The organism is Sphingomonas sp. TX0543, assembly GCF_048565505.1.
Classification (GTDB): domain Bacteria; phylum Pseudomonadota; class Alphaproteobacteria; order Sphingomonadales; family Sphingomonadaceae; genus Sphingomonas.
In genome coordinates, this window is the sequence record NZ_JBLZUS010000002.1 from 1,430,600 (window position 1) to 1,485,911 (window position 55,312).

At 66.5% G+C, this 55,312-nt stretch carries 55 protein-coding genes and 1 other RNA gene (2 of these 56 cut by a window edge); 23 read left to right on the forward strand and 33 right to left on the reverse strand.

Going from position 1 to position 55,312, the window contains the following annotated elements; translation table 11 throughout:
- Both ACM61V_RS07480 and ACM61V_RS07485 read right to left on the reverse strand, forming a co-directional pair.
- Positions 1–202, reverse strand: partial view of an agmatine deiminase family protein gene (locus ACM61V_RS07480; protein ID WP_137787389.1) — the 5' portion only. It extends 764 nt beyond the left edge of the window; 202 of the gene's 966 nt are visible here — the first part of the coding sequence; the start codon lies at positions 200–202; the stop codon falls past the left edge of the window.
- Positions 199–1,836 (reverse strand): M28 family metallopeptidase, encoded by a 1,638-nt coding sequence (locus ACM61V_RS07485; RefSeq protein WP_419713916.1) that lies wholly within the window; start codon positions 1,834–1,836, stop codon positions 199–201. The genes ACM61V_RS07480 and ACM61V_RS07485 overlap by 4 nt, the downstream gene beginning before the upstream one ends.
- 136 nt (positions 1,837–1,972) lie before the next feature.
- On the opposite strand from ACM61V_RS07485, the gene dapB reads away from it, so the two are divergent.
- Together dapB and nth are read left to right on the forward strand one after the other, a co-directional pair.
- Positions 1,973–2,701, forward strand: a complete 729-nt coding sequence (gene dapB, locus ACM61V_RS07490) for a 4-hydroxy-tetrahydrodipicolinate reductase (RefSeq protein WP_137787387.1) — start codon at positions 1,973–1,975, stop codon at positions 2,699–2,701.
- A complete protein-coding gene (gene nth, locus ACM61V_RS07495; protein WP_137787386.1) occupies positions 2,698–3,354 on the forward strand; it encodes an endonuclease III in 657 nt (218 codons plus the stop codon). The genes dapB and nth overlap by 4 nt, the downstream gene beginning before the upstream one ends.
- Before the next feature lies 1 nt (position 3,355).
- On the opposite strand, the gene ACM61V_RS07500 is transcribed toward nth, so the two are convergent.
- From ACM61V_RS07500 to ACM61V_RS07515, 4 genes are read right to left on the reverse strand one after another with little or no spacing between them, the layout of a single operon-like run.
- A complete protein-coding gene (locus ACM61V_RS07500; RefSeq protein WP_419713917.1) occupies positions 3,356–4,123 on the reverse strand; it encodes an SDR family oxidoreductase in 768 nt (255 codons plus the stop codon).
- The gene (locus ACM61V_RS07505; RefSeq protein ID WP_137787384.1) at positions 4,120–5,307 is read right to left on the reverse strand and encodes an acyl-CoA dehydrogenase family protein; all 1,188 of its coding nucleotides are present in this window, start codon (positions 5,305–5,307) and stop codon (positions 4,120–4,122) included. The genes ACM61V_RS07500 and ACM61V_RS07505 overlap by 4 nt, the downstream gene beginning before the upstream one ends.
- The gene (locus ACM61V_RS07510) at positions 5,304–6,371 is read right to left on the reverse strand and encodes an acyl-CoA dehydrogenase family protein (protein WP_137787383.1); all 1,068 of its coding nucleotides are present in this window, start codon (positions 6,369–6,371) and stop codon (positions 5,304–5,306) included. Before ACM61V_RS07510 ends, ACM61V_RS07505 begins: the two co-directional genes overlap by 4 nt.
- Positions 6,368–7,705, reverse strand: a complete 1,338-nt coding sequence (locus tag ACM61V_RS07515; protein ID WP_419713918.1) for a flavin-containing monooxygenase — start codon at positions 7,703–7,705, stop codon at positions 6,368–6,370. Before ACM61V_RS07515 ends, ACM61V_RS07510 begins: the two co-directional genes overlap by 4 nt.
- A 107-nt stretch (positions 7,706–7,812) precedes the next feature.
- On the opposite strand from ACM61V_RS07515, the gene ACM61V_RS07520 reads away from it, so the two are divergent.
- Entirely contained in the window at positions 7,813–8,580 is a 768-nt protein-coding gene (locus ACM61V_RS07520; RefSeq protein WP_419713919.1) for an SDR family NAD(P)-dependent oxidoreductase, read from the forward strand.
- 3 nt (positions 8,581–8,583) lie between these two features.
- Here ACM61V_RS07520 and ACM61V_RS07525 read toward each other — a convergent pair whose 3' ends face one another.
- From ACM61V_RS07525 to ACM61V_RS07540, 4 genes are read right to left on the reverse strand one after another with little or no spacing between them, the layout of a single operon-like run.
- A complete protein-coding gene (locus ACM61V_RS07525; RefSeq protein ID WP_137787429.1) occupies positions 8,584–9,342 on the reverse strand; it encodes a 3'-5' exonuclease in 759 nt (252 codons plus the stop codon).
- Between the two features lie 4 nt (positions 9,343–9,346).
- A complete protein-coding gene (gene pgmG / locus ACM61V_RS07530) occupies positions 9,347–10,732 on the reverse strand; it encodes a phosphoglucomutase/phosphomannomutase PgmG (protein ID WP_419713920.1) in 1,386 nt (461 codons plus the stop codon).
- A 7-nt stretch (positions 10,733–10,739) separates the two neighbouring features.
- Positions 10,740–11,027 (reverse strand): DnaJ domain-containing protein, encoded by a 288-nt coding sequence (locus ACM61V_RS07535; protein ID WP_249341602.1) that lies wholly within the window; start codon positions 11,025–11,027, stop codon positions 10,740–10,742.
- On the reverse strand, positions 11,027–11,857 hold the full coding sequence (locus ACM61V_RS07540; RefSeq protein ID WP_419713921.1) for a division plane positioning ATPase MipZ: 831 nt from the start codon (positions 11,855–11,857) through the stop codon (positions 11,027–11,029). The genes ACM61V_RS07535 and ACM61V_RS07540 overlap by 1 nt, the downstream gene beginning before the upstream one ends.
- 42 nt (positions 11,858–11,899) lie before the next feature.
- On the opposite strand from ACM61V_RS07540, the gene panC reads away from it, so the two are divergent.
- Together panC and ACM61V_RS07550 are read left to right on the forward strand one after the other, a co-directional pair.
- The gene (gene panC / locus ACM61V_RS07545) at positions 11,900–12,745 is read left to right on the forward strand and encodes a pantoate--beta-alanine ligase (protein WP_137787379.1); all 846 of its coding nucleotides are present in this window, start codon (positions 11,900–11,902) and stop codon (positions 12,743–12,745) included.
- A gap of 85 nt (positions 12,746–12,830) precedes the next feature.
- On the forward strand, positions 12,831–13,127 hold the full coding sequence (locus ACM61V_RS07550) for a hypothetical protein (RefSeq protein WP_137787378.1): 297 nt from the start codon (positions 12,831–12,833) through the stop codon (positions 13,125–13,127).
- A gap of 42 nt (positions 13,128–13,169) precedes the next feature.
- Here ACM61V_RS07550 and topA read toward each other — a convergent pair whose 3' ends face one another.
- From topA to plsY, 4 genes are all read right to left on the reverse strand, one after another.
- Positions 13,170–15,701: a type I DNA topoisomerase gene (gene topA, locus ACM61V_RS07555; RefSeq protein ID WP_137787377.1), complete on the reverse strand. Its 2,532-nt coding sequence runs from the start codon at positions 15,699–15,701 to the stop codon at positions 13,170–13,172.
- Positions 15,702–15,762: 61 nt separating this feature from the next.
- Complete coding sequence (locus tag ACM61V_RS07560; RefSeq protein ID WP_137787376.1) at positions 15,763–16,143, reverse strand: hypothetical protein; 381 nt, start codon at positions 16,141–16,143, stop codon at positions 15,763–15,765.
- Entirely contained in the window at positions 16,136–17,206 is a 1,071-nt protein-coding gene (dprA, locus tag ACM61V_RS07565) for a DNA-processing protein DprA (RefSeq protein ID WP_137787375.1), read from the reverse strand. Before dprA ends, ACM61V_RS07560 begins: the two co-directional genes overlap by 8 nt.
- Positions 17,199–17,783, reverse strand: coding sequence for a glycerol-3-phosphate 1-O-acyltransferase PlsY (plsY, locus tag ACM61V_RS07570; protein ID WP_137787374.1), 585 nt, complete (start codon positions 17,781–17,783; stop codon positions 17,199–17,201). Before plsY ends, dprA begins: the two co-directional genes overlap by 8 nt.
- A 121-nt stretch (positions 17,784–17,904) precedes the next feature.
- Between plsY and murI the strand changes: the two genes are divergently transcribed.
- The 3 genes from murI to hemA are packed head-to-tail and all read left to right on the forward strand — an operon-like array spanning position 17,905 to position 21,665.
- Positions 17,905–18,696 carry a glutamate racemase gene (gene murI, locus ACM61V_RS07575; protein ID WP_137787373.1) on the forward strand — a complete coding sequence of 264 codons (792 nt, stop codon included), beginning with the start codon at positions 17,905–17,907 and terminating at the stop codon, positions 18,694–18,696.
- The gene (locus tag ACM61V_RS07580; RefSeq protein ID WP_249341601.1) at positions 18,696–20,372 is read left to right on the forward strand and encodes a hypothetical protein; all 1,677 of its coding nucleotides are present in this window, start codon (positions 18,696–18,698) and stop codon (positions 20,370–20,372) included. The genes murI and ACM61V_RS07580 overlap by 1 nt, the downstream gene beginning before the upstream one ends.
- Positions 20,373–20,420: 48 nt before the next feature.
- Positions 20,421–21,665 (forward strand): 5-aminolevulinate synthase, encoded by a 1,245-nt coding sequence (gene hemA / locus ACM61V_RS07585; RefSeq protein WP_137787372.1) that lies wholly within the window; start codon positions 20,421–20,423, stop codon positions 21,663–21,665.
- Here hemA and queG read toward each other — a convergent pair.
- Positions 21,649–22,698, reverse strand: a complete 1,050-nt coding sequence (gene queG, locus ACM61V_RS07590; protein WP_137787371.1) for a tRNA epoxyqueuosine(34) reductase QueG — start codon at positions 22,696–22,698, stop codon at positions 21,649–21,651. The two genes, hemA and queG, sit on opposite strands and share 17 nt — an antisense overlap.
- Before the next feature lie 29 nt (positions 22,699–22,727).
- Between queG and ACM61V_RS07595 the strand changes: the two genes are divergently transcribed.
- Genes ACM61V_RS07595 through ACM61V_RS07605 form a run of 3 tightly spaced genes read left to right on the forward strand, consistent with a single transcriptional unit; the run spans position 22,728 to position 26,177 of the window.
- Positions 22,728–23,645, forward strand: a complete 918-nt coding sequence (locus ACM61V_RS07595) for an ABC transporter ATP-binding protein (protein WP_137787370.1) — start codon at positions 22,728–22,730, stop codon at positions 23,643–23,645.
- Positions 23,642–24,886: an ABC transporter permease gene (locus ACM61V_RS07600; RefSeq protein ID WP_137787369.1), complete on the forward strand. Its 1,245-nt coding sequence runs from the start codon at positions 23,642–23,644 to the stop codon at positions 24,884–24,886. The genes ACM61V_RS07595 and ACM61V_RS07600 overlap by 4 nt, the downstream gene beginning before the upstream one ends.
- Before the next feature lie 49 nt (positions 24,887–24,935).
- Positions 24,936–26,177, forward strand: a complete 1,242-nt coding sequence (locus ACM61V_RS07605; RefSeq protein WP_137787368.1) for a cytochrome P450 — start codon at positions 24,936–24,938, stop codon at positions 26,175–26,177.
- 139 nt (positions 26,178–26,316) lie between these two features.
- Here ACM61V_RS07605 and ftsH read toward each other — a convergent pair whose 3' ends face one another.
- From ftsH to ruvA, 7 genes are all read right to left on the reverse strand, one after another.
- Positions 26,317–28,287 (reverse strand): ATP-dependent zinc metalloprotease FtsH, encoded by a 1,971-nt coding sequence (gene ftsH, locus ACM61V_RS07610; protein ID WP_137787367.1) that lies wholly within the window; start codon positions 28,285–28,287, stop codon positions 26,317–26,319.
- 63 nt (positions 28,288–28,350) lie between these two features.
- Positions 28,351–29,322 (reverse strand): tRNA lysidine(34) synthetase TilS, encoded by a 972-nt coding sequence (tilS, locus tag ACM61V_RS07615; protein WP_419713922.1) that lies wholly within the window; start codon positions 29,320–29,322, stop codon positions 28,351–28,353.
- A gap of 26 nt (positions 29,323–29,348) precedes the next feature.
- Positions 29,349–30,293, reverse strand: coding sequence for a YbgF trimerization domain-containing protein (locus ACM61V_RS07620; protein ID WP_419713923.1), 945 nt, complete (start codon positions 30,291–30,293; stop codon positions 29,349–29,351).
- A gap of 52 nt (positions 30,294–30,345) precedes the next feature.
- Positions 30,346–31,266, reverse strand: coding sequence for a helix-turn-helix domain-containing protein (locus ACM61V_RS07625; protein ID WP_137787364.1), 921 nt, complete (start codon positions 31,264–31,266; stop codon positions 30,346–30,348).
- A 115-nt stretch (positions 31,267–31,381) separates the two neighbouring features.
- Positions 31,382–33,658, reverse strand: coding sequence for a phosphoenolpyruvate--protein phosphotransferase (ptsP, locus tag ACM61V_RS07630; protein WP_137787363.1), 2,277 nt, complete (start codon positions 33,656–33,658; stop codon positions 31,382–31,384).
- A 447-nt stretch (positions 33,659–34,105) separates the two neighbouring features.
- A complete protein-coding gene (gene ruvB / locus ACM61V_RS07635; protein WP_137787362.1) occupies positions 34,106–35,128 on the reverse strand; it encodes a Holliday junction branch migration DNA helicase RuvB in 1,023 nt (340 codons plus the stop codon).
- A gap of 183 nt (positions 35,129–35,311) precedes the next feature.
- A complete protein-coding gene (ruvA, locus tag ACM61V_RS07640) occupies positions 35,312–35,914 on the reverse strand; it encodes a Holliday junction branch migration protein RuvA (protein ID WP_137787361.1) in 603 nt (200 codons plus the stop codon).
- Positions 35,915–36,078: 164 nt separating this feature from the next.
- Between ruvA and ACM61V_RS07645 the strand changes: the two genes are divergently transcribed.
- A complete protein-coding gene (locus ACM61V_RS07645; RefSeq protein WP_212742202.1) occupies positions 36,079–37,011 on the forward strand; it encodes a hypothetical protein in 933 nt (310 codons plus the stop codon).
- Positions 37,012–37,017: 6 nt separating this feature from the next.
- Here the strand turns inward: ACM61V_RS07645 and ruvC are convergent, their stop codons facing one another.
- Both ruvC and ACM61V_RS07655 read right to left on the reverse strand, forming a co-directional pair.
- Positions 37,018–37,506: a crossover junction endodeoxyribonuclease RuvC gene (gene ruvC, locus ACM61V_RS07650; protein ID WP_137787360.1), complete on the reverse strand. Its 489-nt coding sequence runs from the start codon at positions 37,504–37,506 to the stop codon at positions 37,018–37,020.
- Between the two features lie 10 nt (positions 37,507–37,516).
- Positions 37,517–38,263, reverse strand: a complete 747-nt coding sequence (locus ACM61V_RS07655; protein ID WP_137787359.1) for a YebC/PmpR family DNA-binding transcriptional regulator — start codon at positions 38,261–38,263, stop codon at positions 37,517–37,519.
- A gap of 103 nt (positions 38,264–38,366) precedes the next feature.
- On the opposite strand from ACM61V_RS07655, the gene pdxH reads away from it, so the two are divergent.
- From pdxH to ACM61V_RS07670, 3 genes are read left to right on the forward strand one after another with little or no spacing between them, the layout of a single operon-like run.
- Entirely contained in the window at positions 38,367–38,948 is a 582-nt protein-coding gene (gene pdxH, locus ACM61V_RS07660) for a pyridoxamine 5'-phosphate oxidase (RefSeq protein ID WP_249341600.1), read from the forward strand.
- Positions 38,945–39,892 carry a cation diffusion facilitator family transporter gene (locus tag ACM61V_RS07665; RefSeq protein WP_249341599.1) on the forward strand — a complete coding sequence of 316 codons (948 nt, stop codon included), beginning with the start codon at positions 38,945–38,947 and terminating at the stop codon, positions 39,890–39,892. Before pdxH ends, ACM61V_RS07665 begins: the two co-directional genes overlap by 4 nt.
- A gap of 14 nt (positions 39,893–39,906) precedes the next feature.
- Complete coding sequence (locus tag ACM61V_RS07670) at positions 39,907–40,704, forward strand: PhzF family phenazine biosynthesis protein (protein WP_137787357.1); 798 nt, start codon at positions 39,907–39,909, stop codon at positions 40,702–40,704.
- 7 nt (positions 40,705–40,711) lie between these two features.
- On the opposite strand, the gene ACM61V_RS07675 is transcribed toward ACM61V_RS07670, so the two are convergent.
- Together ACM61V_RS07675 and ACM61V_RS07680 are read right to left on the reverse strand one after the other, a co-directional pair.
- Positions 40,712–41,083: a hypothetical protein gene (locus tag ACM61V_RS07675; protein WP_137787356.1), complete on the reverse strand. Its 372-nt coding sequence runs from the start codon at positions 41,081–41,083 to the stop codon at positions 40,712–40,714.
- Complete coding sequence (locus ACM61V_RS07680; RefSeq protein WP_349290325.1) at positions 41,080–41,772, reverse strand: EI24 domain-containing protein; 693 nt, start codon at positions 41,770–41,772, stop codon at positions 41,080–41,082. The genes ACM61V_RS07675 and ACM61V_RS07680 overlap by 4 nt, the downstream gene beginning before the upstream one ends.
- A 71-nt stretch (positions 41,773–41,843) precedes the next feature.
- Between ACM61V_RS07680 and ACM61V_RS07685 the strand changes: the two genes are divergently transcribed.
- The 3 genes from ACM61V_RS07685 to ACM61V_RS07695 are packed head-to-tail and all read left to right on the forward strand — an operon-like array spanning position 41,844 to position 45,594.
- Positions 41,844–42,842, forward strand: coding sequence for an adenosine kinase (locus tag ACM61V_RS07685; RefSeq protein WP_137787355.1), 999 nt, complete (start codon positions 41,844–41,846; stop codon positions 42,840–42,842).
- On the forward strand, positions 42,835–45,303 hold the full coding sequence (hrpB, locus tag ACM61V_RS07690) for an ATP-dependent helicase HrpB (protein WP_137787354.1): 2,469 nt from the start codon (positions 42,835–42,837) through the stop codon (positions 45,301–45,303). Before ACM61V_RS07685 ends, hrpB begins: the two co-directional genes overlap by 8 nt.
- Positions 45,304–45,312: 9 nt before the next feature.
- A complete protein-coding gene (locus ACM61V_RS07695) occupies positions 45,313–45,594 on the forward strand; it encodes an ETC complex I subunit (protein ID WP_137787353.1) in 282 nt (93 codons plus the stop codon).
- Positions 45,595–45,621: 27 nt separating this feature from the next.
- On the opposite strand, the gene ACM61V_RS07700 is transcribed toward ACM61V_RS07695, so the two are convergent.
- Genes ACM61V_RS07700 through ACM61V_RS07715 form a run of 4 tightly spaced genes read right to left on the reverse strand, consistent with a single transcriptional unit; the run spans position 45,622 to position 48,281 of the window.
- Positions 45,622–46,131, reverse strand: coding sequence for an NUDIX hydrolase (locus ACM61V_RS07700; RefSeq protein ID WP_137787352.1), 510 nt, complete (start codon positions 46,129–46,131; stop codon positions 45,622–45,624).
- On the reverse strand, positions 46,128–46,796 hold the full coding sequence (locus ACM61V_RS07705) for a TPM domain-containing protein (protein ID WP_137787351.1): 669 nt from the start codon (positions 46,794–46,796) through the stop codon (positions 46,128–46,130). The genes ACM61V_RS07700 and ACM61V_RS07705 overlap by 4 nt, the downstream gene beginning before the upstream one ends.
- A complete protein-coding gene (locus ACM61V_RS07710) occupies positions 46,796–47,683 on the reverse strand; it encodes a TPM domain-containing protein (RefSeq protein ID WP_137787424.1) in 888 nt (295 codons plus the stop codon). Before ACM61V_RS07710 ends, ACM61V_RS07705 begins: the two co-directional genes overlap by 1 nt.
- Positions 47,684–47,687: 4 nt before the next feature.
- The gene (locus tag ACM61V_RS07715) at positions 47,688–48,281 is read right to left on the reverse strand and encodes a LemA family protein (RefSeq protein WP_137787350.1); all 594 of its coding nucleotides are present in this window, start codon (positions 48,279–48,281) and stop codon (positions 47,688–47,690) included.
- Between the two features lie 108 nt (positions 48,282–48,389).
- On the opposite strand from ACM61V_RS07715, the gene mscL reads away from it, so the two are divergent.
- Positions 48,390–48,821 carry a large conductance mechanosensitive channel protein MscL gene (gene mscL / locus ACM61V_RS07720; RefSeq protein ID WP_137787349.1) on the forward strand — a complete coding sequence of 144 codons (432 nt, stop codon included), beginning with the start codon at positions 48,390–48,392 and terminating at the stop codon, positions 48,819–48,821.
- Between the two features lie 42 nt (positions 48,822–48,863).
- On the opposite strand, the gene ACM61V_RS07725 is transcribed toward mscL, so the two are convergent.
- Positions 48,864–49,295 carry an RrF2 family transcriptional regulator gene (locus ACM61V_RS07725; RefSeq protein WP_137787348.1) on the reverse strand — a complete coding sequence of 144 codons (432 nt, stop codon included), beginning with the start codon at positions 49,293–49,295 and terminating at the stop codon, positions 48,864–48,866.
- Between the two features lie 42 nt (positions 49,296–49,337).
- Between ACM61V_RS07725 and ssrA the strand changes: the two genes are divergently transcribed.
- The 3 genes from ssrA (at position 49,338) to ACM61V_RS07740 (ending at position 52,391) form a co-directional block, all read left to right on the forward strand.
- Positions 49,338–49,725, forward strand: a transfer-messenger RNA (tmRNA) gene (ssrA, locus tag ACM61V_RS07730).
- A gap of 91 nt (positions 49,726–49,816) precedes the next feature.
- On the forward strand, positions 49,817–50,920 hold the full coding sequence (locus ACM61V_RS07735) for an NAD(P)-dependent alcohol dehydrogenase (RefSeq protein WP_137787347.1): 1,104 nt from the start codon (positions 49,817–49,819) through the stop codon (positions 50,918–50,920).
- Between the two features lie 43 nt (positions 50,921–50,963).
- A complete protein-coding gene (locus ACM61V_RS07740) occupies positions 50,964–52,391 on the forward strand; it encodes an aldehyde dehydrogenase family protein (protein WP_137787346.1) in 1,428 nt (475 codons plus the stop codon).
- 73 nt (positions 52,392–52,464) lie between these two features.
- Here the strand turns inward: ACM61V_RS07740 and ACM61V_RS07745 are convergent, their stop codons facing one another.
- A complete protein-coding gene (locus tag ACM61V_RS07745; RefSeq protein ID WP_137787345.1) occupies positions 52,465–53,808 on the reverse strand; it encodes an oxygenase MpaB family protein in 1,344 nt (447 codons plus the stop codon).
- Between the two features lie 87 nt (positions 53,809–53,895).
- Between ACM61V_RS07745 and ACM61V_RS07750 the strand changes: the two genes are divergently transcribed.
- Positions 53,896–54,558 (forward strand): CerR family C-terminal domain-containing protein, encoded by a 663-nt coding sequence (locus ACM61V_RS07750; RefSeq protein WP_137787344.1) that lies wholly within the window; start codon positions 53,896–53,898, stop codon positions 54,556–54,558.
- Between the two features lie 3 nt (positions 54,559–54,561).
- Here ACM61V_RS07750 and ACM61V_RS07755 read toward each other — a convergent pair whose 3' ends face one another.
- Positions 54,562–55,312, reverse strand: partial view of a Na+/H+ antiporter gene (locus ACM61V_RS07755; RefSeq protein WP_171007612.1) — the 3' end only. 881 nt of this gene lie beyond the right edge of the window; the window shows 751 of its 1,632 coding nt (coding positions 882–1,632); its start codon lies beyond the right edge, outside the window; it ends in the stop codon at positions 54,562–54,564.

Here is a 55,312-nt window from a genome sequence, read left to right on the forward strand (position 1 = left end):
CGCCGGCGGCAACGCCGGCCTCTGCATCGGCGGCGACAAGCAGCACCTTCTCGCCGCGCCCGTCGGCATGCACCGCGCGGGCGAAGGCGGCGACTTCCTCGCGCGCCTGATCGAGATCATCCTGCCACAGCTCGGGGTGGGATGGAAAACCGATCCACACCGCCTTGTGGCGCGCCCATTCCGGTGGCGGGGCGCTCGTCACTTCGCGTCGCTCCGGGATTTGTCGCGGATCGCGCGGAATTCGGCGGTGGGATACCAGTTCGGCCACATGCTGCCGTCCGCCAGTTCGCGGCCAAGCTGATAATAGATCGTCAGATCCTGCACCGCGCCGGACCAGTCCCAGTTCGGGTTATATTCGTCCTGCGGCTTGTGATAGCGATGCTCGACATAATCCTGTGCCGCCGCGCGGCCTGCCGCCACGCCGCCGTTGACCAGATTCTCCCCGCTGCCCCCCGACAGCATCGGCACGCCGAGCTTGGCGAAGGAGAAATGGTCGGAGCGATAATAATGCCCCTTCTCGGGGGTCGATTCCGGCGCGATCGTGCGGCCCTGCGCGGCGAGCAGCGGCTTCACCATATCCTCCAGCTGCGATTTTCCCGCGCCGGTCAGCTCGAAATCCTTGGTGGCGCCAATCACGTTCAGCACGTCCATGTTCACGCCGCCCACCGTCTTGCCGAGCGGGAATACCGGGTGCTGCGCGTAATAGGCCGAGCCGAGCAGCCCGCTTTCCTCCGCCGTCACGGCGAGGAACGCGATCGAGCGCCGCGCCGGCCCGGCCTTGGCCTGCGCCTCTGCCATGGCGATCAACCCGGCGACCCCCGAAGCGTTGTCCACCGCGCCGTTGCAGATGCCGTCGCCGTCGACCGGATCGCAATGGCCCAGATGATCCCAGTGCGCCGAATAGAGCACGGTCTCGCCCGGGGCGGTCTTGCCCGGGAGCAGCCCGACCACATTCTTGGACATGCTGCGCCGGATCGTGTTGTCGAACCCGCCGGAGAATTTGAGGCCCAGCGGCACGGCGCTGAAGCCCTTGTGCTTCGCGGCTTCCGACAGTGCGGTGAAATCCTTTCCGGCGGCGGCGAAGATCTCCTTGGCGCGGTTCAGCTGGATCCAGCTTACGATCTGGCTCTGGTCCATATGGTTGCCGGCCTCGTCCAGCTCGTGCTGCGCCCCGGTCCAGGACGAGCGGACCACCGCCCACGGGTAGGCGGCGGGCTCTGTGTCGTGCACGATGATCGCGGCGGCGGCGCCCTGCCGCGCGGCCTCCTCGAATTTGTAAGTCCAGCGGCCGTAATAGGTCATCGCGCGGCCTTCGAACGGGCCGGCCTTGGGGCCGGCGTCCTTTGTCTGCCAGTCGGGGTCGTTGATGAGGATGACGACCGTCTTTCCCTTCACGTCGACGCCGGCGTAATCGTTCCAGCCCTTTTCGGGCGCATTGATGCCGTAGCCGACGAACACCATGTCGCTGTTCTTCAGCGAAATCTGCGGCACGACGCGATAGGTGCCGGCGACGATATCGTCACGATAGGCCAGCGCGATCGGCGTCTTCCCGCCGGATACGACGAACGGCTTGATGTTCTTTGCCTCGATCTCCACCATCGGCACGTCCTGGGTCCACTGGCCCTTGTTGCCCGGCTGTAGGCCAGCAGCCTTCATCCGCTCGATGATATAGGCGACCGTTTTCTTCTCGCCCTCCGTTGTCGGTGCGCGGCCCTCATACGCATCGGAGGACAGCTCCCTGGTCACCGTCTTCAGCGTGTCGATCGAGAAGGTCTGCGCAAAGGCTGGCGCGGCGAGCGCGGTGGCGAGAAGGAAGAGAGGCAGTCGAGAACGCATCACAGGCTCCGCATCAGGATCGGTTTCATGGTGTTTGGCAGCGCCGGAAGCGCCGTGCAAGGCGGGGCGAATGTGTCGCGCATCCGTGTGAACTGTGCCAAGAGCGCGACCGAAAAGGCCACACCCCGGGGAGCATATGACGAAGATCGGCATCTATGGCAGCGCGGGGCGCATGGGGCGCGTGATCGCAACGATCGCGGCGGAGGAGGGCGCCGTCGTCGCGGGCGGGGTGGACGCCGGTGACGATCCCGCGCCGCTGGCACGTGCCGCCGACGTTTTGGTCGATTTCTCCGCTCCCGCTGCGCTGGAGGCGAACCTTGCGGCGGCGGTCGCGGCCGGCACCCCGATCGTCATCGGCACCACCGGCCTGAACGCCGCGAACCATGCGTTGATCGACAAGGCGTCCCAATCGATCGCGGTGCTCCAGACGGGCAATACGTCGCTCGGCGTCACCCTGCTGGCGGTGCTGGTGCGGGAAGCCGCGCAGCGGCTCGGCGCGGAATGGGATATCGAGATCGTGGAGATGCATCACCGCCACAAGGTGGATGCCCCCTCCGGCACGGCAACGCTGCTGGGCGATGCGGCGGCGGCCGGGCGCGGCACGACGCTGGGCGAGGTGCGCGTGGATGGCCGGGCGGGGCTGACGGGCGCGCGAACGGAAGGGACGATCGGATTCTCATCGCTGCGCGGCGGATCGGTGGTGGGCGATCATCAGGTGGTTTTCGCGGGCGAGGGCGAACGGATCGAACTCGGCCATCGCGGCGAGGATCGCACGATCTTCGCGCGCGGCGCGCTGAAGGCGGCGCTGTGGCTCGCGGGCAAGCCGGCGGGGCGTTATGGCATGGCGGAGGTGCTGGGGATTTGAAGAAGGCCGACATCTTCGAATTCTATCGCCGGCTGGCAGAGGCCAATCCGCACCCGGAGACCGAGCTTGAATCGGGCAACGATTATCAGTTGCTGGTCGCGGTGGTGTTGTCCGCGCAGGCCACGGATGCCGGCGTCAACAAGGCGACACGCCGGCTGTTCGAGACGGTGAGGACCCCGGCGCAGATGGTCGCCCTCGGCGAGGCGGGGCTCAAGGAGCATATCAAGACGATCGGCCTGTTCAACACCAAGGCCAGGAACGTCATCGCGCTGAGCGGCGCGCTCGTGGCGGAGCATGGCGGCACGGTGCCGGAAGATCGCGACGCGCTGGAGAAGCTGCCCGGCGTGGGGCGCAAGACCGCCAATGTCGTGCTGAACGTCGCCTTCGGCGCGGAAACGTTCGCGGTGGACACGCATATCTTTCGGGTCGGTAACCGCACCGGCCTGGCCAGGGGCAAGACGCCGCTGGCAGTCGAGAAAAGGCTCGACAAGAATACGCCGCAGCCGTTCCGCGTCCATGCGCATCACTGGCTGATTCTGCATGGCCGCTACGTTTGCAAGGCGCGCAAGCCGGAATGCTGGCGCTGCATCGAGGCGGATTTGTGCGCCTACAAGCCAAAGACGCCGGCCCCGAAGCAGAAGCCGGCGCGTTGATTTATCGCGCGAACGCTGCCTTCATCCGCTTGCGCAGGCGGCCCGGCATGAAGCGGCGTGCGAAGTTCGCCTGCCGCCCCGCCTTGCCGACGATATATTCCCGCTCGCTGCCGTGCGCTGCCTGCCAGATCACCTCCGCGGCATCGTTCACCGTGTAAATCGGCGCCTTGCCGATCGCATCGCGGATCGATCGGTTGCTGCCTTTCGATCCCGCGTCGAGGATCGGGGTTTCGACAAAGAAAGGCATCACGCACGTCACGGCGACTCCGTGGCGCGTGAACTCCGCGTCGAGCGCTTCGGAAAGACCGCGCACCGCATGCTTGGTGGCTGAATAAACCGCCAGGCCGGGTGACCCGACAATGCCCGCCACCGACGCCACGTTGATGAGGCGGCTGCCGGGCGTAGCCTTCAGATGCGGCAATGCCGCATAGACGCCGTTAATGACGCCCTTAAGATTTATATCGACCTGAAGCTCGGATTCGTCCGGCGTGATATCCTCGAACATTCCATAACGGGCAATGCCGGCATTGTTGAGCAGCGCATCGAGGCGGCCCGTTTCCCCGACGAAATCGGCGAGCGCGGCGTGCCATTGCGCCGCATCGCGCACGTCGAGCGGCGTGGTAAACGCGTTCAGTTCCTGCGCCACCCGCGCCATGCCGGCCGTGTCGATATCGCCGATGCCGATCCGCCAGCCCTCGCGATGGAAGCGGCGCGCGGCGGCGAGCCCGATGCCGGATGCGCCGCCGCTGATGAAGATGGTCTTGCTCATCCTGCACGTACCTCTCGGAATGGAATGGTGCGATCGACCTCCGGCTCCCTGGGCAGGCCCAGCACGCGTTCGCCGATGATGTTGCGCTGAATCTGGTCGGTCCCGCCGCCGATCGATGTGAAATAGGCGTTGAGCGTCAGGAAATTGGCGTCCTCCCCGCGGGGATGATCCGGCCCCTGCAACAGGCTCTCCGGCCCGAGCAGCAACGTGCGGACGCGCGCCTCCTCATGCAGGATGCGGCTCATCGCCAGCTTGCCGAGCGACATGATCGGGGATGAGGTGCCCTGTTGCAGCTCGGCCTTGGCCCGCTGGGTATTGAGCTTGTTCAGCACGCGCCACGCGATCACCTGCGCCAGTTCCTGCCGGATCACCGGATCGTCCAGCCGCCCCGCCTCCCGCGCAAGCCCGAGCAGCGAATAATCGCCCTTTGGTCCACCCGCGCCGGAGCGCGGCCCGCGCGCGCGATCCCCCATCACCGAGCGTTCGTAGGCCAGCGCCGTCTGCAACACGCCCCAGCCGCCGTTGAGCGGGCCGAGCAGATTCTCGTCCGGCACGAAGGCGTCCGTGATGAACACCTCGTTGAAGTGGGATTCGTCGGTGATCTGGCGCAGCGGGCGCACTTCCACGCCGTCCTGCTTCATCGGCAGGAAGAAGAAGCTGATGCCGCGATGCTTCGGCACGTCCCAATCGGTGCGGGCGATCAGCATTCCATAGTCGGCGACAGCCGCACCCGATGTCCACACCTTCTGTCCGGTCACGCGCCATCCGCCATCCACCTTGTCGGCGCGGGTGCGAACGGCGGCGAGATCGCTGCCCGCCCCCGGCTCGGAATAGAGCAGGCACATGCCCACTTCGCCGGCGAGCAGTTGCGGGACGATCACGCGCTTGAACGCCGGGGTAGCGTGGGCGAGCGCGGTATTGGCCCACAGGTTGCTGCGATCCTGGCCCGCGCCGGGGGCGTCGGCGGCGGCGAAGGCACGCTCGACGATCTTCGCCTGATCGCCCGAAAGGTCGCGGCCGTACCATTCCGCAGGCCAGCGCGGCGCGGCCCAGCCGGCGTCACGAACCTTCGCGAGCCAGGCGCTGCGCGGATCGCGGCCGAAGCTTTCGTGATGCGCCGCTGCGCCCTGCCAGTTGGCGGCCAGCCATGCCTCGACCTCCGCCTTGAGCTGTTCGTCGGTCATGCCTGCACCTCCAGCGCGCGGATGTAGCGTTCCCGCCAATGATTGCCGTCGCCGTAGAGCTGTGCGGCGGAGCGGGCGCGGCGCAGGTAAAGGTGCGCCGGATGCGACCAGGTGAAAGCGATGCCGCCGTGCATCTGGATCGCATCCTTGCCGCAGCGGACGAACGCATCGCCGCAGGCGAACGCGGCGAGCGCGATCGCGGCGTCGCGCGAGGAGCGCCCCTCCGCCAGCTGCCGCGCTGCATCGCGCGCGGCGCTGGTGGCGCTTTCCACCTCAAGCAGCAGATCGGCGGCCATGTGCTTCACCGCCTGGAAGCTGCCGATCGCGCGGCCGAACTGGTGACGCTCGCGCGCGTAATCGACCGCCATATCCATGACGCGCCGCGCCCCGCCGGCCTGCTCGCCCGCCAGCGCAGTCATCGCGACAGCGCGGGCGGCGGCGATCCGGCTGCCATTGCCGATGCGGGTGGCGGGGCCGTGGAAGGTCACGTCGGCGAGGCGGCGCGTGGTATCGAACACGGGGAGGGGGGCGATCGTCGCATCCTGTCGCGCGACCGCGAATACGGCATCGTCGAGTGTGACGACGATCGTGTCGGCGATCCCGGCATCGGGCACGAAGCGCGCGGTGCCGCTCAGCCGCTCGCCGTCGGCGCGCACGTCGCATCGCCCGGTCCAGTCGTCTCGCCCGGCAAAGGCGACCGCCGCGATGCTGTCACCGCTCGCGAGCGCCGCGAGCCGTTCGCCATCGACCAGCGTCGCGGCGATCGCTGTGGAGAGCAGCGGGGCGGGCAACAGCGCGGCGCCGGCTGCTTCCATCACCAATTCCAGCTCGACCGGACCCAGCCCCGCGCCGCCATGCGCCTCCGGCACCGTCAGCCCGACCACGCCGAGATCGGCGAGCGCGCGCCACAAGGCCGGATCGTGGCCGGAATCGCTCGCCATGATCCGGCGCACGTCGCTTTCGGTGCAGCGATCGGCAAGCAGCCGCGCGACTGAATCGAGCAGCGCCGTGCGATCCTCGACGGTTATGTCCTGGGTAACCCGTTCCGCGGCGATCCGATTCATGCGGCGCGCTGCCGCGTGGATGCCTGCGCACGGCGCTCGCCCTTCGCGATCTCCTTCTTCAGATCGGCGACGTAGCGCGAGAAATCGACTTGGATCGTGTGGCGCGTCGACTGATAATAATCGCCCAGTTCGACGCGCTCGTCATCGGCGGTGATGCGTTTCATCTCCTCCGTATCGGGCAGGCGATAGCGGCCGGAAAGCGCGGCGGCGACCAGCTTGGACTGCTGCTCCGCGAAGTTCACCAGCGTGGGAAGCGCCTGCGCCAGGCCCATGAAGAACAGGCCATCGACACCGGGCACCACCATTCGCTTGAACAGCGGGAAGCGATTCTGCGGGTCGGGCTTCAGCGCGGGATCGTCGAAGAACGGAAAGCTGATGCGATAGCCGGTGGCATAGATGATCGCATCCACACGCTCCACGCTATCGTCTTCGAAACGGACATGATCGCCTTCAAGCGCCTTGATGTTCGGCTTGAACTTGATGTCCCCGCAGCTTGCCCGCGTCAGAAATTCGCCTGACACGGATGGGTGCGCGTCGAGCGGTTCGTGATCGGGTTTGGGCAGGCCGTAATCCTCCATCCGCCCGACCATCTTCTTGATCGCGCGGCGGGCGAGCGCCTTGCCCAGTTTGCGCGGAAGCCAGGTCGGCGGCGCGGATTTGTCGAGCGGTCTGCCGCCCGCCATCTTGGGCAAGACCCACACGCCGCGCCGCGCCGCGACCCACAGGTTCGCGGCAAGGTGCCGCTGCGACAGTTCGCTCGCGACATCCATCGCGGAATTGCCCATGCCCACCACAACCACGTTCTTGCCGCGCAGATCGACCGGATCATAGGGATCGCGATAATCGTGCGCGTGGAAATGCGCGCCGTGGAAGTCGCCCGGATAGTCCGGCACCTTCGGATCCCAGTGATGCCCGTTGCACACGACGAGCGTGTCGTATCGCCGGGTCTCGCCGGTCGACAGCGTGACCTCCCAGCCGCCGCCGGGGCGGCGCGCTGCCTTCGTCACCGCCGTGTTGAAGGTGATATGCTCGCGCAACCCGAAATGCGCGACGTAATCCTTGAAATACTGGAACAATTGCGCGTGGCTGGGGAAATCCGGCCAGTCGGCGGGAACCGGATAATCCTCGAATGCGAGGCGCCATTTCGAGGTGTCGATATGGAGCGACTGATAGCAGGCGGATTTGCCGTTCGGATTCTTGTAATACCAGTTGCCGCCGATCTCGTCGGACATCTCGAAGCAGTCGAAGGTGATGCGCTCGTCCTTCAGCCGCTTGGCGGTGGTGAAGCCGGAACAGCCCGCCCCGATGATGCAGACACTCTTGCCCTCCGCCATGTTGTCGCCTCTCCCGTCGCGCGCCGGCTTGTCCAGCGTCCATAACCAAAGTTATGATGGCCCGAGCCGGCGCATGAATCAACCGTGCATGGCGGACGGAGGGGAACATGCGCTTCAATGGCAGGGTGGCGTTCATCACCGGCGGCGGATCGGGCATCGGCGCCGCGACCGCGCGCCTGTTGGCCCGTGAGGGCGCGAAGGTGGTGGTCGTCGATCTGGCGGCGGACGCGGCACGCGCCGTGGCCGAAGAGACCGGCGGGATCGCGCTGACCGCAGACGTTGCGAAGCGCCCCGAGCTGGAGGCCGCGATCGCCGCCGCCGTGGAGCGACACGGGCGAATCGACATCCTTTTCAACAACGCCGGCATCGGCTGCTTCGGGCGCACGCCTGATCTGGACCCGGCGGAGTGGGAGCGGGTGATCGGCATCGACCTGAACGCCGTATTCTATGCCTGTCGCGCGGCGATCCCGCACATGCCAAAGCCGGGCGGCGTGATCGTCAACACCGCATCCATCTCCGGCCTGGCGGGGGATTACGGCTTCACCGCCTACAATGCGGCGAAGGCGGCGGTCATCAATTACACTCGCAGCCCCGCGATCGATCATGCGCGCGAAGGGATCAGGGCGAATGTGCTGTGCCCTGGCCTGGTCGCGACGCCGCTCACCGCCGGTGCCAAGGCATTGCCCGGGCTGGAGGCGGCGTGGCACGAAACGATCCCGCTCGGCCGCGCGGCGGCACCGGAGGAAATGGCCGAGGTTGTGGCCTTCCTCGCGTCGGACGCGGCATCCTATGTCACGGGGGCGGTGATCGTCGCAGACGGCGGCCAGACGGCATGGACCGGGCAGCCCAACCTCATGAAGTTCGTGCCGGGCTGAATTTCAGAAGAGCAGCTCCTGCGGGCTTGGGCGGCCGACATTGCCGCCGCCGCGCCGCCGCGCCATCTCGGTCTCGGCGGTGAAGCGCACGTCGGGATCGCGGTCGCTGAGGAAGCCGATCAGGCTCTCTTCCTCGATCTCGCGCCAATCCTTGCCGCGATCGGGGCCGTAGCGCACCCGCGGCAGCAGGCCGGGAACGCGCGACCATTCGAGCAGTTGCTCCACGCCCACCTCGTTGAGCATGTCGCGCAGGTGGAAGGCGGTGACATAGGCGTCCGGGAAGGCGCGATGCGCCGGCAGGCCGCGTTCGTGGATCAGCCCTTCCGGCTTGCGCCAGTAACGCAACACCTGGTTCGAGAAGCTGGGCGAATCCGGCCACAGCCGCAGCGCGCATTTCCAGGTGCAGATCCACTCCGCGCCGTGGGTAAGGGCGGGGGTGCAGAACACCTGTTCGAAATCGGCGCGATGCGCGGCGAGCGCCACGCGGCGCGGCCATGGATCGAGCACCGGGCGGGCCACGTCGTGCCACCACGGCGCATCGGCGACATCCTCGTCAAGGATGTGGTGGATCGCCTGGGTGATCGGCGGCATCAGCCGGCCGGGATTGACCATCCGGTTGCCGCCGTCGCCGGAAATTTCCCAGCGACCGTCCGGCCCCAGCGCCACGTCCTGCCAACCGATCTCGCACACGCCGTGCTGCGGCGGTGTGGGGCCGGTGGTTTCAAGATCGATGACGCGGATGATGCTTGGCGAGGGGCGCATCGCTTCAATGTGGGGCGTCTCGCGCGTCATGTCGAGCGACTCCGCTCAGTGCAAGCTGGGCGTCGATCGCGGCGACGGTGCGGGCGAGTGCGTCGGCGTCACCCGCCTCGGCGCGCGCGGTAAGCATGTCCTCCGTATTGGAGGCGCGCAGCAGCCACCAGCCGTCGGCGGTGGAAACGCGCGCGCCATCGGTGGTGTCGACGCGCGCGCCCGACGCACGCAGCCGCGCGACCACCTCCGCCACCACGCCATCCTTCCGCGCCGGATCGACCGCGAAGCGCAGCTCCGGCGTGCTGACCAGCGCGGGCATGGCATCACGCAGCGCCGCCAGCGATTTGCCCGATTCCGCCACCGCCTCGATCAGCTGCACCGCCGCATGGAGCGCATCGTCGAAGCCGAGCCAGTCCCCGCCGAAGAAGATATGCCCGCTCATCTCTCCCGCGATCGGGGCGTCCAGTTCGCGCATCATCGCCTTGATGTTGCTGTGGCCCGATTTCCACATCACGGGCCGGCCGCCCAGCGCGGCGATGCGATCGAACAGCGCGCTGCTGGATTTCACGTCGGCGACGATCGGCGCGCCGGGGAAGGCGCGCAGAACAGGCTCGACCAGAATGGACAGGATCTGATCGCCGCGCAGCACGCGGCCTTCGCCGTCGATCACGCCGATCCGGTCCCCGTCGCCGTCGAAGGCTACGCCGAAATGGAGCTGTTTTGCGGCGACCAGCGCGCGCAGGTCGGCAAGGTTGGCGTCCTCGGTCGGGTCGGGATGATGATTGGGAAAATTGCCGTCGACATCGGTGAACAACAGGTGATGCTCACCCGGCAGCAGCTTCACGAGCTGCTCGATCACCGGGCCGGCGGCGCCGTTGCCGGCGTCCCAGCCGATGCGGAAGGCGGCGGTGCACTTCCCCATGACGCGGCGGACATAGCCGGCGAGCACATCGACGGTGGAGACGCCGCCCGCTCCGGTTTCCCAGTCGCCAGCCGTCGCCATCGCCGCCAGTTCCCGGATCGCCGCGCCGAACACCGGGCGGCACTGGTGGAGCATCTTGAAGCCGTTGTGGTCGCCGGGATTATGGCTGCCGGTTACCTGTATGCCGCCATCCACTGGTAGCGTCGCGGCGGCGTGATAGAGCATCGGCGAAGGGCCGAGCCCGATGCGCACCACGTCCACCCCGCTCGCCGTCAGCCCCTCGACCAGCCCGGCTTCAAGCATCGGAGACGTCAGCCGGCCGTCATAGCCGACCGCCACCGCCCGTCCGCCTGCGCGCCGCACCAGCGTGCCCAAGCTGCGCCCGAGCGCCACCGCATCCGCCGGTCCGAGCGTCCGGCCGACGACGCCGCGAATGTCATAGTCGCGCAGGATCGCGGGATCGAAGCGGTGCGCCATGCGTGGCTCAGCCGGTGCGCCCGATCAGCAGATCGCGCGCGGCGTTGAGTTCTCGCGCACGGGCCTCCGATCCGCCGTGATCCGGGTGTGCCTCGCTCATCAGCCGGCGATGCGCGGCACGGATCTCCGCCTCGTCCGCCGCCGGGCCGACACCCAGCGTCGCGCGCGCCGCCGGGCGTCGGTCATCGTTCGTGACGGGCGGGCCCGGCCTGCGCTTCGGCTTGTAGCCCAGCGCATCCTTCCACAACCGCCAGCCGGCATAGGCGACGAGCAGCGCGAGGACGAATTTCGCCATCAGGCGAACAGCGGCATTGCCGGCTCGGGCAACGCCAGCCCCGCCATCATTTCGCGCAATTCCTGTCTGGCGGCGACATGGCTCAGGCCCATCGCGCCGAACTCCTTGGCATCCAGCATCGTGAGGCCGGCCGGAAACAGCTCGCGATAGATCACGCGCTCGCCAAGGCCCGGGATGATGCGGAAGCCGACGCGCTTGGAAAGCTGGTCCAGCGCCTCGGAAACGCGGCGCATGTTGCGCGCCTCGATATGCTGGAGCCGGTTGCGCAGCACCACCCAGTCGATCGTCGTGCCGTCAGCCTTCGCCCGCGCCTTGCGCGCATCCCAGATCAGTTCCGAATAGAAGCTCGGCCGCGTCACCTTGAAGGTTTCGGGATGGACCTGACCGATCAGGTCGAAATCGACGAAACTGTCGTTCATCGGGGTGACGAGCGTATCCGCGCGCGTCGCGGCGAGGCGGGCGACCGGATCGTCGCGGCCGGGCGTGTCGATCACCAGATAGTCGCTGCCCGCCGCGAGGTCCGCGAACAGCGCATCGAAATTGCCGCCGTCCTGGCCGTCGCCGGTGGCGTGGCGCGGCACCGCCAGCTCGGCCCCGGTGCGCCGCACGGTTTCGGCGCGATTGTCGAGATAGCGCCCCATCGTGCGCTGGCGATGATCGAGATCGAGGCACGCGACTCGCGCGCCCTGAGCCGCCAGCGCGATCGCCACGTGCACCGCCGTGGTCGATTTGCCCGTTCCCCCCTTCTCGTTCGCGAAGACGATGACGTGAGTCTGTCCATTACCGCTGGGCAATTCGTCGAATCCCTTGTTGATCCCCTGGATAGCCACCCATAGAAGCCCGGTCCGTCGAGGACGAGGGGGTATGATCGAGTGTTGACCGTTCGTGACCTTGCCGCATTGCGAGATGCGGTGAGCGAATTTCGTGCAGAGGGGTTGCGCGTCGCGCTCGTGCCGACGATGGGCGCGCTGCATGCCGGGCATATCGCGCTGGTCGAGGCGGCCAAGCGTCCCGGCACGAAGGTGGTCGCGTCGATCTTCGTCAATCCGATCCAGTTCGGGCCGAACGAGGATCTGTCCCGCTATCCGCGTCGTGAGAAGGCGGATCTGACGATGCTTGCCGATGCCGGCTGCGATCTCGCGTGGTTGCCGGCGGTCGAGACGATGTATCCCGAGGGTTTTGCGACGACCGTGCATGTCGCCGGCGTCACCGAAGGGCTGGATGGCGCCTCGCGGCCGGGCCATTTCGATGGCGTGGCCACGGTGGTGTCGAAACTGTTCAACCAGGTGGGAGCGGATGCGGCTTATTTCGGCGAGAAGGATTATCAGCAGCTTCAGGTAATTCGTCGCATGGTGGCGGATCTGGACGTCGATATCGAGATCGTCGCGGTGCCGACGCAGCGCGATGACGATGGGCTCGCGCTGTCGTCGCGCAATATCTACCTGGACGAAGCGGAGCGCCAGAAGGCGGTCGCGCTGCCGCGGGTGCTGGGTATCGCCGCGCGCGCGATCGGGCGGGGCGACGATATCGTTTCCGCGCTTGCCGAAGCGCGGGTGAGCCTGGTCGGGGCGGGCTTCGTGGTCGATTATGTCACGCTGGTCGATGCCGAAACGCTGAGCGTCACGCCGCACGCGGGGCGCCCGCGCCGGTTGCTGGCGGCGGCGCGCATGGGCGGCACGCGGCTGATCGACAATATCGCGATCGATGAAGGCGAATGAACAGCCTTAACGCCGTTAACCATTTCTGAAGACTATCTGCCGCAGATCCCGTGATCGGTTCATTGTGAACCGAGGGGGCGATGCGATGGGGAACAGTCTCAAGAGCGCGAATTTCCTGATGGAGAGTCGGCTGCGCGATGCGGCGCGCGGCGATTTCACGGCATGCTATGATCTCGGCGTGGCCTATTCCACCGGCACGGCCGGCGCGATGTTCGACCTGATCGAGGCGCACAAGTGGTTCAACCTGGCGGCGATGAGCGGTGACGAGGCCGCGCAGGCGGCGCGGGCCGAGATCGCGGAAGACATGACGGCACGCGAAGTGGCGGCAGCGCAGCGCGCCGCGCGGGACTGGCTCGGGATGAACCGCGCGCGCGCTGCCTGACGCCGGCTCGCCCATCCCCTCGGGAGGGGGACGGGCTGACCATCACTTCTTTGCGGCGGCCTTCTTCGCGGCGGGCTTCTTTGCGGCCGCCTTCTTCTTGGGTGCGGCTTTCTTCTTGCCCTTCGATGGCGCCGCGGCGCGCGCGTCGATCAATTGCGCGGCTTCTTCCAGCGTCAGCTGATCCGGCGCAATCGTCTTGGGCAGGGTGGCGTTGGTCTCGCCGTCGGTGACGTAAGGCCCGTAGCGGCCCTCCATCAGCTTGATCTCCGCCTCGGTGCGCGGATGCGCGCCCAGCACCCTGAGCGGCTCGCGGCTGCCGCGCTGCGGACGGCCACCGCCCGCCGCGGCCTCGGCCAGCTTCACCACCGCGGCGTTCATGCCGGTTTCGAACACCTCGGCGGTCGATTGCAGCCGGGCATACTTCCCATCATGCGCGAGATATGGCCCGTAACGCCCGATCGATGCGGTGATCGGATGCCCGCTGTCGGGGTGGGTGCCGATCGTGCGCGGCAGGCTGAGCAGCTTCAGCGCCCATTCCAGATCGAGTTCGCCGATATCCTTGGGGATCGAGGCGCGCTTCGCCTCCTTGCCCTCGCCGAGCTGGATATAGGGGCCGAAGCGACCGGATTTGCGCTCGACCTCCAGCCCCGTTTCGGGATCTCGGCCCAGCGCTTCCGGCCCGCTATCCTCGGCGCCCTCGCCGCCCGGCTGGGCGAAGCGACGCGTGTACTTGCATTCGGGATAATTGGAACAGGCGATGAACGCGCCGAACTTCCCGCCGCGCAGCGCGAGCTTGCCGTCGCCGCAATTGGGGCAGGTGCGCGGATCGCCGCCGTCGGCACGCTCCGGGAACAGATACGGCGCGAGGAACTGATCGAGCGCGGCGGTGATGTCCGACGGCTTCTGCTCCATCACCTCCACGGTGCGCGGCTTGAAATCGCGCCAGAACGCTTCCAGCACCGCCTGCCATTGCGCGCGGCCGCCGGAAACGTCGTCCAGCTCTTCCTCAAGCTCGGCCGTGTAATCGAAGCCGACATAGCGCTCGAAAAAGCGCTCCAGGAACGCCGTCACCAGTCGTCCGCTCTCTTCGGCGAAGAAACGGTTCTTCTCGATGCGGACGTAAGAACGGTCCTTAAGCGTCTGAATGATCGATGCGTAGGTGGAGGGGCGGCCAATCCCGAGTTCCTCCATCCGCTTGACGAGCGAGGCTTCGGAGAAGCGCGGCGGCGGCTGCGTGAAATGCTGCTCGGCATCCACCGCCTTCTTCGCCGGCGCATCGCCTTCGCGCATTCGGGGAAGGCGGCGCGCGTCATCACCCTCGGCATCGTCCACGCCCTCTTCATAGAGCGCGAGATAGCCCGGGAAGAGCACGACCTGCCCGGTCGCGCGCAGCACGTTGCGGCCGGTGCCGTCGGCCAGTTCGATCGTGGTGCGCTCCATCCGGGCGGAGGCCATCTGGCTCGCCAGCGCGCGTTTCCAGATCAGTTCATACAGCCGCCCGTGATCGCCGCTGCCGGCGCGATCGCGCGAGAAATCGGTCGGGCGGATCGCCTCGTGCGCTTCCTGTGCATTCTTCGCCTTGGTCTGATACTGGCGCGGCTTGTCCGGCACGTAGCTGGCATCGTACCGATCGGCGACCGCGCGGCGCGCGTCGGAGATGGCGGAGCCGTCCATCTGCACGCCGTCGGTCCGCATATAGGTGATCGCGCCGTCCTCGTAGAGGCCCTGAGCGATCCGCATCGTGTGACTGGCGGAGAAGCCGAGCTTGCGCGCCGCTTCCTGCTGCAGCGTGGAAGTGGTGAAGGGCGGCGGCGGGTTGCGCGTCGCCGGCTTGGTTTCGACCGTCTGGACGGCAAAGCGCCCGGCCTCGACATCGGCTTTGGCCCGGTTCGCCGTGCCTTCGTCACCGATCGACAGGCGATCGAGCTTCTTGCCTTCCCACTGCACCAGGCGCGCGGCGAAAGGTGTGCCGTCATGCTCCATCGCGGCGGTGACGGACCAATATTCCTGCGCCCGGAACGCCTCGATCTCACGCTCGCGTTCGACGATGAGCCGCAGCGCCACCGATTGCACACGCCCAGCCGATTTCGCCCCCGGCAGCTTGCGCCACAGCACGGGGGACAGCGTGAAGCCGACGAGATAATCGAGCGCACGCCGCGCCCGATAGGCATCGATCAGATCGGTATCCAGCTCGCGCGGGGCCGCCATCGCCTGTGTCACGGCGGCCTTGGTGATCGCGTTGAAGGTGACGCGCTCCACCTTGTCCGGCAGCGCCTTGCGGTTGCGCAGCACCTCCCGCACGTGCCACGAGATCGCCTCGCCCTCGCGATCCGGGTCGGTGGCGAGGATCAGGCGGTCGGCCTTCTTGGCCTCGTCGGCGATCGCCTTCAGCTGTTTCGTCTTGTCCGCGTAATTCTCCCATTCCATCGCGAAGCCGGCGTCGGGATCGACCGATCCGTCCTTTGGCGGCAGATCGCGGACATGGCCGTAGCTCGCGAGGACGCGATAATCCGAGCCGAGGTACTTCTCGATGGTTTTCGCCTTCGCTGGCGATTCGACGATGACAAGCTGCATTGCGGTTTCGTTCTGGTCCTTCACACGTATGCGCGAGGGTGGAGAGGTGGCGGCGCTGCCGTCAAGTCCGTTGCGTCGCCCGCCAGGCGATGAAGAAGCCGAGCCCGAGCAGCAGGTCGATCAGCGCGAATGGCAGGAGCGCGGCGGGAGCCCGCCCCTGGGTGTAGAGGATTGCGACGGGCACGCCGAAAACCAGTTTCTCCAGCACGCCGACCGGCATCAGCGCGCGATAGCGCGCCGGATTTCCCCCGATGATCCAGAACGCAAGCTGGAACACGCTCGCCGTGCCCAGGAAGCCATAGGCGATCGCCTCCGCCCCCGGCTGCGGCGCGCGCAGATATTGCGGGAGCAGCACGATCAGCCCATAGATCGCCGCGCCCCGGAACCACAGCGACACCCATTTCGGCGTCACCGCATCCGTCCGCTCCGTAATTTCAGCCAAGGCTCACCCGCCCGCCGGCGTGGCGTTCAAGCCGGCCCGCCAGCTCGAGTTCGAGCAGCACCGTCTGCACGATCGCGGGGGCGAGGCCGGATTGGCGGATCAGTTCGTCCACCGCGACCGGCACCGGGCCGAGCAGGCTGGCGATATCGCGCCGCGCGCCATCGTCCGCATCGGCCGGCGGAGCCGCGGCGAAGGGCGCGGCGGGTGAGCGCACCGCGCACGCATCGATCGGGCGGATCTGCTCGAGCACGTCGGCCGCGGTCTGCACCAGGATCGCGCCCTCGCGGATCAGCAGGTTGCAGCCCTGCGCGCGCGGATCGAGCGGGCTGCCCGGCACCGCCATCACCTCGCGCCCCGCCTCGTTCGCCAGCCGCGCGGTGATGAGCGAGCCGGATTTCGGCGCGGCCTCGACCACCACCGTGCCCGCGGCGATCCCGGCAATGATGCGGTTGCGATGCGGGAAGTGGCGCGCGCGCGGCTCGGTGCCGGGCGGCATTTCCGCGATCAGCAGCGCCTCCTGCGCGATCCGTTCCTGCAGCGTCGCGTTTTCGGGCGGGTAGGCGATATCGATCCCGCCGGCGACCACGGCGATCGTGGCGGGGCCGGCGCCCATGTGCGCGGCGGTGTCGATCCCGCGCGCCAGCCCGGAGGCGACCGATGCGCCTGCGGCCGCCAGATCATGTGCGAGCTGACGCGCGAAGCGGCAGGCGGCGGCGGAAGCGTTGCGCGCGCCCACGATGGCGACGGTCGGTCGGGCGGCCAGCGTTATATCCCCGCGCACGACGATCGCTGGCGCCGCATTCTCCAGTTCGGCCAGCAGTGGCGGATAATCGGCGTCCCCGATGAACAGGTGGCGCGCGCCAAGCGCCGCGACCTGCCTGATTTCCTCCTCGACGGCGCGGATATCGGGTGGGGTCGGCGCGCGACCGCCGCCCCGCCGCGCAAGCTCTGGCAGCGCCTCCAGCGCGCGCGTCGCGTCGCCGAACCGCGCGACAAGCTGGCGATAGGTGACGGGGCCGATTCCAGGGGTGCGGATCAGCCGCAGCCGATCCGCATCACTCACGCGTGCCGCCGACCCGTGGCTCCGTTCCCTCGATCAGCCTGGCGATATTGGCGCGATGCTTCCACAGCACGATCACCGTAAGCGCGATCAGCAGCGGCACGATATCGAACCAGCCGAATACCGCCGCCGCCACGGGCGCGGCGATCGCGGCCGCCATGCCTGCGAGCGAGGATATCCGCAGCATCGCGAGCAGCCCGAGCCATACGACCGCGTAGATCAGCCCCAGCTCCCAGTGGAGCGCGAGCACGATGCCCATCAGCGTGGCGACACCCTTGCCGCCGCGAAAGCCGAGCCAGATCGGATAGCAATGGCCGAAGAACGCGCCTGCCGCGGCAAGGACGGTGTTGCCCGGAAAAAGCTTCTCGACGATCAGCACCGCCGCGAAACCCTTGGCGAGATCGAGCAGCAGCGTCGCGGCGGCCAGCCCCTTGCGCCCGGTGCGCAACACGTTGGTCGCGCCGATATTGCCCGAGCCGATCTGGCGCAGATCGCCCGCGCCGAACGCGCGCGTCAGGATCACCCCGAACGGGATCGACCCGAGCAGATAGCCGATCAGCATTGCCGCCGCCGGCGCCATCCAGACGTTGCCTGTATCCAGAGTGTTTCCCCCAAATCCGTCGCGCAACGGTTTAGCGCAAGCGTAACGATCGCGCCATTGACCTGTATCAACTTCGCGTTCGTCGCTAGGGGATCACGGCATGAGCGATACGCGGCCAATATTGTTTTTCGATTCGGGCGTCGGCGGCCTGTCGATCGTGGTTCCGTCACGCATGGCGGTGCCCGACGCGCGCTTCATCTACGTGGCTGATTCTGCCGGCTTCCCCTATGGAACGAAGACCGAGGCGGAGATTGCGGCGCGGGTGCCGGCGTTGCTCGGGCGCCTTGCGGAACGCTATGATCCGCGCCTGATCGTGATTGCGTGCAACACCGCCTCCACCATCGCGTTGCCGGCGGTGCGGCAGGCGCTGGATGTGCCGATCGTCGGCACCGTGCCGGCGATCAAGCCGGCGGCGGCGGTCAGCGCAACGCGCGTGATCGGCGTGCTCGGCACCGAGGCGACGGTGCGGCAGGCCTATGTCGATGATCTCGCGGAGCGCTTCGCGGGCGATTGCCGGGTGATCCGTCACGGCTCCGCCGAACTCGTGCAGCTTGCCGAGGCGAAGCTGCGCGGCGGGGTGACGGATCCTGCGCGTTACCGGGCGGTGCTGGCGGGCCTGTTCGATCAGCCGGGCGGCGCGGCGATCGACGTGATCGTCAACGCCTGCACGCATTTTCCGCTGGTCGAGGAAGAGTTGACCGCCGCTGCCGCGCCGCACATCGTGCGATTTGTCGATGGGGGTGCCGGTATCGCGCGGCGGATCGCGCATCTGACGCAGGGTCAGGATTTCGCGCGCGTGGCGCCCGATGTGGCGCTGTTCACCGGAAGCGGCGGCGAGGCCCTGGCTCCCGCGCTGGCGCGCTACGGCTTCCCGATGATCGAGCGGCTGTGATGATCCGGCGGCCGCTGCTCGTCGTCCTCGCGTGGCTGCTCGCGCTCGGCATCGCGCTCGCCCAGCCGATCGCCAGCGGTTTCGCGCTCGGCTTCGGCGATCGGGTCGACGCGATGATCGAGATCAGCCTGCTCGAACACTGGCGCAACGTGCTGACCGGCGCCGCAATGTGGAACGCGCCGTTCTATTTCTATCCCCATCCGGGCGTGCTCGGGTACAACGACGGCTATTTCCTCTCCGGCCTGATCTACACCGCCTCCCGCGCGATCGCGGACCCTTTTCTCGCTGATACGCTGACCGCGGCGACGTGGAAAACGATAGGATTCTTCGCAAGTTACGTCCTGATCGCGCGGGTGTTGTATTGGGGGCGGGGGACAGCGCTGCTGGTTGCGGTGCTGTTCACGATCGCCAACGGCATGGCCGTGCAGGCGGTCCACGCACAGCTTCAGACAGTGGCGCTGGTGCCGCTGGTGTTCGCGCTCGCCATCGTGACGGCGCGCGCCTCGGCTCGCGGGTCGCGGGGTAGGGCGATCGCGCTGGCGGGGGCGCTGGCGCTGACCATCGCGCTGTGGCTGCTCACTGCTTACTACATGGCATGGTTCACGTTGTGGTTCGGCTGCCTGTTCACGGCATGCTGGCTGGTGCAGCGTCGGCGTGTGCTGCCCGGCCCCGCGATCGCGGCGTTGCGCCGTCATGTCGCGCCGATCATAACCGGCGCCGTCGTATTCATTGCAGCGGCACTGCCGTTTCTCCTCACCTATCTGCCGAAGGCGCGGGAGACGGGGGAGCACCACTACGCAGCGATGGCAGGTTATCTCGTGACGCCGCTGGTCGACATGGTGAATGTCGGGCCGCACAATCTGATGTGGGGGTGGATCTGGCGTGGGCTGGAGGCGCTGATCGGCCATTTTGCGCCGGGCGATCCGGGGCTGCCTGCTCGCGTCGTCGGTGGTGAGCACAGCACCGGCTTTCCGCTGTTACTGTTCGCGCTCACGATCATGGCCGCATGGCGCGTGTTGCGCGGCAGCGGCTCGTTTCCACCGCTGCTGCGCACCTATGCGTTGACGTTGGTCGTGGCCTGGGCGCTGACGCTTCAGTTCTGGCTGCTTTCGCCCTGGGGCCTGATATTCTATCTGGTCCCGGGCGCCTCCGGCCTTCGCGTTGTGCTGCGCTTCCAGCTTTTCCTGATCCTGCCGGTGCTGCTGCTGGTCGCGGCGGTATGGCGGCATCGGCTCGCCGCGCTTTCGGCGGCGCATCCGTGGCGGGCCGGTGTGGTCGTATTTCTCCTCGTGGCGGAGCAGATCAACCTGGATCCGGCCGCAGCCGCGCTCGATGCGCCCGCGCAGCGCGCCGCCTTGTGGGCAATTCCCGCTCCGCCGCCGGCATGCCGAAGCTTCTATGTCGTCGCGGCGCGCATCGGCGAGCCGATCTTCCGCTCGCCGGAAAAGCATGCGCAACTTGCGCACAACGTGGATGCGATGCTGCTGGCGGAGCACTGGCGGTTGCCGACGATCAACGGCTGGGCGACCTTCACTCCGATCGACTGGAAGTTCGACCGGCCGCTCGATCCCGATTACGAGCGCCGCGTGCAATTCTATGCTCGCGTCCATGGCATCTCCGGCCTGTGCCGCCTAGATGTACGCGCGCAACACCCGTGGCAGATCGTTACGCTCTGACCGTTTTCCGCTGGCGCCGCTGCGTACATCGCAGTAAGCGAGCCCGCCATGAGCATCGACCATAACGATGCGCGCCCGGTGGATTACGGACGCGTGTTCAACCAGGCGATCGACCGGCTCCATGCCGAAGGCCGATATCGCGTGTTCATCGATATTCTGCGCAACAAGGGGGCCTATCCCAATGCGCGGTGCTTCGCCGGCCATAACGGCCCGAAGCCGATCACCGTGTGGTGCTCGAATGATTATCTCGCGATGGGCCAACACCCGAAGGTTATCGCGGCGATGGAGGAGGCGCTCCATGACGTCGGCGCCGGCTCCGGCGGAACGCGCAACATCGGCGGCAACACACACTACCACGTGGACCTTGAGGGCGAGCTTGCCGATCTGCACGGCAAGGAAGGCGCGCTGCTGTTCACGTCCGGCTATGTCTCCAACGAGGCGACGCTGGCGACGGTGGCGAAGGTGTTGCCGGGATGCATCATCTTTTCCGACGAATTGAACCACGCCTCGATGATTGCTGGCATTCGCAATGCCGGATGCGAGAAGCACGTCTTCCGCCACAACGATCTGACGCATCTTGAGGAGTTGCTGGCGGCGGCCGACCCCTCGCTGCCGAAGCTGATCGCTTTCGAGAGCGTCTATTCGATGGAGGGCGATGTCGCGCCGATCGCGGCGATCTGCGACCTTGCCGACAAATATAATGCGCTGACCTATCTCGATGAGGTCCACGCGGTCGGCATGTACGGCGCGCGCGGCGGCGGCATTTCCGAGCGGGACGATGTCGCGCGGCGGCTGACGATCATCGAGGGAACGCTTGGCAAGGCGTTCGGCGTGATGGGCGGCTACATCGCGGCCGACAAGGTCATCATCGACGTGATCCGTTCCTATGCGCCTGGGTTCATCTTCACGACGTCGCTGTCCCCGGTGCTCGTCGCGGGCGTGCTGGCGAGCGTGCGCCATCTGAAGCAATCGACCGCCGAGCGTGACGCGCAGCAGGCGGCGGCGAAGACGTTGAAGGCCATGTTCGCGGATGCCGGGCTGCCGGTGATGATCGGGGAAACGCACATCGTGCCGCTGATGGTCGGCGATCCGGTGAAGGCGAAGAAGATCAGCGATATCCTGCTTGCTGAATATGGCATCTACGTCCAGCCGATCAACTATCCCACCGTGCCGCGCGGCACGGAGCGGTTGCGCTTCACGCCCGGCCCGGCGCATGACGAGGCGATGATGCGTGATCTCACGCAGGCGTTGACCGAGATCTGGGACCGGCTGGAGATCAGGAAGGCGGCGTAAGCCGGGCCATTGCCCAGCGTGCCGCGTCCTGCACCACATCGTTCGCATCGTCGAGCAACGGCGCGACTGCCGCAATCAACGTGGCATCCCCGCTGTTGCCAGCCGCGATCAGGCAGTTCCGCACCATCCGGTCACGACCGATCCGCTTGATGGGGGAGCCGGCGAAAACCTGCCGGAAGCCGGCGTCGTCCAGCCCCAGCAATTCGTCGAGATAGGGTGCCGTAAGTTCGGCGCGCGGGGCAAAGGCCATGTTGGCGCGTGCCGCCGCGGCAAACTTGTTCCACGGGCACGCCGCGAGGCAATCGTCGCAGCCGTATATGTGGTTGCCGATCGCGGCGCGGAACTCTTCCGGGATCGGCCCCGCATGCTCGATCGTGAGATAGGAGATGCAGCGCCGCGCATCCAGGCGATAGGGCGCCGGAAAGGCGTCCGTAGGGCAGGCGCGCTGGCAGGCATCGCACGAGCCGCAGGTGTCTTGCCCGGCCGCATCCGGCTCCAGCGCCAGCGTGGTGTAGATCGCGCCGAGGAACAGCCAGCTTCCCTCCGAGCGGCTGACAAGATTCGTATGCTTGCCCTGCCATCCAAGCCCTGCCGCCTCCGCCAGCGGCTTTTCCATGACGGGCGCGGTATCCACGAACACTTTCAGGTCTCCGCCACCCTCGGCCACCAGCCAGCGGGCAAGGGCTTTCAGCGCTTTCTTCACGACGTCATGGTAATCCTGCCCCTGCGCATAGACCGAGATGCGCCCGCGTGTGGGCTCATCCGCAAGCCGCATCGGATCGTCGCGCGGGGCGTAGCTCATGCCGAGCGCGATCACGCTTCGTGCGTCCGGCCACAGGCCAGCGGGGCTTTCGCGGTGATGGGCGCGTGCCTCCATCCACAGCATGTCGCCGTGCGCGCCCGCCGCCAGCCACGCGCGCAGCCGCTCGGCGGCGCGTGGCGCGGCATCCGCGCTGGCGATGCCGCATGCGGCGAACCCCAGTTCCGCTGCCTTCCTCTTGAGGCGGGATTCGAGAGACTTGTTTACTTCCACCGGCTATCGCTACCACAAACGGGGACGGCATGAGCGACAATCCAGCGATCACCGCAAGCGGTCTGGTCAAGCGTTTCGGCGGGCGCCGGGTGGTCGACGGTGTCGATCTGGTCGTACCGAAGGGCATGATCTACGGGGTGCTCGGGCCAAACGGCGCCGGCAAAACCACGACGTTGCGCACATTGCTCGGCATTATCGAGCCGGACGAGGGCAGCCGGGCCCTGCTTGGCTTCAGCCACCCGCGCGATGCGAGCGATCTGGTCGGCTACCTGCCGGAGGAGCGCGGCCTCTACCCCGCAATGAAGGCGCGTGATGCTATTGCCTTCATGGGCGCGCTGCGTGGCCTGCCGTGGGCGGAGGGGCGCCGGCGCGCGGGCGAACTGCTGGAGGCGAACGGCCTTGGCCAAGCGACGGACCAGAAAATCAGAAAACTTTCCAAGGGCATGGCGCAGCTTGTTCAGTTGTTGGGCTCGGTCGTGCATCGACCGAAGCTGCTGGTGCTGGATGAGCCCTTCTCCGGCCTCGATCCGGTCAATCAGGAGCGGCTGGAGGCGCTGATCCTGGGGGAGCGCGATCGCGGCGCGACGATCCTGTTTTCCACGCATGTGATGGCTCATGCGCAGCGTTTGTGCGACCGGCTGGCGATTATCGCCGGCGGCCGGCGGCGGTTCGAGGGAACGGTGGAGGAGGCGCGCGGTCTGTTGCCGCAGCAGGTGCTCTACACCCCGCACTTCCCCGATGGCACGATCCGCGCGCTGCTACCGGCGGATGCCGTGCCGACCGGAGCCGGGTGGCGCTTCGAACTGCCACGCGAGGGGATCGAGGGGTTGCTCCGGCGACTGATCGATACCGGGCATGGCATTTCGGGCCTGTCGATCGAGCGGCCAGGCCTTCATGAGGCGTTTGTCCGCATTGTCGGCGATGCCGCGCTGGAGGATGCGGCATGACGCGGCTGCCGCGTGCCTTGCGCCAGACGCTGACGATCGCACGGCGCGATTTCATCGCAACGGTGTTCACGCCGATCTTCCTGATTTTCCTGTTCGCGCCGGTCATCATGGGATCGTTCGGCGCGATCGGCGGCCTGGGCGCGGCGAGCGTTACGGCGGGCGCTGCAGATCGGACGCGCGTGGTGGCGATCGCGGCGCCGCGCGAGGCGGCGTTGCTGCGGGATGCGGATGCTGCGCTCCGGCCATTGTTCCCCGGCGATGGGGGCCCGCCGGCGCTGGAACTGCACCGGCCGGGCGGCGACGCGATGGTTCAGGCGCGGGCGGCGCTCGCGACGCCGGGCGTGGATGTCGTGGCGGTGATGGCAGGTTCGCTGGAACGCCCGCAGATCCTGCGTGCCGCCGATGCGCGACGCTCGGGCGATTATCTGGCTGCGCTGGCCGATCGCGCGCTTCGTGTCTCGCGCGATCCGCGGGTGCATTCGGCGCCGCGCGTCAGCGTCGTCGATCGCGTGCAGCCAAACGCCGGCAAGCGCAACGCGTCTGCCTTCTTTGCCGTGTTCGGCATCTTTTTCCTCACCCTGTTTCTATCGGGGCAGGTGGTCGGCACGATGGCCGAGGAGCGCAACAACAAGGTGATCGAGGTGCTCGCTGCCGCCGTGCCGCTGGAAAGCGTATTTCTGGGCAAGCTGGTCGGCATGTTCGGGGTGGCGGTATTGTTCGTCACTTTCTGGGGCGTGGTGCTGAGTCAGGTCAGCGCGCTGCTGCCCGGTGGCGGGCTCGCGGGAATGGCGCCGGCGGTCGGTACTGGCGTGTTCGCCTTCCTGTTCGCGGCCTATTTCGCGATGGCCTATCTCCTGCTCGGCTCAGTATTCCTTGGCGTCGGTGCGCAGGCATCGACGATGCGCGAGATACAGATGCTGTCGCTTCCGATCACGATCGTTCAGGTGGCGATGTTCGGTCTATCCTCTGCGGCGGTATCGCATCCCGGGTCGTGGGTGGCGACGCTTGCGGAGATTTTCCCGCTTTCCTCACCCTTCGCAATGGCGGGCCGCGCGGTGAACAGCCCGGACTTGTGGCCGCATCTCCTCGCGCTGGGATGGCAGGCATTGTGGGTCGCCATCTTCGTCATGGTCGGGGCGCGACTGTTCCGGCGGGGTGTGCTCCAGTCCGGCAGCCCGGCGGGCGCGTGGCGCAAGCTGTTCAACCAGGCGGAGCAGAGGGCCGATCGCGCCGGCTATTGACATTCATGTCAGCTAGGAGTTTTCTCGCATCAAAGAATAGGAGAGACTCATGGCTACGCTGGCGAAGAATGTGAGCGATTTTCCGGCCATCGACCCGCTCGATGTCAGCCGCGCCGAGCTATATCGCGACGATACCTGGCAGGTGCCATTCGCGACGCTGCGTGCCACCGCGCCCGTGCACAAGGTGGAGAATTCGGAATACGGCGCTTACTGGTCCGTCTCCACGTACAAGCCGATCGTCGAAGTGGAGTCGCTCCCGGATCTCTATTCGTCCGAGGTGGGTGGGATAACGCTCGCCGATTTCATCGAGAATTCGGATGTGAAGATGCCGATGTTCATCGCGCGCGATCGACCGGTGCACACCGGCCAGCGACGTACCGTATCCCCTGCGTTCACCCCGTCAGAGATGACGCGCATGTCCGCCGATATCCGCCGCCGTACGGAAGAGGTGCTAGACAGTCTGACATTTGGCGAAACGTTTGACTGGGTAGATACCGTTTCGATCGAGCTCACCACGCAGATGCTGGCGATCCTGTTTGATTTTCCGTGGGAGGATCGCCGGAAGCTGACCTTCTGGTCCGATTGGGCTGGTGATATCGAGATCGTCAAAAGCGAGGAACTGCGCCAGCAGCGGCTTCAGCACATGTATGAATGCGGCGCCTATTTCCAGAATTTGTGGAACCAGAAGGTCGGCAAACCGCAGACGCCCGATCTCATCAGCATGATGATTCATTCGGATGCGATGAGCCACATGGATCATTTCGAATTTATCGGAAATCTGATCCTGCTGATCGTCGGCGGCAACGATACGACGCGCAACACGATGTCGGCGCTCGCCTACGGCCTGGATAAATTCCCGGATCAGCGCGCGAGGCTGGAGGCTGATCCCTCGCTCATCCCGAATACCGTGAGCGAAATTATCCGCTGGCAGACGCCGCTCGCACACATGCGTCGCACCGCAACCGCCGATACCGAATTGATGGGGCACCAGATCAAGGCCGGTGACAAACTGGCCCTCTGGTATATTTCCGCCAATCGCGACGAGACGGTGTTCGGCGACAATGCCGACCAGATCGTCGTGGATCGCGAGAATGCGCGGCGGCATCTGGCGTTCGGCCACGGCATCCACCGCTGCGTCGGCGCACGACTGGCGGAGCTCCAGGTCGGTATCCTGCTGGAGGAAATGGCCAAGCGCCGGATGCGCGTGAACGTCGTCGGCGAGCCGGAGCGCGTATCGGCGTGTTTCGTCCACGGCTATCGCAAGCTGCCCGTCGAGTTGAGCCGTTACTGACGGCTCCTGCTAACTGGCTGCCGGCAGGGGCCCGACCCGCGCAAATGGCGTTTTGCCGGCATGGCTTTTGCGTGCACGCGATTCAAAATAAAACGCCCGGGCGGTCGAGCCGGGGCGTTTTTAATCGCAATTCCGCCGGTCACGCGCCGGCGGGGGACGGCGTACCGAATGGGCCGGATGGCCGGCGCGTCTTGGGGATCGAGGTGCCCGCGGCGCGCAGGCCCGCGGCCTTCGGGCCGTTATCGATGCGCCCGATCTCCTCGCCGGCGATCAGCTTCTTGATCTCGTCGCCCGAAAGGGTTTCGTATTCGAGCAACGCACCGGCCAGCGTGTGAAGCTGATCGATATGCTCGCTCAGCACATGCTTGGCGCGCGACAGACCACCCTCGACGATCGACTTGATCTCGTCATCGATCAGCTGCTGCGTCTGGTTAGACATGCGCGCCGGCTGCGAATTTGAATAGCCAAGGAAGCTCTCGCCCTCCGGCTGCGAATATTCGACCGGGCCGACCTTGTCCGACATGCCCCATTTCGTGACCATGTCGCGTGCGAGGCCGGTCGCGTACTGGATATCGCCCGACGCTCCCGATGAAACCTTGTCGTAACCGAAGATCACCTCTTCCGCGACGCGGCCACCCATGGCGACGGCGAGATTGGCGTACATCTTGTCGCGGTGATAACTGTAACTGTCACGCTCCGGCAGGCGCATCACCATGCCCAGCGCGCGGCCGCGCGGGATGATCGTCGCCTTGTGGATCGGATCGGATGCCGGCTCGTGCAGCGCGACGATGGCGTGGCCGGCTTCGTGATAGGCGGTCATCCGCTTCTCATCTTCGGTCATAACCATGGAGCGCCGTTCCGCGCCCATCATGACCTTGTCCTTGGCTTCCTCGAATTCGGCCATCGCGACGAGCCGCTTGCTCTTGCGCGCGGCGGTCAGCGCCGCTTCGTTGACGAGGTTGGCAAGATCCGCGCCCGAGAAACCCGGCGTGCCGCGCGCAATGGTGCGGGCATCCACATCCGGCGCGAGCGGCACCTTCTTCATGTGAACTTCGAGGATCTTCACGCGGCCCTCGATATCCGGGCGCGGCACGACGACCTGGCGATCGAATCGGCCCGGCCGCAGCAGTGCCGGATCGAGCACGTCGGGGCGATTGGTCGCCGCGATGATGATGATGCCTTCGTTCGCTTCGAACCCGTCCATCTCGACCAGAAGCTGGTTGAGGGTCTGTTCGCGCTCGTCGTTGCCATTGCCCAGGCCCGCGCCGCGATGGCGGCCGACCGCGTCGATCTCGTCGATGAAGACGATGCAGGGCGCCGATTTCTTTGCCTGCTCGAACATGTCGCGTACGCGGCTGGCGCCCACGCCGACAAACATCTCGACGAAGTCGGAACCCGAAATGGTGAAGAACGGCACGCCCGCTTCGCCTGCGATCGCGCGCGCAAGCAGGGTCTTGCCGGTGCCGGGCGAGCCAACCAGCAACGCGCCCTTCGGAATCTTGCCGCCAAGCCGCGCGAATTTGGTGGGATCCTTGAGGAATTCGACGATTTCCTCCAGCTCCTCGCGGGCCTCATCGATACCGGCGACATCGTCAAACGTGACCCGGCCTTCCTTCTGCGTCAGCATCCGCGCGCGGCTCTTGCCAAAGCCCATCGCGCCACCAGCGCCGCCGCCTTTCTGCATCTGACGCATCACCAGGAAGGCGATGCCGACGAACAGCAGGAACGGCAGCGCCTGCACCAGCACATATTGCCAGATCGACGGGCCTTCCTCCGGCTTGCCGGAGATTGCGACGCTGGACTTGCGGAGCCTGTCCGTGAGCTGCGGGTCGCTGACCGGGTAGGTCTTGAACTTGTCACCGGACTTGAGCGTGCCGGTGATCAGATCGCGGCTGACGTTCACGTCCTTGACCGAGCCCTGATCCACCTTGTCGAGGAAAGTCGAATAGGCGATCGTATTGCCCTGCGCCGCCGGCGTCTTGCCGTCGAACATCGTGACGACGAGCGCGAGCGCGAGCAGAATGCCGACCCAGATCAGCAGGCTCTTCATCCACGGGTTCGGGCCGCCACCGTTGTTCTCGGAGCCGGGCTGCTTGTCCTTGTCGATCATGCGCTACCTTTCACGTCCCCCAATGTAGGCGACAGGAGGTTAATGGCAATGGAACAAGAGCGGTCAGAGTGATCGACGGGACGGTGCTTTTTCGATTTTCCACATATCGCCGCGCGGCGTGAGCATCACGCCGGCCTGGGTGGCCCGTTTGCCGGCCGCGAGCGAATCGAGCAGCGGTTCGACATTGCTGGCATCGCCCCACGGGGGCAGGGCGATCGCATGATGCGTGCGAACCAGCCCGATCGCGCGGCGGACGAGTCGGCGGCGCAGTTCGCGCGGCAGTCCGCCCACGTCGAGACGAAGCGTGACATCGCCGTTCGCGCGCTCCGACCAGAGGCGGTCGACGGCGAATGACAGCGCCTGTTCCGCTTCGGCAAGGGCGGCCGCGGACTGGGCGAGCGCGGCCGGGTCCAGCGCGGGCGCGTCGGCCAGCAACGCGCGGAACCTCACCCGATCGTATCGCGTATCCTGATTGCTAGGATCGTCGACAAACGGCGCCCCGGCCCTGCTTGCGATCTGGCGCAGCTCCGTGCGCCGCCAGCCGAGCAACGGGCGGACGACCGGCATGCCGGCGATCTCCGCGCGCGGCCGCACCCCGGCAAGACCGGACACACCCGAGCCACGGGCGGCGCGCATCAGGAAGGTTTCGGCCTGATCGTCGGCATGATGGGCGGTGGCAAGCGCGCGTGCACCGCGCGCCCGCGCCCAGTCCGCAAGCAGCGCATAACGCGCCTCGCGCGCAAGCGCCTGGATGCTGGCGCCTGCGATCGGCTTTTCGGGGGCTAGCGTCGCATGGGGCAGGCCGAGCGCAGCGCAATATCGCGCGACCATCGCGGCCTCTTCGCCGGAGGCGGAGCGAAGGCGGTGATCGACGGTTGCGACGATAACGCTGTCCGGCCGCGCGGCATGGGCCAGCGCGAGCAGCGCCATGCTATCCGGGCCGCCCGACACGGCAAGCGCGATGATGCCCGCGCCGGGGGCCAGGCGATCGAGATCGGTGCGAAAACGGTCGAGGTCGCCCGCCTCAACCATCATGCCTCACCAGTCCCGTAAACGTGCCATCACTTGCACTTCGCGGCGGTGCGTGCGCGGGTGATGTCGGCCTGCATCTGGGCCCCGATCTTCGCGCCATACACATCCGCCAGCTCGCCATAGACCTTGCAGGCGTCGGCGGGCTTGTTGAGCTTCATCAGCGACTGGCCAAGATAATAAAGGCTTTCCGGCGCACGTTCGCCATCGGGCATCTTCTTGTAATTGTCGTAAAAAGCGATCGAGGCAAGGCTGGGCTTGCCATCGTCGAGATAGGAGCGGCCGAGCAGATTCTGCGCGAAGCTCGCGCGCCGCGACTTGGGATATTCCGCGACCACTTTCTTGAGCTGCGCCGCGGCCTCCGGGTAGAGCTTTGCCTGCCACAGGCGATAACCGTAGATGTAATCGTCCTCATCGGCCTGGCCCGACGCGGGCTTTTCCACTGCCGCGACCAGCTTGGCGCGGGCAGGGTCCTTGCCGGGGGCGGGGGCAGCGGCTTCCGGCTTCCTCGCGGGCGTTTCGGGCCTGCTGGCCGGCGTGGAGGTTGCAGGTCCGCCGGAGCCCTCGGCCGGGCCGCCGGTGTCGGAGATTGGCGCGGTGCCGGCGAGTCGCGCGTCCATCTCCTTGCGATAGGCGGCGAACTGCTCCTCAAGCTGGCGCAGGCGATATTGCGATTGCTCGATCTGTCCCGTCATCGAGGCGACCTGCTGTTCGAGCGAGCTGACGCGCTGGGTCAGGTCGGTGATCGGCGTTGTCGCGGGCGAGCCGATATCGCGACCCGGCGCAGGCGCTCCGGTGATCTGCGGTTCGACGGAAGGGATTGCGCCCGCGCCGCCCGGAAAAACCTTGCGCTGCACGGCGCGCATCTCACCTTCAAGCTTGCCGACCCGGCCTTCCAGGCCGGATTGCGCGGTGGCGGGTAGCGCCCAGCACATCGCCACGCCAGCCAACAACAGTAACTTACGCATCGCCGTCATCCCCCGGAGCGCGCGGGCTCCCCTCAATCAAGATGTCAAACCGTGAACGCGATCAATTTCCCGCATCCGGCGTCGTCGCATTGCCGGCCGCTTCCGGCGCCGGATTTGCGAAGGCGGCGGGTGGCTTGGTCGGTGCCGGCGCGGTGGCGGTCGGCCGCGCGGATGGTGTCGCGGCGGCGGTCGGCGTCGCCGCCGGCTTGCCCGCGACCCGCGCCGCCAGTGCGCTGGCGCTTACCGCCACGCCCTTGATCGGCCGCGATCCGTCGCCAAGCGGCGGCAGCGCGGACCCGTTCAGCGTGACCGTCAGCTTGTCCGGCCGCCCGACGTTGATCTTCGGGTCCTTCGCGTCCGCCGGCACGTCGAAACGATCGCCCGCCTTCATGGTGCCGAGGTACAGCGACTTGTCGTCGGCATCATAGACGCGCAACCATACATCGTCGGAGGCCGTGAGCGTGACGTGGGCCTGGGCGGGCACCGCAGCCGATGGTTGCGCCGCCGGCACCGCCACCGCGACGGCCGGTGCGGCGCCGGGTGCGGCATGGTCGTTGTCGCTGCGCCACTTGCCGACCGCGAACCACAGCACCGCCAGCACTATCACCGCAAGCGCGATCCCGGCGGCCACGATCACCACGCCGCGCGAAGGGACGCGCGCCGGATCGGCGATCTCATACGGCTGATATTGCGCCACCGGCCGGCCGAGCCGCGCCACTTCCTCACGCGTTTCGCGTGCGATCGCCACCTCATCCTCGCCGACCGCACGGGCATAGGCGCGGGCGAACCCCACCGCATAGGTCGGAGAGGGAAGGGACGCGTAACCGCCGTTCTCGATCGCTTCCAGATGTCGCTGCGGCACGCGGGTGCGCGCGGCGATTTCCGCCAGCGTCATCCCCTGCGCGTCGCGGGCGATGCGCAATCGCTCCCCGACCGGACGGGGAAACAGTGTCGTCTGATCGCCGGTGGCGGCGTCGGTCATTGAAATCTCCGGCTGCGGGCCGCAACCATGTATTTGTTTCGGGCCCGCTATTCCAATGACGTGTCCCAAAGGCCGGGTTGCGTGTCAATCACACTTACCTGTGTTAGTCCACGATCTACCCCAATTCGACGCCCTGCGCGGCGGCGAACGCGGCCAGTGCGCCGCGAAAGTCGCGCGGGGGCGTCGCGAGCAGGCGCCGCATTTCCGCCATCACCGCGCTGCGATCGAGCGAACGGATCATCGCCTTGATCGGGCCGACCGCCGCCGGGGTGATCGACAGCCGCTCGATGCCGAGGCCGATCAGCGCCATCGCCTCCAGCGGCCGCCCGCCCATTTCGCCACAGATCGTGAGCGTCACGCCCGCCGCGCGTACTGGCTCCACGACGCTCGCGAGAAAGCGCAGGATCGATGTCGAGAGCCAGTCATAGCGGTCCGCCAGCTTCGGATTGGCGCGATCGGCGGCGAACAGGAATTGGGTCAGATCGTTGGTGCCCACCGAGATGAACTGCAACTTCGGCAGCAGCAGATCGAGCTGATAGGCAAGGCTCGGCACCTCCAGCATCGCGCCGTAGCGGATATCGGCGGGCAGACGGCGGCCGCGATTGAGCAGCCATTCGCGCTGCGCTTCGAACAGCGCGCGCGCCTCGTCGAACTCCCACGCCTCCGACACCATCGGAAACATCACGTTCAATGTGCGCCCGGCCCCGGCCTCCAGCAGGGCGCGGGCCTGCACCTTCATCAGCCCCTCGCGCTCTAGGCCGAGGCGCAGCGCGCGCCAGCCCATTGCCGGGTTCTCCTCGTCGGCGGGATTGTCCTTCAGATACGGCAGCGCCTTGTCCCCGCCGATATCGATGGTGCGGAACACCACCGGGCGCTCGCCCGCGGCATCCAGCACCTCGCGATAGAGCCGCTGCTGACGCTCGCGCGAGGGCAGGGTGGCGGAAACGAGGAACTGGAATTCCGTGCGGAACAGGCCGATCCCGTCCGCGCCGGTCAGGTCGAGCGCGGCGACATCGTCGCGCAGCCCGGCGTTGACCATGACCTTTACGCGGTGCCCGTCCGTCGTTTCGGGCGCCACCTCGCGCAAGGCGGCATAAGCGGCGCGACGCTTCTGGCGTAGCGCGAGCTTTGAATCGAACGCCTCCTCCATCGCGGGGGACGGGCGCACCACCACCGTTCCCTCGTTCACGTCGAGCAGCAGGAGATCGCCGTCCGCGATCAGCCGGCGCACGTCGCGCACGCGGCCGAGCACCGGCACCCCCATCGCCCGCGCGACGATCGTGACGTGCGCCGTCAGCGATCCTTCCTCGAGGATCACGCCCTTGAGCCGCCGGCGATCATATTCGAGCAGTTCGGCGGGGCCCAGGTTACGCGCGATGAGGATCGTGTCGCGGCGCAGGCCGAGTTGCGCGGCGGTGCCCATCTGACCGGAAACGATCCGCAGCAGGCGGTTCGCCAGATCCTCCAGATCGTGCATCCGGTCCGCCAGCAGCGGGTCATCGATCTGGCGCATCCGCTGCCGGGTGCGCTGCTGGACGCGCTCGATCGCCGCCTCGGCGGTAAGGCCGCTGTCGATCGCCTCGTTGATGCGCCGCGCCCAACCCTCGTCATAGGCGAACATCTTGTAGGTGGCGAGAACCTCGTCATGCTCGCCGCCGACGCCGAACTCTGCCTCGCGCGTCATGCGCTCGATCTGTTCGCGCATCTTGTCGAAGGCGGCATAGACGCGATGGCGCTCCGCCTCGGTGTCCTCCGCGACAGTGTGTTCGATCGTGATCCGCGGCTGGTGGAACACCGCATAGCCCGCCGCCATCCCGTCGACCAGCTTCTGGCCCGCGATACGCACGCTGGCGGTGGACTGCGGCCGGTCGCCGCCGGGGCCGGTCGCCTCGTCGATCAGCCCTGCGTTGGCGATAAGCTCGGACAGCACCATAGCGACCGTCTGGAGCGCCTCGATCTCCACGTCGGCATATTTGCGCGCCTCGGTGTGCTGCACCGAAAGGACGCCCACCGCGCGCTCGCGGCGGATGATTGGCACGCCGGCAAAGCTCTGGAAGCGCTCTTCCCCCGTTTCGGGGCGATAGGCGAAATGCGGATGGCTGGCCGCCTCGTCCAGGTTGAGCACCTCGACATCGCTCGCGATCGTGCCGACCAGCCCCTCGCCGAGCGCAAGCTTCGTCACGTGCACCGCGCTCGCATCCAGCCCGCGCGTCGCGAACAGCTCCAGCACGCCCTCGCGCAGCAGGTAGATCGAGCACACCTCGCTATCCAGTGCTTCGCCGATGATCTCCACCACCTGATTGAGCTTCGCCTGCGCGTTCGATCGCGCCGCCATCACATCGTGGAGGCGGACAAGGATCTCGCGGGCGGAAGCGGCGGCGGAAACGGGCATGGGACAGCGCTATCAGACCGGGGCGTTGGGTGCCACGCAGCATTTTCTGGCAGTGCTCACAACCGAAATTATGGATGAATTATCCGTAATGTCGCGTGAGCGAACTTCGGGGCCCGATAATCTCGCCGCATCACCGAAAGGGTAAGGGAAAAATGGCGCCTGGAAGAATCGGACGGCGTGTACTGGCCGGCTGCTTGACGAGTTCTTTGTGGATCCGAATGAGTCGTTCTATCCCAATGTCACGCCGCCCGATCCGCGTGTCGCCTGCGATCGACAGAAGGTGCCCGGCAAAGTCATATTCTATGCGCCCGATGCCGATTTCCATGGGCATGACCGGGTGGTTTTCGAGAACGCAAATTCGAACGGGATCGTTCGGCGTATCGTAGCGGATATTGACGTGCGATCATTCGGCCGGACCCAGACCTGCCGGCATCAGCCCCGCGCCATCTATTCGAACAGGTCGCCCTCGCTCCCGGCCGGCGGGTTCAGCCCGAGGTGCTTCCAGCCACCGGCGTTTAGGCAGCGCCCGCGCGCGGTGCGTGCGACGAGGCCGAGCTGGATCAGATACGGCTCGATCACCTCCTCGATCGTGTCGCGCGGTTCCGATAATCCGGCAGCAAGCGTTTCCACGCCCACCGGGCCGCCGCGATAAATGTCCGCGATCATCGTCAGATAGCGCCGGTCCATCGCGTCAAGGCCAAGGTGGTCCACTTCCAGCCGGTTCAGCGCGCGATCGGCGGCGGTCGCGTCCACCTCCAGCGTGCCCGCGACATTGGCGAAATCGCGCACCCGGCGCAGCAGGCGGCCGGCGATGCGCGGCGTGCCACGCGCCCGGCGCGCGATCTCCGCGGCGCCGTCCGGCGCGATGTGAAGATCGAGCAACCGTGCCGCGCGTGACACGACATGCTCCAGTTCGTCCACCGTATAGAATTGCAGGCGCACCGGAATGCCGAAGCGATCGCGCAGCGGGGTCGTGAGCAGCCCCTGCCGGGTCGTCGCGCCGACAAGCGTGAAGCGCGGCAGATCGATCCGCACGGAGCGCGCCGATGGCCCCTCGCCGATCATCAGATCGAGCGCGCGATCCTCCATCGCCGGATAGAGCACTTCCTCTACGGCGGGCTGGAGGCGGTGGATCTCGTCGATGAACAGCACGTCGCCATCCTCGAGATTGGTGAGCAGCGCCGCCAGATCGCCCGATTTCGCGATCACCGGCCCGGAAGTAGCGCGAAATCCCACGCCCATCTCGCGCGCGACGATCTGCGCGAGCGTGGTCTTGCCCAGCCCGGGCGGCCCGAACAGCAAGACATGGTCGAGCGCGTCGCCCCGGGATCGTGCCGCCTGGATGAAGACGCGCAGATTCTCGCGCGCGGCCTTCTGCCCGACGAACTCGTCCAGCGTGCGCGGGCGCAACGCTGCGTCCACGTCTTCCGGCCGGCGGGCGGGGGTCAGCAGGCGGTCGGCATCGGTCATCGCGAGGGACATAAACGGAACACGACAACCGGGGAAAGCGAAATCGGGGCGGTGAAGCGGTCATGCGCGCCGCTTCCCCGCACGGCGGCTGGCGGAATGCGCCGTGGATCACGTCGCCGGCCCGCCCGGTCCGGGTGTTGACCAGCAGTGGATCCGGCCCGTCGCGAACCCGGCGGTTTCGCGTCAGCGCGCTGCCTTGCGCAGCGCCAGCCTGACGAGGGCGTCCAGTGTCGCGCCCGCGCCAAGCTCTTCCTCGGACGCCGCCACCGCGCTGCTCGCCTCCGCCGGGCGGAAGCCAAGATTGAGCAGCGCGGAAACGGCATCCGCGCCAGCCCCCGTTGCGCCTGTTGTCGCGGCTGCCGATCCGCCCGGACCCAGCACGATCCCGCCGGCCTTGTCCTTCAGTTCACGCACGATGCGCTCGGCCAGCTTCGGGCCAACCCCGTTGGCGCGCGCAACCATCGCCTTGTCCTGCGCCGCGATCGCGCGGGAAAGATCGGCCGGCTCCAGCGCGGAAAGGATCGCCAGCGCCACCCGCGCGCCGACGCCCTGCACCCCGGTGAGCAGGCGAAACCAGTCGCGCTCCTCGGCGCGGGCGAAGCCGACAAGGCGGATGAATTCCTCTCCGACCAGCATTTCGGTGAACAGCACGCATGCCTCGCCGACCGGGCCGATCGCCGCGAGCGTCCGGGACGACGCACCGACAAGATAGCCGACCCCGCCGACGTCGATCACCGCATGATCGATCCCGGTGGAATCGAGCCGGCCCTTGAGATGCGCGATCATCGAGGCGGCAGGGTGCGAATGGCGTGACGCATGGCCGCGGACATAATCGGAACGAACGGGCGGCGGAAGCGTCTTTGGGAGACATACGCCGGCAACAGGCGTCAGCGACGGTTCACATTGCCGGCGATAAAGCGTTTGTCCCCTATATCGATAAGGCTGGTCCCATGGCTATCAAGTGGCGTGTAACGGGATTGCGGGTAATGACGGGGGTCGTCGCGGTCGCGACCCCGCTGGCAGCCGTTTCGGCGCAGAATTACCCGCCGCCGCAGGGTTATCCCCCGTCACAGGACTATCCTTCACAGCAGGGCTATCCCTCGGCACAGGATTATCCGCCACAACCGGCCTATCCCTCGTCGCAAAACTACCCTTCGCAACAGGGCTACCCGTCGCAGCAAGGCTACCCTTCGCAGCCGGGATATCCCTCGCAGCAGGCTTACCCGCCAGTTGCGAACGGCCAATATTATGATCCGCAGGCGCCCGGCTACGATCAGGCACCCGCCTATGACAGCTACGTCAATACCGCGCCGCCGGGTTACGACGGATCGCGCCCGCCCCCGCCACCGCCCGGCTATCAGGCCGATCCCGCCTACGCCCAGCAACTGGAGCAGGATCGCCATTACGAAGCTTATGCCGAGGATTGGGCGCAGCGTTATTGCGTGCGATCGGGCAACAATGCCGGCACCGGCGCCGTGATCGGCGGATTGCTCGGTGCATTGCTCGGATCGAGCGTCGCCGGGCGTCACGATCGGGGCGCCGGGCTGGTGGTGGGTGGCATCGCCGGCGCGGCTGGCGGCGCGGCGGTGGGCAGTGCGAGCGGCAACGCCACCAGCCCGGGATGCCCGCCAGGCTATGTCGTGCGCGGCGGCGCGCCGGCCTTTTATTATGAGGGCTATGGCGAGCCTTATTATTATGCCGCGCCGGCCTGGTATCGGCCATGGGTGTTTGTCGACCAGCGCTGGGTCTATCGGCCGTATCCGTATCGGACGTTCTACTATAGCCATTTCGGTTATGGGCGGCCGGGCTATGGCAGGCCGGGCTATGGCCGCCCCGGTTATCGCTATCATGGCGGATGGAGATATCGCGACCGCCGCTACTGATCGCGGTCAGGCGATCCCCGCGCGCCGCCCGGCCAGGTGATGCGCGTGGGTGATCGCCACCGCCAGCGCGTCGGCAGCGTCCGCGCCCTCGATTTTCACGCCGGGCAGCAGCCGCGAGACCATGGCGTGCACCTGCGCCTTTTCGGCGTTGCCCACGCCTACCACCGCTTTCTTGACCAGCCGCGCGGCATATTCGCCCGGCTCGATCCCGGCGCGCGCCACGCCGAGCAGGATCACGCCGCGCGCCTGCCCAAGCTTCAGCGTCGACTGCGGATTGCTGTTGACGAACACCTCCTCGACGGCCGCGGCATGTGGCGCGTGATCGGCGAGCAGCGCGGCGAGCATGGTGTCGAGATGGGCAAGCCGCCGCGCGAGCGGCTCGCCGGTATCGGTCTTGAACCGGCCGTTGGCGAGATGCGACAGACGGTTCCCCTCCGCCCGGATCACGCCCCAGCCGGTGGTGCCGAGGCCCGGGTCCAGGCCGAGGATAATCATCGCGCCGGGCTCACTGGCCCAGCTTTTCCATGACCTCGTCGGAAACCTCGTAATTGCCCCACACCTGCTGAACGTCGTCGTCGTCGTCCAGCGTGTCGATCAGCTTGAACAGCGTAGCCGCGTCGCCTTCGTCAACCTGCACGCTGGTCTGCGGGCGCCAGGCGAGCTTCGCCCCCTCGAACTCGCCGAGCACCGGTTCCAGCGCGCGGGCCACTTCGTGAAGATCGGCCTGCGCCGTCCAGATCTCATGTCCGTCCTCGCTGGACTGCACATCCTCCGCGCCCGCCTCCAGCGCCGCCTCGAACACCTTTTCCGCATCGCCGACGCTTGCCGGGTAGGTGATGAGGCCCATGCGATCGAACCCGTGGCTCACCGAGCCGGACGCGCCGAGGTTTCCGCCGTTCTTGCTCACCGCCGTGCGCACGTTGGTCGCGGTGCGGTTGCGGTTGTCGGTCAGCGCCTCGATGATGAGGCTCACGCCGCCGGGGCCGAAGCCCTCGTAGCGCACTTCCTCGTAATTCTCGCCGTCACCCCGGCTCGCCTTGTCGATCGCGCGGGCGATGTTGTCCTTCGGCATCGACGCCGCCTTGGCCGCGTTGACGGCGGCGCGCAGGCGCGGGTTCATGTCCGGGTCGGGCGTGCCCATCTTCGCCGCGACGGTGATTTCACGGCTCAGCTTGGAAAATGCCGCAGAGCGCTTCTTATCCTGCGCGCCCTTGCGGTGCATGATGTTCTTGAACTTTGAATGGCCTGCCATGTGGACTCCGCAAATCTCCTGGCGCTCCCTCTAGGCGCGTGGGCGAGCGCGCTCAAGACGCGCGCGATGGCGCTTGGCGAGGCGCCGCGCTATGGGATCGCGCATGAGCGACGATCCTTTCGAGCTGTTCGATGCCTGGTATGCCGAAGCGCGGGCGACCGAGCCGAACGATTCCAATGCCATGGCGCTGGCGACGGCGGATGCCCGGGCGCGCCCGACGGTGCGGATGGTGCTGCTGAAGGGGCATGGCCCCGATGGCTTCGTGTTCTACACCAATCGCGAGGGGCGCAAGGCCGCCGATCTCGCCGCCAATCCACAGGCGGCACTGCTGTTTCACTGGAAATCGCTGCGCCGCCAGATCCGCATCGAAGGCCCGGTGTCGGTAGCGAGCGATGCGGAGAGCGATGCCTATTTCGCGACGCGCAGTCGCGATTCGCAACTCGGCGCCTGGGCATCCGATCAATCCCGCCCGCTCGACAGCCGCGCGACCTTCGAGGCGAGGTTCGAGGAGATGCGCGCGCGCTTCGACGGCAGGGACGTGCCCCGACCCGCTTACTGGGGCGGCTATCGCGTCACGCCGGAGCGAATCGAATTCTGGCAGGATCGCGCGCACCGGCTGCATGAACGCCGCCTGTTCCTGCCGGATGGGGCCGGCGGCTGGCGTGAAGGATTGCTCTACCCGTGACTGGTGAAGAACGCCGCCGCGTCATCCCGCTTGCCATGCGCGCCGCGCTGGCGAGCGTGGCGATGGCGTCATCACTGCTGCTGCTGAAGGCGTTCGGCGCGTGGCAGACGGGCTCGGTGGCGATGCTCGGCTCGCTTGCGGATACCGCGCTCGATCTGCTCGCGAGCCTCGTCACCCTGTACGGCGTCAAGCTCGCCGCCGAGCCGGCCGATCACGATCACCGCTTTGGCCATGGCAAGGCAGAGGCGCTCGCCGCGCTGTTTCAGGTCGCGCTCATTGCCGCATCGGCCGCCGCGATCGCCTGGCGCGCGGTGCTGGCGCTGCGCGATCCGCAGCCGACGCACGACGCCGGGCTGGGAATCACCGTCTCCGCGATCGCGATCGCCGCCACGCTGGTGCTGCTGTGGTATCAACGCACGATCATCCGCCGCACCGGATCGATCGCGATCCTCGCGGATAATCTGCATTATCAGTCCGATGCGTTGCTCAACGGGTCCGTGATCGTCGCGTTGGCGCTCGATCAGTTCGTGGGGCTGAGCTGGGCGGATCCCGTGTTCGGCATCGTCATCGCGGCGTGGCTGGCCTGGGGGGCGTTTCAGGCGTCAAGCCAGGCCATCGATCAGCTCATGGACAAGGAATGGCCGGAAGATCAGCGCGCCGCCTTTATCGAGGTCGCCGCGCGCCAGCCGGGGATTCGCGGAATCCACGATTTCCGCACCCGGCGTTCCGGCAGCCTCGATTTCGCGCAATTCCACATGGAGGTGGCGCGGGAAATCACGGTCGCCGACGCGCACACGATCGTGGAGAATGTCGAGCGGCGGCTGCGCGATGCGTTTCCGAAGGTTGAGGTGTTGATCCACCTCGATCCGGAGGGGCATGTCGATACCGATAATCCGCTGGTCGAGGCGGATGTGACGCCGCACTGGTTCGGCAAGCGCGTTTGAATGGAGCGGTATTGATGAGATTGGGTTTCGCACAGATCGATGCCTTTGCCAGCACGCCGTTCGCGGGCAATCCGGCGGCGGTGATGCCGCTCGCCGCGTGGCTTGACGATGCGACGCTGCAGGCGATCGCCGCCGAAAACAACCTGTCCGAAACCGCCTTTCTCATTCCCGATTCCAGCGGAGAGGCGGATTTCGAATTGCGCTGGTTCACCCCCGTTGCCGAAGTCGCGCTGTGCGGCCACGCGACGCTGGCGAGCGGGCATTTCGTGCTCTCGGCGGAGGATGCGCGGCAACGCGTGCGCTTCCGCACGCGCAAAGCCGGTGTGCTGGAGGTCGAGCGCGACGGGGCTGGCTATCAGATGGCGCTGCCGGCCTGGGCGCCGGCGGCGAAGCCCTTGCCCTCGGTGATTGCCGCGCTCGGGCTGGACGATGCGGTCGAAACCCTTTGGCACGAAAGCCGCTATGCGCTGGTTGTCCTCAGCGATGCCGATGCCGTCCGCGCGCTGGAGCCGGACTTTCGCGCGCTGGCGAAGGAGGGCGACACGCTCACGATCGTCACCGCCCCGGGCGACGACAGCGACATCATCAGCCGCGCCTTCGCGCCGGGCGCGGGGATCGACGAGGATCCGGTCACCGGCTCCGCCCACGCCGTGATGGTGCCCTATTGGGCGAAGCGGCTGGGCCGCGACACGTTCAGCGCATATCAGGCCAGCGCGCGCGGCGGTCGCCTGTCATGCCGGCTCGCGGGCGATCGCGTGATGCTGGGCGGCGATTGCGTCACCGTGGTCGAGGGCACGTTTCTGCTGGCATAGCCGGTGCCTAGCGTACGCCCTCGCGCCGGGTGAGCGCCGCGACGCAGCTCGCGCGGTCGATCGAACTGCCGTCAGGCTCGCGCGCATCGATATAGGTGACGCGCGGTTCCTGGTTTCCGCGCGGATAAAGATACGCATCGAGCACGCAGATCCGGCTCTGGAACTGAAGCTTGCGCGCCGTCCCTTCCTGAACGTCGGCGTCGGGCTTGCCGAACAGCTTGACGAGCGCGGCGCTGTCCTGCCCGATAACGCGCTCCAGCCCGGTCGAACTGTACGGCACGGCCACGGCCGACGCGCCGGACCCCGGCGGGTTGGCGCCGGTCGTGGCGCAGCCCGCGAGCAACCCAGCCGTCGCCAAAATGCCAAGCCCGCGCGTCATTGTCGTCCCCGATGAAACAGATGTGTCGCCATCGCCGCGCCCAGCACCGGCGCGAGAATGTTGAGCAGCGGAACCACGAACAGCCCGGTCGCGGCAAGGCCAAGCAGCAGGCGCTGGCCCCCGTTCGTCCGGCGCCACGCGCGCATCGCCGCATCGTCCATGTGTCGCGCCGCCACCATATCGCCGAGATCGCGTCCGAGCAGCCAGCCGTTGACGATGAAGAACAGCGCCGCGGTGCCGATGCCGGTGAACAGCAGCACGCCATAGAGCGGCAGCAGCAGAAGGTTCACCATCAGGAATCGCCCGGCGGACCGCAGCCCCATCAGCGCGGCGCGATGCATCGCCACCGGGCGTGCGGCGGCACGTGCGGCAGGATAATGCTTCGCCTCCACCGCTTCCACCACATCGTCCGCGAACAGCCCGACCACGGCCACCGCGATCGCGCGGAACAGGAACCAGAAGGCGAGCACCAGCGCGACGATGGTCGCAGCCGATGCCAGCTCGTCATGCCACTCGGATCGGGCGAGCGCCTGTTCCACGCCCCACCACACGCCGAGGCCCAGCAGCAGGAACAGCGCAATGGTCGCCAACAGGCTCTTGCCCAGCACCCGCAGGATGCGCGGATCGCCCAATTGCGACAGCGAAAGGGATAGCGCGCGGAACATCTGTAGCAGGAGATGCGCGGTCACGGGCGGTTGCGCAAGGCGGGCGCTCTCACTACGGCGCTCGCCAGCTTTCCATTCGTTTGGGGTTTCCATACTTGACCCAGCCTACCTACGCGGTCGTCGCGATCGGCAATGCGATCGTCGACATTCTCGCCCCCGCCGCCGATGATTTCATTGCCGGCAACGGCATGACGAAGGGCGCGATGCAGCTCGTCTTCTCGCCCGAGGACGCTGACGCGCTTTATGCCAAGATGGGGCCGGGGCAGGAGATGTCGGGCGGCTCGGCGGCCAACACGATCGCGGGCATCGCGTCGCTCGGCGGCAAGTGCGGCTTCATCGGGCAGGTCGCGGACGATCAGCTCGGCCAGGTCTTCGCGCACGATATCCGCGCCGCCGGCATCCGTTTCGACACCGCGACGCGCCCCGGCCAGCCGACCACCGGCCGCTGCCTGATCTTCGTGACGCCGGATGGGCAGCGCACGATGAACACCTTCCTGGGCGCCTCGCATTATCTTCCGGCGGAGGCGCTGGATCGCGATCTGATCGCGGATGCGCAATATCTCTATCTCGAGGGCTATCTGTGGGATCCGGAGGAGCCGCGCGCCGCGATGCGCGCCGCGATCGACGTTGCCCGCGCGGCGGGGCGCAAGGTCGCCTTCACGCTTTCGGCCGAATTCGTGATCGAGCGCCATCGCGGCGCGTTCCACGATCTGATCGATCACGGCCTGATCGACGTATTGTTCGCGAACGAGGCTGAAATCATGTGCCTCACCGAAACGGCCGATGTCGATGCCGCGATCGCGACGTTGCAGGCGAAGGTGCCGCTGCTCGTCGTGACGCTGAGCGAAAAGGGCGCGATGGCGATAGCCGGGGACGAGCGCGTTCTGGTCGCCGCCGCGCCGGTCGAGAAAGTGGTGGATACCACGGGCGCCGGCGATCTGTTCGCGGCCGGCTTCCTGCATGCGCAGGCCGAAGGGCGCGGCGTAGCCGAATCGCTCAGGCTCGGCGCGGCATGCGCGGCGGAGATCATCAGCCATTTCGGCGCGCGGCCGCAGGTGGACCTGAAGAAGCTGGCGGCGGAGACGCTTGGCTGACGATCTGCCCATCCACGCCGTTTTGCCCGATCTGCTCGCCACGTTGCGCGAGCGATCGGGAGCGGTGCTGGTCGCGCCGCCGGGTGCGGGCAAGACCACCGCGGTCGCCCCCGCGCTGATCGCGGAGGATTGGTGCGCGGGGGAGGTGCTGCTCCTGTCGCCCCGCCGGCTTGCCGCGCGCGCGGCGGCGGAGCGGATGGCGGCGCTGGCGGGCGAGCCGGTGGGGCGCACGTTCGGCTATGCCACTCGGCTCGATACGAAGCGCTCGGCGGCGACGCGGGTCACGGTGGTGACGGAGGGGATCTTCGTCGCGCGCATCCAGAACGACCCGGAACTGGATGGTATTTCCGCCGTGCTGTTCGACGAGGTGCACGAGCGAAGCCTCGATGGAGATTTCGGCCTGGCGCTCGCTATCGACGCGCAGGCTGGATTACGGCCCGATCTGCGGCTGGTGGCGATGTCCGCCACGCTCGATGGCGCGCGCTTCGCCAGGCTGCTGGGCGACGCGCCGGTGATCGAGAGCGCGGGACGAAGCTGGCCGCTCGAGCTGCGTTATCTCGGGCGTGGCGGCGATGCGCGGATCGAGGATGCGGTGGCCGGCGCCGTGCGTCTGGCGCTGCGCGAAACGGCGGACGGGGTGCTGGCGTTCCTCCCGGGCGTGGCGGAGATCGAGCGCACCGCCGAGCGGCTGGAGGGCATCCCCGGCGTCACCCTTCACAAGCTTCACGGCGCCCTCGATCCCGCCGCGCAGCGCGCCGCGATCCGGGCCGAGCCGGATGGCGCACGCAAGCTCGTGCTCGCCACCTCGATCGCCGAAACCAGCCTCACGCTGGATGGGATCGGCGTGGTCGTCGATTCGGGGCTGGCGCGTCGCCCGCGCTATGACCGCGCGGCGGGGATGACGCGGCTGGTCACGGAACGCGCCAGCCAGGCTGCGGTCATCCAGCGTGCCGGTCGCGCGGCGCGGCAGCGTCCGGGCATCGCCTATCGCCTGTGGGAGGAAGCGGCAACTGCTGGCCTGCCGCGTTTCGACCCGCCCGAGATGCTGGAGGCCGATCTTTCCGCGCTGGTGCTTGCCGCCGCGATCTGGGGCGTCGCCGATCCGCGCGATCTGGCGTGGATCGATCCCCCACCCGAGGCAGCCGTGGCTGAGGCACGTGCGCGGCTTGCCATGCTCGACGCGATCGATGCCGATGGGCGCCCGACCGTGCACGGCCGCGCCATCGCGTCGCTGCCGATGCCCCCGCGGCTCGCGCACATGCTGGTGCGTGCGGCCGGGATGGGGCTTGCAGCGACGGCTGCCGATGTGGCTGTGCTGCTGGGCGAGCGCGGGCTGGGCGGGAATGACGCCGATCTGGAACTCAGGTTGCGGCGCTGGCGCGGGGATCGATCGCGCAAGGCCGAAGCGGCGCGCAGCCTCGCCGCCCGCTGGGCGCGGCTGGTCGGCGGCAGTCAGGCGCCTTTTGTCGAGGTTGCGAGCCTTGGGGAGGGGCAGCGTGTCGCTACCTGCATCGCGCTCGCCTTCCCGGATCGGGTGGCGCGCCGGCGCGATGCCTCGGGGGAGCGCTGGGCCTCGGTCGGCGGGCGTGGCTTCAGGCTCGATCCGACCGCGCCGCTCGCCCGCAATGAATGGCTGGCGGTCGCCGAGACGCAGGGGATGGCGGCCGGCGCGCGCATCCTGTCAGCGGCGGCGGTCGATGCCGAGACGGTCGAGGCGCTGTTCGCCGCGCGGATCGAGACGCGCCATATTGCCGAGTTCGACGCCGCGACCGGGGCCGTGCGGCCGCTGCGTGAGCGCCGCCTGGGCGCCATTCGGCTGGCGAGCGGGCCCGACTCGAACGCCTCGCCAGCGCTGATCGCCGCGGCGCTGGTGGAGGGCGTGCGCCGCCATGGTCTGCACCTGCTGCCATGGGGCGATGGCGCGCGCGCGTTCCGCGTACGCGCTGGCTATGCGGGCGTCCCCCTCGACGATGCGACCCTGCTCGACCGGCTCGACGAATGGCTGCCCCCGCTCGTGGAGGGGCAGCGCCGGCTCGCCGCTACTACCTCAGCCACCCTAACACACGCTCTCCGCAATATGCTGGGGTGGGACGATCTTCAGCGTATCGACCGCGTCGCCCCGGCGTATTTCACCAGCCCTGCGGGCACATCGCACGCGATCGATTATGGCGCAGAGGGCGGCCCGCGCGTCGAGCTTCGCGTGCAGGCGTTGTTCGGGCTGGCCGAGCATCCGGTGGTGGGGGAGGGGCGCGTGCCGCTTGTCCTGTCCCTCACCTCGCCCGCGGGGCGCCCGATCCAGATGACGCGGGATCTTCCCGGTTTCTGGGCCGGAAGCTGGGCGGCTGTGGCGAAGGAGATGCGAGGACGCTATCCGCGCCATCCGTGGCCCAACGATCCCGCCAGCGCCAGCGCGACACTGCGCACGAAAAATGCCGATGCAAGGCGCGGCCAAACGGGTTAAGGGGCACCTATGCCTACCGCTCGCATCTATCAGCGCCCGAAGAACGCCATGCAATCGGGGAAGTATCGCACCGACAATTGGGTGCTTGAGTTCGAACCGGCCGAGGCCAAGCAGCCCGATCCGCTCACCGGCTGGGCGGGCAGCGGCGATACCCGTGACCAAGTGCGGATCATGTTCCCGTCGAGCGAGGCGGCGATCGCCCATGCCAAGCGCGAGGGGCTGGCCTTCACCGTCATTCCGGCGCCGCAACGCAAGCTCAAGCTGCAGGCTTACGCGGACAATTTCCGCTGATTGTCGCCCGGCGCGATACCCGCCAAGCTATATGATCGTATCGGCGAGCAGCAGTAGCATCTTTACGTCGATCGCCACGCCTTCGTCGCGCTTGCTCGCGACGAAGGCGGCAATCTTTTCGCGCGGCACGAGATGGACGATGATATTCTCGTCACCATCGCCGCCGCCATCGCCCATTCTAACCAGATCATGCGCGCACACCAGCATGAAGCCCTCGCTGACCATTCCCGGCGAGGAATAGAAGACGCCAAGCGGCTCGACGCGGCCGGCCCTATAGCCGGTTTCTTCTTCCAGTTCGCGGATGGCGGCCGGAGCTATATCCTCGCCCGGATTCTCGTCGCCCACCAGCCCCGCAGGCAGTTCGAGACAGTTGCGTCCCAGCGGCACGCGATATTGTTCGACGAGAATCACTTCACCATTGGCCGTGATCGCCAGGATCACCGCCGCGCCGATGCCTCTCGTGCGAGAGGCATATTCCCATTTGCCGTCTTTCATCATGCGGATGAAACGGCCCTCCCAAACGGCTTCGGCGGTCATAGGAGGATGAGGCGATCCGGAAGCTCGTTGGTGTCGCCGGGCGTGCGCGGGAAATGCTCGCCCAGCACGAGCCCGATCTGGCTGACCGCCGCGACCATGCCGTCTGCTGGATGGCCTTTGCGCAGCGGACCGACTAGCGCCGCCATCGCAGCGCCCCATGTGCTGTCCGGCACGCGATCGTGAATCGCCGCATCGGCGATGATCTCCGCGCGATGCTCGTCAAGGCTGAGATACAGCAGGACGCCGGTCGAGCCTATGGTGCGCTTCTCGGCGGCTGCACGGAACACCGCCAGTGCGCGCGCACGGACCCGGCGCGCCTTGGTTGCACCCGGTGTCAGCGCCAGCCGCAGCGGGCGCCATGCGAAGAGCAGGCGTGCGGTGAGAAACGTAATCACGGCGACGAACAGCGTGATGGTCACCGCCGCGCGAATGGATACTACGGGCGCCCACGGATCGGTCAGCAGGTGGATTTGTTCGATGATCTGCGGGAATGTGGCTAGAAGCGCCACCATCAGCAGCATCACGAGCAGCGTCCAGTGCAGCGCGACGTCGTGATAGGCATCGGAGGCGCGGGCGACGACCGTTACGATCTCACCATCGGTGCTTGCCTCCGCCGCCGTCACGGCCGCCGTTACGCGATCGCGATCCTCAGCTGTCATCTGCATCACCAGCCCCCCGAAGCGCCACCGCCGCCGCTCGATCCACCACCGCCGCCACCAAAGCCGCCGCCACCAAAGCCGCCGCCGCCCCAACCGCCGCCGCCACCCCAGCCGCCCCCACCACCGCCGCGCATCATCTCGCTTGCGATCGACCAAAGGACGATCGGCAGCGCTCCGGATCCATCGCCGCCATAGCGCTGTCCACGCCCGCTCCGTCGCACGAAGGAGAGCAGCACGAACAGCAGCACCATGCCCCAGAAGATGAGGCCGATCGGCACACCTTTGCTGCCGGATCGCTGCGCGCGATGCGTCTGGTCGAACTGTTTCACCGCCGCATCGAGCCGCGCCTTAGCCTCCTCGGGTGAGGCGCGAAGCTGAGTGATGATCGCATCAGTCCCCGCCACAACGCCACCGGGCATGTCGCCGGCTTTGAAACGTGGCAGCACATCGCTGTTGATGATGACGCTGGACAAAGCGTCGGTCAGGAAGGGTTCCAGTCCGTAGCCCACCTCGATACGCAACTTGCGCTCGTTGGGGGCAATGACGAACAGCGCGCCGTTATTGACGTCTTTCAGCCCGATACCCCAGGCACGAAACAGTTTGTTGCTATACTCCTCGATCGGATAGCCTTGCAGGTCTTTGACCGTGACGACGACGACTTGGCGCTTCGTATCACGCTGCAACGCATCGAGTTTCTGCGAGAGATCAGCTTGCACGGCCGCTGGCAAAATCCCTGCATCGTCCACCACGAAACCGGTGAACTTCGGGAAAGTTTGCGCGGCTGCCGGCATCGACAGCGTCGCGAGCAGCGTTGCCGCCAGCGCTAATAGCAGCTGGATCCAAGGGCAGACGCCGGCCCGGGTGTGGCGGGCAGTAAGGCCGGCGCGCGTCATCACGTCAGCTTCCGAAATTGACCTTGGGCGCGGTGTCGGCTCCCGGTGTGGTTGCGGCGAAAGGCACCATCGGCTTGGCGCCATAGAATATCTTCGCGCCAATCGCGTTGGGGAAGGTGCGGATCGTGGTGTTGTACTGCTGCACCGCCGAGTTGTAATCGTTGCGGGCGATAGTGATGCGATTCTCAGTGCCTTCGAGCTGGCTCATCAGCGTCGTATAATTGCCCTGACTCTTCAATTCGGGATACGCTTCCTGAAGGCGCTGGAGCGACATGGTCAACCCCGCCTGCGCGGTTTGATAACGCTGGACGGCGGCGGGATCGGTGAGCTGGTCGCCCGATAGCTTTACCTGACTCGCCGATGCGCGCGCCTGCGTCACCTCGACGAGAATGTCCTTCTCCTGCGCGCCGGCTGCCTTCACCGTCGAAACGAGATTGGGGATGAGATCGGCGCGGCGCTGATATTGATTCTGCACATCGGCCCAGCGCGCCTTGGCGTTTTCCTCCGCCGTTGGGATCGTGTTGATCCCGCATGCGCCAAGCGTCAACGCGAGGCCGGCAACAGCGAGCGAGCGCGGGGCAAACGAACGAGACGTCATCGGCGGGGTTCCTCCTGGTTCTGTCCTAGGCATATAGGACACTTGTCGCGCTTGGCGAAGAGGCAATCGTGTGGTTAATCTGCCTCCCCGCAACAGGAGTGTCGGCCCATGTTCAGTGAATTCAAGGCGTTCATCGCGCGCGGCAATGTGCTCGATCTCGCGGTGGCGGTGATTATCGGTGCGGCGTTCGGCAAGATCGTGACCTCGCTGACCGAGGACGTCATCATGCCGGTGATCGGCAAGGTTTTCGGTGGTCTCGATTTTTCCAGTTACTTCGTTGTGCTCGGCGCGGTGCCCGAAAAACTGCAGGGATCATCCGATTATGCCGCACTGAAAAAGGCTGGCGTCCCGCTTCTGGGCTATGGCCAGTTCGTTACCCAAGCGGTCAATTTTCTCATTATCGCCTTCATCATCTTCTTGATCGTGCGCGCCGTTAATCGTGTCGTGCCGCGCCCCGAAGCAGCGCCAGCCGCCGATCCGGCCGATGTGGTTTTGCTGCGCGAGATCCGCGACGAGCTGCGCGCACGACGCGGCGCGTGAACAGATGTTGCCGTCCCGGCCGCGGCCGGGCGGCGACAGGCGTTACGCGGCGGCCAGATCCTCGGCGGTGGCATCGGCAAGGCTGGTGCCGTCCAGAATACGCGCGGTTTCGTCGCGGACGCGCATCATCGCGTGGCGGATCGCGCAGTCAGCCTCGCTCTTGCAATCCTTGCACGGGCGATAGGCGGTGCGGCTGACGCAGGGTACGAGCGCGAGCGGCCCTTCGATCACGCGGATGATTTCACCAAGCGATATCATATGGCTTGATCGCGCGAGCTGATAACCACCCATCTTGCCGCGATGGCTGATGAGGAAACCTGCATCGCGTAGGTCGGCCAGGATAAGCTCAAGGAACTTGCGCGGTACATTCGCCCCCGCAGCGATGCGATTCATCGGGATCGGTGGGCTGGCGGCCGGAGCTTCGGCCAGGAATAGCATCGCGCGGAGCGCGTAGCGGGAACGCTGCGTCAACATGATATTCTATTCTATGTACCTGCATTATGGCGAGCAAAAGGCGGGCTTTCAGTTTTCGTCCGGCGCGCCTATATCGGGGATGCTCGCGGGGCTTGCCCCACGGCTATGGCGATAAACGCCGGTGAATAATAGACGCAGCGGACCCGGGGGCAGTACCCGGCGGCTCCACCACCAACCGTCCTGCCGGGCGGATGATGACGGGGCCGAACCAGGATCGACGTGTGTTGAAAGGCACTGGCTTTTGCTCGGAATGGGACCACCGTGACGGCCCATACACAAGTGCCAACGATAACGAAGCACTCGCGATTGCCGCGTAACTGACGGCCTAACGGCCTAAGGTTACTCGAACAAAAGCGCGGTTGGGCCGCACCGGGCAACAGAAGCGGATTCCAGCGGTACGGGGAGCACCGGGCAACAGAAGCTCCCCACTTCCCTTCGAATCCGTCGACTTCCCCGCAATGACCTTGCGTTCGGGTGCGCGATGCGGCGATGCTGCGTCAAAATCGATGTCAGGAGGAAGGATGACGACCTGTACCGCCGCCGTCGCACACGGCCCCCACACGGATTTCGTGCTTGAAGAGGTGAGCATCGACGGGCCGCGGGCGGGCGAGGTGCTGGTGAAGATCGCTGGTGTTGGCCTGTGCCACACCGATCTCGTCTTCCGCGACCAAGTGCCCTACGCCTTTCCGGCAATATTCGGCCATGAGGGCGCCGGGACGGTCGAGCAGATTGGCGAGGGTGTCGAAGGGTTGGCCCCGGGCGATACCGTCATCGTCGGCTTTTCCAGTTGCGGCATTTGCCCACGCTGCGAAGAGAATCTGCCCAGTTACTGCCGCAGCTTCGTCCCCTTGAACTATGCGGGAATGCGCCTGGAGGACGGATCGACGGCTTATGCCTCGGGCGGCGATCGGGTCTCGTCGCACTTCTTCGGCCAGTCGAGCTTTGCGACCCGGGCGATCACCCGCGCGCGCAACGTGGTTAAAGTGGAAAGCGATGCGCCGCTCGCGATCCTCGGCACATTGGCGTGCGGGTTCCAGACAGGGGCGGGGGCGATCATGCGCACCTTCAACTGTCCGGCCGGATCGAGCCTGGTGGTGTTCGGGGGCGGCCCGGTCGGGCTCGCAGCCGTGATGGCGGCGAAGATTCGTGGCTGCGCGCCGATCGTGCTGGTCGAGCCGGTCGCTGCGCGGCGCGAACTCGCCCGTGAATTGGGCGCGACACACGTCATCGATCCGGGCGCGGGCGATCTGGTAGCCGCGATCCGCGCGATCATGCCCGATGGCGTGGATTTTGCGTTCGACACTACCGGCGTTGTGAGCGTGATCGAGGCTGGGCTCGCCGTGCTGGGCAGCCACGGCGCGCTCGGGCTGGTGGGCGTGCCGAAGGACATGAACGCCGCGATCACGGTCAATATCGGTGCACTGATGACGCCGGGCCATCGCATCATCGGCATAATCGAGGGCGACAGCGACCAGCAGACTTTCATTCTGGAGTTGCTGGCGCATCACGCTGCCGGCCGTTTTCCTTTCGATCGACTGATCACAACGTTCCCCCTCTCGGAGATCAACGCGGCGGTCGCGGCGCAGGCGCGGGGGGAATGCATCAAGGTGGTATTGTTGCCGTAACATATGTTACGTACGGTTGATAAAGAGACTCAGGAGAGACGGCGTGAACTTCGACCACGATTATCGCATGCTGATCGACGGCAAGCTGGAGAGGGGATCAGCGACGTTCGAGGTCGTCAATCCTGCGACTGAGGAGGTGCTCGCCACCGCGCCCGATGCAACGCGCGAGGATTTGGATCGGGCAATCGATGCCGCGCGTCGTGCGTTTTCCGGCTGGGCTGCCACTCCGATTGCGGAACGCAGGGCGAAACTCACCGCCCTCGGTCAGGCGGTTCTTGCACAGGTCGATCCGCTTATGCGCCTGCTCACCAAGGAACAGGGAAAGCCCCATGCCGAGGCGCAGGGCGAGATCATGGGCGCCGGCTATTGGCTGCTGGGCGCGGCCGGGCTCGATCTGCCGGTTACGGTGAACGAGGATTCCGATGAGCGGTACAGCGAGACGCGGCATGTCCCGCTCGGCGTCGTCGGCGCGATCGCACCCTGGAATTTCCCGATGGTTCTGGCGATGTTCAAGATCGGGCCGGCGTTGCTCGCTGGGAATACGATGGTGCTGAAACCGTCGCCCTTCACGCCGCTTACCACGCTGAAGTTCGGGGAGCTGGCAGCGGAAATTCTTCCGCCCGGGGTGCTCAACATCGTTACCGGCGGCGACGATCTAGGGCCGTGGATAACCTCGCACCCGGGCTTCGACAAGATCAGTTTCACCGGCTCGACCGCCACCGGCAGACGGGTGATGCAGTCCGCCGCGCCGACGCTGAAGCGCGTCACGCTGGAACTGGGTGGCAACGACGCCGCGATCGTGATGCCGGATGTGGATGTTGCGAAGGTGGCCGAGGAACTGTTCTGGGCAGCGTTCCGGAACAACGGCCAGATCTGCATCGCAACCAAGCGCATGTATGTCCACAAGGACATTTATGAGCCGCTTCGCGACGCACTGGTTGCCTATGCGAAGACCGTGAAGGTCGGCGATGGCGCGGAGCAGGGAACGCAGATCGGCCCGCTGAACAACAGGCAGCAATATCAGCGCGTGCTTGATCTGATCCAGGACGCGAAAGACAACGGCTATGAGTTTCTGGTCGGCGGCGACAAGGCTGACGTGCCGGGCTACTTCATCCCCGTCACGATCCTCGACAATCCGCCGGAGGATGCGCGCATCGTTCAGGAGGAACAGTTCGGTCCTGTCCTCCCGCTGCTGAAGTTCGACGATTATGAAGATGTAATCGCCCGCGCGAATGCGACCGAATATGGCCTCGGCGGATCGGTGTGGGGCCATGACGAGGACAAGGCGCTCGAGATCGCCCAGCGGATCGCGAGCGGCACCGTCTGGGTCAACGAGACCCAGCATCTTTCGCCGACCGCGGCGTTCGGCGGCATGAAGCAGTCAGGCGTCGGTGTGGAGGGCGGCGTCGAGGGGCTGCTTGAATATACCAATGCACAGACGGTCGTGCGCAGGAAGCGCGCAACGGCCTGATAAACCGGCCCGCCCATTTCTGCCGGTTCAAGCGGCGGGCGGGCCGCCAGTCCCGTATATTTGACGATATGCTTTACGCCGCCGCTAGTGACGTCGGTGACGACCTGTAACGTGCGGCGTCCGTAGTGAATTCGGCATGGCCATAGCTGGCGAGTTGCGCCTTGATCTTCGCGACGAGCCGGCGATCCGCCAAGTCGCGCAACCAGGGTATCCGCTCGGCGACGCCATAAAGGCGCAGGCGAGCGTAGATGAAAATGCCCGCGAGCGCTGCCAACATGGTATCCCACGCCGTCAGGTACACGCCGATTGTTGCAGCCTTCGCTTTATCGCCGGCCATGAAATTCTTGACGAAGAACAGTTTTGCGAAAGCGCGCTCGAAGCGATCGTGGATGCGTGCGCGACGCGAGCCGTCCGCGCGCAGATCTGCGGCCATCGTCGCGCGGAGCAATTCGCCGCAAGTGGCATCATCATAGCCTGCGCGCAACGTGCCACTGCGAGCGTTCATCAGGTCGACGATGCCTTGCGGCGTATCGGCGAGCAGTTCCTCGGGCAGCCCGAGCAGGAAACAGCGGTAACGCGCCAGTTCAACTTGCGCACGTTCTGCGGGAGTAAATTGCTCGCGCCCCTCTTCCTGCATCTTGTACGACAGCAGGAATATCGAAATCAGCCCGGCGGGCATCTGATCGACCTGCGGGATCGGGAAGCCATAGATGCTCCAGTCCCAATCCGCCGGGCGGCGCAGCACATTCGCGCGCACCATTGAATGCATCAATCGCACCATCGCCGCTGATTTGAAGCCGGGGCCGAAGCGTTCGAGCGCGCCGGGCAACACCGACGTGCTGAAGAAAGTCGCGGTCTCTTTCACGCGCTTTCCGGCCGTCTCGCTCGACAGCGTATTGGTGATCGCCATCGGCAGCGCAGCATATTTGTTCATGAAGGTCGCGATGAACGCGCCACGAATCACGAACGGGCTTAGATTGGCGGCCGCATTGCGATCGATCCGCGCACCTTCCTCCACCAGTCTCATGTCCAGCCAGTCGGGGATACGCTCCATCGCGCGGATGAAATCGACCAGTTCGGGTGGCGCATCCGGCACGTTTTCGACCCCGTCGTCGCAGGCGCGGGTCAGCATATCGACCAGGTGACGGAAGCCATATTCGCGCATCAGCGCGGCATATGCATCCGCGACGCCATCGCCCATCATCGTGTAAGCGCGCATGAATTCGATGCGATCCGGGTCGGCCAGCAGCCTGTCGCGTTCAGCCGCGTATTTGCCGGTGAGCAATGTGGCGTCGCCCGGCGATCCCGCGAACCGCTCCGGGAGCGTGCGGAAATCCACCCTGCCATACAGGGCGGGCACGTGCGCGCGTTGTGATTCAACTTTGGCCCAGAGGGTATCGAGCGCCTCACGTGTCATGACCGGCCATCCTCTCTCGACGTTCTTGGTCACAAGATATATATCATCTGATATATTTTCAAGCGTGGTGATCAGGTTCGATTGACGATGAAGGCGAAACCAGCCGTGCCGTCGCGCACGTCCGATGGTGGCTATCGCAAGGGTGAGGAAACGCGCGCGCGCATTCTGGATGTTGCACTTGGCGCGTTCGGCAGCAGCGGGTTCGCCGCGGTGACGACGCGGCAGATCGCCAGAGATGCCGGCGTCAACCTGCCGGCGCTTACGTATTACTTCGGGAACAAGCGCGGCTTGTACCTCGCCTGCGCCCATGAAATCGTCGCCAGCTATCGGGAAGGGATGGGGGCTGTCGCCGGTGTCAAATTGGCCGCGCTGCGCGACGGGCTGGAGCCCGATGCGGCGCGCGCGTTGCTGAAGCAGCTGTTCGCGGCGTTGGCGCGCTTTCTACTCGCATCGCATGGCTCGCCCGATCGGAGCCTGTTCGTTCAGCGCGAGATCGCTAACCCTGGCCCGGCGTTCGAAATCCTCTACGCGCAGTTGTGGCGGCCGGGGATCGAACTGGCGACAGAGCTTATAACCCAGACAAGCGCTGGAAGGCTCGGTGAGGCAGGTGCACAGGTGCGCGCTGTGCTGATGATTTGCAGCCTTACGGGCTTTCTCTCAGGCCTCCCGGTGGTCGCGCGGACGACGGGAAAAGCGGATTATCCCGCCCTCGTCATCGCCGCGCTGGAGGAGCAGATCGACGCTTTGTGACGGTCATCCGCGATGCCGGGCCTCCGCGAGATCGAGTTCGCGTGTCAGTTTCTGTGCAGTGGCGCTGCCAATTGTCCGCTCCTGTGCCAGTTTCCTCAGGACCGCTCGTTCGGCATGCACCCCGGTCAATCGCAGATCGCGGAAAAGGCGGTCCTGCGAGCGAAGATCGTCGGAGCGTCCACCGCTCAATCCCTCTATCCGCTCGCGATAGAGATCCATGACACGCGCGCCGATCTGGGCGTAGCGATCAGCCTCGCTGTCGTTCTGCGCCAGGTCGTGCTGCTTGCGCTCGATCGCCCGGATCGCAGCCTGTGCGGTGGCAATGCGTGCTGCATCTTCTTCCGCCTGCTTCGATGGCTCGGCCGGCATGCGCAGGTCTTTCAACAGGATCGGCAACGCGATGCTGGCGATCACGAGCGAGACGATGATGACGCTGGCCGCCAGGAAAATCGCCACGTCGCGCGCCGGGAAGGGGGTGCCGTCGTTCAGCGCCAGCGGCAGCGTCAAGACGCCCGCAAGCGTGATCGCGCCGCGCACGCCGGCGAGAGACATCGCCGCCACCAGTCTCCAGTCGGGACTGCGCGGATCTGTGTCCGGCAGACGGTTGTGCAGGATAGTGAGTTTAAGCGACGCCCAGACCCACACGAACCGGAGGACGATCAATCCGGCGACGATCGCGAGCGCGTAGGCCGCGAGCCACCATGGTGAGCTATGCCCGGTAAGAGCGACCGTGCGGCTCGCGCCTGCGAGGATC

Excerpts from the sequence above, each read along its gene's own strand:
- ACM61V_RS07515 (WP_419713918.1), bottom strand. The coding sequence starts at position 7,705 with ATGGCGGAGGGCAAGAGTGTCTGCATCATCGGGGCGGGCTGTTCCGGC.
- ACM61V_RS07645 (WP_212742202.1), top strand. The coding sequence starts at position 36,079 with ATGGCTATCAAGTGGCGTGTAACGGGATTGCGGGTAATGACGGGGGTC.
- ACM61V_RS07705 (WP_137787351.1), bottom strand. The coding sequence starts at position 46,796 with ATGCAGATGACAGCTGAGGATCGCGATCGCGTAACGGCGGCCGTGACG.
- ACM61V_RS07605 (WP_137787368.1), top strand. The coding sequence starts at position 24,936 with ATGGCTACGCTGGCGAAGAATGTGAGCGATTTTCCGGCCATCGACCCG.
- ACM61V_RS07620 (WP_419713923.1), bottom strand. The coding sequence starts at position 30,293 with ATGACGGCGATGCGTAAGTTACTGTTGTTGGCTGGCGTGGCGATGTGC.
- ACM61V_RS07580 (WP_249341601.1), top strand. The coding sequence starts at position 18,696 with ATGATCCGGCGGCCGCTGCTCGTCGTCCTCGCGTGGCTGCTCGCGCTC.
- hemA (WP_137787372.1), top strand. The coding sequence starts at position 20,421 with ATGAGCATCGACCATAACGATGCGCGCCCGGTGGATTACGGACGCGTG.
- ACM61V_RS07725 (WP_137787348.1), bottom strand. The coding sequence starts at position 49,295 with ATGTTGACGCAGCGTTCCCGCTACGCGCTCCGCGCGATGCTATTCCTG.
- ACM61V_RS07710 (WP_137787424.1), bottom strand. The coding sequence starts at position 47,683 with ATGACGCGCGCCGGCCTTACTGCCCGCCACACCCGGGCCGGCGTCTGC.
- ACM61V_RS07550 (WP_137787378.1), top strand. The coding sequence starts at position 12,831 with ATGGGGAACAGTCTCAAGAGCGCGAATTTCCTGATGGAGAGTCGGCTG.
- ACM61V_RS07525 (WP_137787429.1), bottom strand. The coding sequence starts at position 9,342 with ATGCGCCCCTCGCCAAGCATCATCCGCGTCATCGATCTTGAAACCACC.
- ACM61V_RS07675 (WP_137787356.1), bottom strand. The coding sequence starts at position 41,083 with ATGACGCGCGGGCTTGGCATTTTGGCGACGGCTGGGTTGCTCGCGGGC.
- mscL (WP_137787349.1), top strand. The coding sequence starts at position 48,390 with ATGTTCAGTGAATTCAAGGCGTTCATCGCGCGCGGCAATGTGCTCGAT.
- ACM61V_RS07750 (WP_137787344.1), top strand. The coding sequence starts at position 53,896 with ATGAAGGCGAAACCAGCCGTGCCGTCGCGCACGTCCGATGGTGGCTAT.
- pdxH (WP_249341600.1), top strand. The coding sequence starts at position 38,367 with ATGAGCGACGATCCTTTCGAGCTGTTCGATGCCTGGTATGCCGAAGCG.
- ACM61V_RS07700 (WP_137787352.1), bottom strand. The coding sequence starts at position 46,131 with ATGACCGCCGAAGCCGTTTGGGAGGGCCGTTTCATCCGCATGATGAAA.
- ACM61V_RS07735 (WP_137787347.1), top strand. The coding sequence starts at position 49,817 with ATGACGACCTGTACCGCCGCCGTCGCACACGGCCCCCACACGGATTTC.
- ACM61V_RS07520 (WP_419713919.1), top strand. The coding sequence starts at position 7,813 with ATGCGCTTCAATGGCAGGGTGGCGTTCATCACCGGCGGCGGATCGGGC.
- ACM61V_RS07695 (WP_137787353.1), top strand. The coding sequence starts at position 45,313 with ATGCCTACCGCTCGCATCTATCAGCGCCCGAAGAACGCCATGCAATCG.
- ACM61V_RS07485 (WP_419713916.1), bottom strand. The coding sequence starts at position 1,836 with ATGCGTTCTCGACTGCCTCTCTTCCTTCTCGCCACCGCGCTCGCCGCG.
- plsY (WP_137787374.1), bottom strand. The coding sequence starts at position 17,783 with ATGGCGCCGGCGGCGGCAATGCTGATCGGCTATCTGCTCGGGTCGATC.
- ACM61V_RS07715 (WP_137787350.1), bottom strand. The coding sequence starts at position 48,281 with ATGACGTCTCGTTCGTTTGCCCCGCGCTCGCTCGCTGTTGCCGGCCTC.
- ACM61V_RS07535 (WP_249341602.1), bottom strand. The coding sequence starts at position 11,027 with ATGGCGAAATTCGTCCTCGCGCTGCTCGTCGCCTATGCCGGCTGGCGG.
- ACM61V_RS07595 (WP_137787370.1), top strand. The coding sequence starts at position 22,728 with ATGAGCGACAATCCAGCGATCACCGCAAGCGGTCTGGTCAAGCGTTTC.
- tilS (WP_419713922.1), bottom strand. The coding sequence starts at position 29,322 with ATGATGGTTGAGGCGGGCGACCTCGACCGTTTTCGCACCGATCTCGAT.
- ACM61V_RS07510 (WP_137787383.1), bottom strand. The coding sequence starts at position 6,371 with ATGAATCGGATCGCCGCGGAACGGGTTACCCAGGACATAACCGTCGAG.
- murI (WP_137787373.1), top strand. The coding sequence starts at position 17,905 with ATGAGCGATACGCGGCCAATATTGTTTTTCGATTCGGGCGTCGGCGGC.
- ptsP (WP_137787363.1), bottom strand. The coding sequence starts at position 33,658 with ATGCCCGTTTCCGCCGCCGCTTCCGCCCGCGAGATCCTTGTCCGCCTC.
- ruvB (WP_137787362.1), bottom strand. The coding sequence starts at position 35,128 with ATGACCGATGCCGACCGCCTGCTGACCCCCGCCCGCCGGCCGGAAGAC.
- topA (WP_137787377.1), bottom strand. The coding sequence starts at position 15,701 with ATGCAGCTTGTCATCGTCGAATCGCCAGCGAAGGCGAAAACCATCGAG.
- ACM61V_RS07600 (WP_137787369.1), top strand. The coding sequence starts at position 23,642 with ATGACGCGGCTGCCGCGTGCCTTGCGCCAGACGCTGACGATCGCACGG.
- ftsH (WP_137787367.1), bottom strand. The coding sequence starts at position 28,287 with ATGATCGACAAGGACAAGCAGCCCGGCTCCGAGAACAACGGTGGCGGC.
- pgmG (WP_419713920.1), bottom strand. The coding sequence starts at position 10,732 with ATGGCGCACCGCTTCGATCCCGCGATCCTGCGCGACTATGACATTCGC.
- ACM61V_RS07625 (WP_137787364.1), bottom strand. The coding sequence starts at position 31,266 with ATGACCGACGCCGCCACCGGCGATCAGACGACACTGTTTCCCCGTCCG.
- ruvC (WP_137787360.1), bottom strand. The coding sequence starts at position 37,506 with ATGATTATCCTCGGCCTGGACCCGGGCCTCGGCACCACCGGCTGGGGC.
- ACM61V_RS07745 (WP_137787345.1), bottom strand. The coding sequence starts at position 53,808 with ATGACACGTGAGGCGCTCGATACCCTCTGGGCCAAAGTTGAATCACAA.
- ACM61V_RS07655 (WP_137787359.1), bottom strand. The coding sequence starts at position 38,263 with ATGGCAGGCCATTCAAAGTTCAAGAACATCATGCACCGCAAGGGCGCG.
- ACM61V_RS07505 (WP_137787384.1), bottom strand. The coding sequence starts at position 5,307 with ATGACCGACGAACAGCTCAAGGCGGAGGTCGAGGCATGGCTGGCCGCC.
- ACM61V_RS07670 (WP_137787357.1), top strand. The coding sequence starts at position 39,907 with ATGAGATTGGGTTTCGCACAGATCGATGCCTTTGCCAGCACGCCGTTC.
- ruvA (WP_137787361.1), bottom strand. The coding sequence starts at position 35,914 with ATGATCGCGCATCTCAAGGGCCGGCTCGATTCCACCGGGATCGATCAT.
- ACM61V_RS07500 (WP_419713917.1), bottom strand. The coding sequence starts at position 4,123 with ATGAGCAAGACCATCTTCATCAGCGGCGGCGCATCCGGCATCGGGCTC.
- dapB (WP_137787387.1), top strand. The coding sequence starts at position 1,973 with ATGACGAAGATCGGCATCTATGGCAGCGCGGGGCGCATGGGGCGCGTG.